The following is a 57,671-nucleotide window of genomic DNA, read 5'->3' as shown; positions in this document are numbered from 1 at the left end:
CATCCCCGGAACGGAGTGGCCCTTGTTTATGTCCCGAAGGAGAATAACGTCAACGGATGGTAACGCGGGGATCGTTCGCCAGAACCTCGGCCAGTTCTTCCCAGCCGTCTTCCGTCTGGAGCTGGAACATCTGGAGGTAGACGGACGCTACGCCGGCAGGGTATTTTTCGAACAGTTCGTCCACAGCTTTGGCGAGTTTCTCCTTGTCCAGCGTTTCCGGCAGTTCATTGACAATGCCGTTGCCGTCATGGGGGATGCCCAGGGTATTCAGGAACGTAATCAGCATGTCCTGGTGTTTGCGCAACAGCCAGACCTGAAGCAGATGGTCACCGATTTCATTGCTGGGTTTCCATGACAGCATTTTCTTGATGAAGGAAAATTGTTCCTGAAGAGGTTTGCGCTGGATGAATTCGGGGCGCAGTTTTTTCAGGGCTCCAAGTTCACGCACGGCAGCGCGGTAAATGGCGCGTTCCTGGTTGCGCATCCAGTCCAGAATGTTGCTGATTGTTTCTTCGTCCGCCTGCTGGAAAATGTAATATGCCTTCATGATAAGTAGGGAAAGAAAAGCTCTTTGAGGACATGCACTCCACCATGTTTCCCCCGCCTATGCAAGCTCTTCTACTGTCACCTGCCGCTCTTGGCTTTTATTCCGCATTCAAGGCGTAAAAAAACGGTCTTATTGCAAAAAAGACTTGCTAAAAGGGGTTGCTTATGATTACTTGCTCGTGCGCTTCTCGCGATGCCACTGTAGCTCAGGGGTAGAGCAACGCATTCGTAATGCGTGGGTCGTCGGTTCAATTCCGACCAGTGGCTCCATCTTCATGGGTGGTGCTTGTCGCGGGGGAATCGCCGGATACATGCCTCGTTAGCTCAGTTGGTAGAGCAGCTGACTCTTAATCAGTTTGTCCACGGTTCGAGCCCGTGACGGGGTACCATCCGGTTGTTCCTGCAAGGAACGCCATCATTCCTGTGCCTCGTTAGCTCAGTTGGTAGAGCAGCTGACTCTTAATCAGTTTGTCCACGGTTCGAGCCCGTGACGGGGTACCATTTCTTTTCTAGTCCGGCTTGCTGATGGCAAAGCCGGATTTTATTTATTGCAAAATAAGGGAATAGAGAGACGAATTGAGGAAATTCTTCTGAATTTGAAGAAGGTGACAACGTCAGCATGGGGAGGCTGGCGGGGCATTTCCTGCCTTAGCCTCCTGTCTCATCGATGCTTGAAATTCCCTTTCTGCCGGAAGCGCTTTTCGATTGATTCATCATGGCCATGATTGACTTTTCATCCAGCGCTGCGCCGGAAAATAATAATAGGGGATATTTTTCAAATGTTTATCGGGCGGTTAAAGTTTTTCAATATGCGCGCATATAGGTGAATCTGTTCGAATGACCCCTTCCCGGTGGTTGATACGGTTTTGGGGCGCCGGGAATGTTCAGAAAAGGGAGTTCCGGGCATTCATGTTCTGAAGCTGGCTTTCTGGACAATTTCTCCTTTTGGTTGCGCGGCCTGTTCCAGTAGTGTACGAATGCCGCAGTGAAGGAGCGGAACGTTCAGGATTGTTTTATAGCTCAGTATTTCTCCGTGGAGAAGGGCAACGGGGGCCGTCCTGAAACCTGGGAACGATTGAAAGAGGTTTTGATGGACAACTTGCAGAAACGGCAGGCAGGCCATGAGGTCCGGCTGCCGGGGGGATTCGCTTTTTCCTTGAGGGAAGAGGATGCCTGCCGGGCTGTTACTCCTTCCGTGCTGGAAGGATTGCTGGGGCGTTTCCTGACGGACGCCCGCCGTTCCGGGACGGTGTATACCCCCGGTTTTCTTGTTCGCTGGATGGCCCGGGAAGCGGTATCTTCCTGGCTGGAATCCAGATTGCCTTCTCCCAGGAGCGGTGATGAAGAAGCCGGGTTGCTGGGAAGTATCCGTGTGCTGGATTTATCCGTAGGGGCCGGAGCATTCACCATGGGAATGCTCCGGGAGCTTGTCGCCCGCAGAAAGCTTCTGGAACCGGATTGCCCGGAGCCCGATTTAATCCGCGCCGTTTTGGAAGAGAATATTTACGGAGTGGATGTTTGCGCGGAGGCATTGGAGGTGGCCCGTTTCCGTTTTCGTTGCGCATGGTTGGCCGCCGGAGGAAAGGGGGATTTACGGGATCGCCTGTTGTGCGGGGACAGTCTGGATATGTCTGCGTCCGGCGTCTGGCGTCAGGGTCTTTCAACGGTGATGGAGGAAGGAGGCTTTGACCTGGTGATCGGCAATCCCCCTTTTGTCGGAGAAAAAGGGAACAAGGAATTATTTGACCGTTTGAAATGTTCTTCCCTTGCTTCCTACTGCTCTTCCCGCATGGATTACTGGTACGTGTTTGCCTGTGTGGGGCTGGATGCCCTGAAGCGGGGGGGCGTAATGCATCTGGTCGTTCCCAACAAGTGGATGTCTAATGCGGGAGCCGCCTCTCTCCGCCGCAAGCTGCTGGAAGATTGCGGTTTGCTGCGCCTGTCGGATTTCGGAGCCTGCCGCGTGTTTGAATCCGCCCGCGTCCATACCATGACTGTTCTGGCGGAGAAAAAGGGAGAGGGAGGCGGACGCCTGGTTCCGGAATACCGCCGTTTTGGCGGCTCCTTGAATGACGTGGAATCATTTCTGGAACATGAGCCGTACCGTCGGTTTCCCTTGCCGGAAGATGCCGGAGCGTGCGTCAGGGAAGGTTTGTCCTTCTGCTCTGCAGCAGAGCGGCATCTTCTGGAAAAGATGGATGCCTGCCGGAATTTCAGGCTGGATGCCGCAAAGGAAATGACGCAGGGGATTGTGCCGAATCCTGACGTCGTTTCTTCCCGAGCTCTGGAGAATCTGGCGCCGGAAACAGTGCGGCGGTACGGAATCCGGAGGGGGGATGGGGTATTTGTCTTGCCTCAGGGGTATTTTGGCCTGTTGCCGGAACGGGAGCGGCGTTTTCTCAAACCTCTGTATGAACCTGTCCAGGCAGGGCGGCATGCACTGAAAGCTCCGGAGAAGGTGCTGTTATATCTGACCCCGTCCAACGGAGCGGAGCAGGCCGTTACGCTTTTGCGCCATTTGGAAAAATTCCGTCCCCTGATGGAGGCCCGGCGGGAAACACGCATGGGCCGCATGAAATATTACCATGTGCACTGGCCCCGGCAGGAACGTTTTTTCCGGCCCGGCCCCAAAATTCTGGCTGTCAGGAAGTGTGCCCGTCCAACCTTCTCCTATACGGAAAAGGAAGCTTATGTGATGATGGCATTCAACGTGATACGCTCGGAACGCGTGAGCATGAAATATCTGGCGGCCCTGTTCAATTCGCGCCTGATGCAGTTTTGGTTTCTCCGCCGGGGAAAAATGCAGGGGGATTTTTTCCAGATGGATACCGCCCCTGTCCTCCGGGCTCCCATCCGGGTCCCCGGTCTGTCCCTGCTGCGGGAAGTGGAAGGGCTGGCGGACGCTCTCGCGGCCCGCTATTGCCCGGAAGGGGATGAGCGGATGAATGGGCTGATGGAAGACATTTACGGCCTTTCCCCGCAGGAGCGGGAAATAATTATTCAGGCATGTTCCCCCATGCGGGCCGGGAGGGAAAGCTTGCCGGAGTGATGATTTGGTGCCGGTAACTGTTCGCGATGATGCCAGGCTGCTGCATCGTTGTTTCTTCATCGTACAGGAAGTGATTGAAATGGCCCGGTTCATCAGGCCGGAGATACAACAGGCCGATGTAGCCGTAACTCCAAGCCGTGCTGAAACCTGCGTCCCTGGCCTTCTGATGGAGACGTTCCGGATGGGCGCACTGGTGCGTCCATCATTGCCGTTCTTCGTAACAACCCTTTCAGAAAACAACAATGTCGAAAGGAGCATCCGGGCTTGATTTTCGGAGAGGGCTCCTTAAGATGTGCGCCCAATTTGTTTGTTTAGCCTATGATGAAGCTTGTTTTTCCAGGAATGTTCCTGTTGGCCGCTTGTTGGTATGCCGCCTTTCCGGCGGCGGAAGCTGGCGCGGGAGCAGTTCAGTCCCAGCCGGTTTCCGGGGGCTCTCTGCCGTCCCTGTGCCGTGTGCTGGATCGCGGTCCGGTGCTGTACCGGAATGATTCCTCATGGATCAGGAAGGTGAAGCTGACGCTGATTGGCCAGTATCAGGCAGCAGCCGTCAGCCCCAATGGGGCCAATAAATTCTGCCCGTCTTCCGGCGGCCATAACAACGGGTGGAGGCGCGCTTACCTGGGCGGCGACATCCTGATGGGGGACGGTTCCTGGCGCCTGTCCAATCTGACGAATGTGGGGGATTTGGAAGGCCGGCACCGTGAAGTGCGGGGAGAATGGATCGGCAGCCATACGGAGTGGTCCCTGTATGAACTTTATCTGGAAAAGACCATGCCCGGCGTCAAGCTCAGGGCCGGGAAGCTGACGCCTCACCTGACGTCGGAGTATTGCCTGGCTTCCTCCCGGATTAAAACAGTAGAGAGATCCGCCCTGTGCAATGAATTGATTCCCATTTCCAACTGGGGGCTGGAGGCCAATTTTCAGAAGGATGCCAAGAGCCTGTACCATTCCTACGGCATTTACCTGAATGCGAACGGTACGGATTTGAAGGATGAGATCCAGTTTCATTCTGCGGACAACCTGTTTATCCTGAACGCCATGAAGTGGAAGGTGGCTTCTCCCATGTGGGACAGCCAGTTTCTGGGGTACCAGTATGCCCATAATTTTACGGAATGGCGGGGAAGGAAAATTCCTTCCACGTCCGATTACTGCGGAACGGGGGCGCAGGACGTGATTTCCCTGAGCTGGGACGCCAGCCGCGGCGCTTTCTCCATCATGGGAAATTTGCTGGCGGGCGTGGGAATTGTAGGCCAGCCCGGTGCAAAGAATGTGTACGGCCTGGTTCTGCAGCCCGTTTACCGGATTTCCCCGCATTTTGAGGGCGTCTTTCAATACCAGTGTTCCTTTGGAAACCGTTCTGTGAAGCTGAATACCCGTTATGTGCCCAGCGTCACCCATTATCCCGCATGGGTGGACAGCATGCATTCCTTTTACCTGGGGCTGAATTGCTATCTGTGTCCGGAGGCCGTCAATGCGGTCAAGCTGATGCTGGCTGTAGAGTATGTCACCAGCCATGTGGATTCGGCAACGGCCAAAGCTTTCAATGGATGGTCTGTTTTCGGGGCTGTCCGCTTCAAGTTCTGAGGCTTTTGCCCCCTCCTATTGTAATTTCTTCAATAAGGTGGGCTGATAGGCCGGGAGAGCCGGGATAGGAACGTATCCGGGCGGGAGCTGATCCCAGACGGGATGCATGGGCTGGGCATCCGCCTCAAAAACGGTTCCGTTAAAGGATTTGATGATGGTGCGGATGGCTCCGGACGGAGCCGGCTGCACTACCAGGGGGCGCGGCGCCGATTCCGGAAGATTCATGTGCAGGTTGACTTCCTCTTCATTCCAGGCGGGCCAGGAATCGGAAGACGTGGGGATTTCACGAATTTCCGTATTGGCGGCGGAACGGGGCGTATGGAAAAAGGGGCTGTCCGGATCCCCGTCGTTCAGCCAGATTTCCTCATCCGGCGTTTCGGTTGTGATGACAATTTCTTCCTGGTTTTCCGCATGGTGAAACTCATAGCCTGACCGCTCACGGACGTCCCTTTCCGTTTTGTCGTCATTCATGTGGATGCTGATGGCCGGTTTGCTTTTGGTGGCCTCGTGGGGAGTATGGGATTGGAAGAGGGCTGCCTGCCGCTTCAGGGTTTCCGGAGAGGTTCCGCGTGCGTATTTGGGGAAGAAAACGCTCTTGGTGTCTATTTTGCCAGGGTGCACTTTCACCGGTTCATCCGACAGCTCAAAAATGTATTTTACGGGAAGTTCCGTTGCGGAACCCCGGCTGGAAAAACTTCCCAGGAACGCCAGGCCCAGGCATGTCAAGAGATACAGGGGCGGAACGAATTTCATCAGAGGTTGAACTGGTTTCAGTAGAGCAAAAAGAGGAAAATATTCAATGCAAAAAGAGGGAATCCGGCTCTTCGGTTTCGCTCTTCCATAGCGTGCGGATGCGGCGTTTCCGTCATTTCTCTTCTTGGCAGCCTGATGAGGCTGTCTTATGGTAATGGCCATGATGAAAAAAGTTGTCTCTTTATGTGCGGCTTCCTCCGCCTTCTTTTTTTTGTGCGGATGTGACCGCGCCCCTTCTTCCGGGGAAAAGCGGGCTGCTTCTTCTGCGGAACGGGAAAAGCCGTCTGCGGTGCGGAAAGAGGCGGAGACATGGAGGGAGCGTCTGGACGCTGCTGTTGCCGGCTCCGTCCGCGAGAAGGAAAATGGTAGCGAGCATGTGAAAGCCCTCAATGATGTGGCTGCCCTGTATGCGGAGGGATTGCAGAATGGCTGGGTTCATCCGCTGGATGTGCGGGCCTGGTGTGATTCCGTGGCGGAGGCCGGTTCCGGGTATTCCGGGGAAACGGTCATCGGCGCCATGTTCCTGTATGGGACGGGAATCAAGCGTGATGCCGTAGCGGCCAGGGAGTGGTTTGAGTACGGGCTTGCCCGCCCGGGGACCCAGCGGGGAAACGCTCTGTACATGTTGGGAATGATGTATTTCAAGGGGGATGGCGCGGATCAGGACCTGAATAAGGCGCTGGGGCTGTGGCACAAGGCAGCGGATGAGGAACATCCGGCAGCCATGGGGCTGCTGGGCCGGGCTTACATGGAGGGGAAGATGGGGGTTGAGAAGGATGCCGCTTCCGGCCTGGCGCTGCTGGAGAAGGCCGCCAACGGGGGGAATACGCCTTCGTCCGTCTATCTGGGGAACATTTATGCAAAGGGGCAGGGGGTGGAGCGGGATATGGAGCGTGCCATGAAGTGGTATGAACAGGCGGCTTCAGCCGGAGACGCCCATTCCCAGTATATTGTGGGACTGGCCTGTCTGGAAGGTTCCGGCGTGCCTGTGGATGAGGGCAAGGCGTTCAGCTGGCTCCGGCTGGCCGCCGGGCAGGACCACGTCAACGCCATGCTGATGCTTTCCGTCTGCTACAGCACAGGAAAAGGGACCCCTCAGAATGCGGATATGGCGGAAGTCTGGAAAAAGAAGGCGCTTCAACTGAATGCGGAACGCGAGGGAAGTTCTGCGCCGCAAACGCAAAAACGTTAACTTTCCCGAATTTCCCTGTTCAGAAAATCCAAAGCTTTCCTCCGTTCCAGAATAATGTTTCCCCGGGTGTCCGGAATAACCAGCAGGCCGTCCCGGTGTTCCAGTATGGCGTGAATCATGGCGAATACATGGCCCAGGGCATATTCGTCTTCCAGAATGAAGCGCAGCATTTTGGTGCGGTTCCCTATCTGCCGGAGAGCCGCGCCGTCCTTTTTGAAAGCCTGGCGCGCGTCGTCCGTTTCCATGACCCAGAATACGTCCAGCTGGGATTCTCCCTCTTCATCCAGATATTCTCCTTTCATCACATGGTCCGGAGCGTTTTCCGGTTCACCGGAAAGGTTCAGCCGGAAACAGCCGTCCAGGCGGAACATGTTCTTCTGCAATTCCTCGGCGGAGGGCAGAGGGGCATCCTGAATGAAAAGCCAGAATTCCTGTTCATCCGGGGCTGGGGAGGCGTGCGTCATGGGATGATTGTGGCATTCCCTCCTTGTTTTCCCACCCGGATTTGTGACATTGAGGCGGCACATGCGGATTTTGGGATGTTCAAGGGCTTCTTTCCCGATTAAAAACAAGGCCATGAGTATTCCCGTAATGATGACGATTGCCGGTTCCGACTGCTCCGCGGGGGCCGGGCTCCAGGCTGACCTGAAAGCGGCCCATGCCATGGGGGCGTTTGCGCTTACGGCCGTCACCTGCGTCGTGTCCGAGGCGCCGGGGACTGTGCGCGGCATTCAGGAGGTGGACCCTTCGCTGGTGGCCGATCAGGTGCGCATCAATCTGGAACATTTTCCCGTGCGCGCCGTGAAGACGGGGATGCTGTATTCCCCGGCTATCGTCCGTGCGGTGCATGGGGTGCTGGACGGGGCGGATATTCCCGTCGTGGTGGACCCGGTCATGATCGCCACGGCGGGCGACCGCCTGATGCGGGAAGAAGCGGTGGCTGTTTATGAAGAGCTTTTGCTGCCGGGTGCGGCATTGCTTACGCCCAATCTGGATGAGGCTGCCGTATTGCTCCGCTCTTCCGTTAATCCGGGAAGGGACGAACTGCCGGAAGCCGCCGCGCGCCTCGCTGTCAGGTACGGATGCCCCGTTCTTCTGAAGGGCGGGCATCTGGAAGGGGACTGCCGGGACGTGCTGTCCGGCCCGGACGGCTGCCTGCTGGGGCAATGGGAGCGTCCGCGCGTACAGGATGTGAGTACTCACGGAACGGGCTGTTCCCTGTCCGCCGCCGTCGCGGCACGGCTGGCTGCCGGGGATGGACTGGTTGCGGCGGTGGAGCGCGGCCTGGAATTCATCGCTTCCGCAATCCGGAACCATCTGCGCTGGGAACAGCCGGTCCGGGTGGATGCGCTGAAATTGTGGTAAAGCCTCCTTCATCCAAGTTGTTTTCCTCTTCCGCGCGGGTTGGGGTAACCGGGGACTGCCTCCGCCTTTCTGTGCCTTAATAACGCTTTGTGCTTGCGTAAGGGAGGTGGGGTTGGTAGTTGTATCCACGCCCATGTGCCACATGGAGCTCGTAAGAATTAGTAAATATCATAGCAATTATCACTATGGGACAGCAAATCCGCAAAGTCACCAAGCGCCGCAGACGTATTGAATACCTCAAGCGTAAGAAGGAACAGTCCAAGTTGAATTCCAATGCGCCTATCCGTCTGGCCGTTCCCGTTGCCAAGGATGCCAAGCCTGCCGCCAAGGAAGCTCCCGCCAAGAAGACTGCGGCCAAGGCCCCGGCCAAAAAGACTGAAACCAAGGCTGCCGCCGCCAAGAAGGCCCCCGCTAAAAAGCCGGCTGCCAAGAAGGCCGCTGAACCCGCCGCCGAATAATTGCCCGGGCGGAGGCTGCCCCTCCGCGCGCCAGTCAAACAGTTGTTACAAGCCGCCGTGCGATTGCATGGCGGTTTTTTGCGTGTATGGGCTTCCTGAATTTTTCAGAAGCAGGAAGAAGAGGCTCTGCTTTTCCGGTAATGTGCGCCGTGCGTATCCTCAAGCCGGTGCGCGGGTCCGTGTTTCCCTGTTTCCGGGAAAGGCCTTTTCCGGGATTTTTATGGAAAAGCATTGACACTGTTTTTCTGATGCGTACAAAGAAAATAGCGTCGTTTATCTTTGCTTTATGCGCCACCGTACTACAGACACTCCCAAAGGGCACCGCAATTACATCATCATTGCGTGTGACGTGCTTCTTTTCCTGGCTATGCTCAAGTGGCTTCCCGTAGAGCCGGAGGTGGCCAGGGGTCTTGCTGTTCTTACCTTTATCGGCATCCTGTGGCTGACGGAAGCCCTGCACGTAACCGTAACCTCCCTGCTGGTGCCGGTGCTTGCCATGTTGATGGGGATTCTGCCGGGGGCGAAGGCCCTGTCCGGTTTTGCGGATCCTACCATTTTTCTGTTTTTCGGGGGCTTTGCCCTGGCCGGGGCTCTCCACGAACAGAAAATTGATACCTGGCTGGCGGGAAAAATCCTCCGAATGGCCCGCGGGAGTCTGGGGATGGCTCTGATTCTGATTTTCCTGGCTACGGCGTTTCTTTCCATGTGGATGTCCAATACGGCCACGGCGGCGATGATGCTTCCTCTGGTGATCGGCCTTCTGGACCGCATTCCGGCGGAAAAACTTAAGACGACGGCTCCTTTTGCTATTCTGGGTGTGGCGTACAGCGCCTCCATCGGCGGTATGGGGACGCTGGTGGGGTCTCCTCCCAATGCCATTGCGGCGCATGAACTCGGCATGGGGTTTGCGGAATGGTTCCGGATTGCCATGCCCATTGTCCTGGTGTTCGGAGTGATCGTTTTCTGCCTGATGTATCTTTTCTTCCGTCCGCGTCTGGGGATGCATGTGGATATGACGCCGGCGGAAGGGGGAGAAACGGAGGGCAGGTTGAATGCCAGGCAGGTGCGTGTCCTTATTCTCTTCGTGCTGGTGGCCGGGAGCTGGATGTGCAGCAGTTTCCTTTCCTCTGCTTTGGGCGGCATTCCGTCCATGGACACGCTCATCGCGCTGAGTGCTGCGGTGCTGCTGCCGCTGTGCGGGGTTATCAACTGGAGCGGCATCGCCAAAAATACGGACTGGGGCGTCCTGCTCCTGTTTGGGGGAGGCATCACGCTCAGCAGCATTCTCGTCCAGACGGGGGCGGCGGGATTCCTGGCGGACCAGGTATCTTCTCTCGCCATGGGGCAGAGCCCCATCGTCATCCTGCTCATCATCAGCCTCTTCATTACGTCGCTGACGGAATTCTGTTCCAATACGGCCAGTGCGGCCCTGGTGGCCCCGCTGATGGTCACGGTAGCCTCCGCCATGGGCATGTCTGCTACGCCGCTGGTGCTTCTGGTAGGCATAGGCGCTTCCTGCGCCTTCATGCTCCCCGTTTCCACTCCTCCCAACGCCCTGGCCTTCGCGACGGGAAAATTCCCTCAGATGACCATGGTGAAGGTGGGGCTGCTGATTAATGTGGTGCTCGTTTTCGTGAAGGCTTTCTGGGCCTGGATATTCTGGATGTAGGGGGAATGGGAAGCTGTGAGGGAGCCGTTTTCCCGTTTCGGAAGTGTCATTCGGCCTGCTTCGCAGGGGTGGGAGTTCCCTGTTCCGTTTCCTGGAGTTTCCGCGCCGCTTTTTTGTCCAGCCTGGCAAGTTTGGCAATCAGGTAGAAGAAGGAAGGAATGAAAAATACCCCGATGAAGACGGCTGTCATCATGCCGCCGATGACCCCGATGCCTACCACCTGCCGCGCCGCTGCGCCCGCTCCCGTGGCTACGGCCAGAGGAAGGCAGCCCATGATAAAGGCGATGCTGGTCATCAGGATGGGGCGCAGGCGGATTCTGGCCGCATCCAGGGTGGCCGTGAGCAGGTCCGTGCCCTGACGGAGTTCCAGCACGGCGAATTCCACGATGAGGATGGCATTTTTGGCCGCCAGAGCAATCAGGACGATGAGGCCGATTTCCGAATAAATGTTCAGGTCCAGCCCGGTTATCCACAGGGCCAGAAATGCTCCCAGGATGGCAATGGGGGCGGTCATGAAGACGGCTACGGGCAGGGACCAGCTCTCATACAGGGATGCCAGAATCAAAAAGACAAACACGGCTGATGCCGCAAAGATCATGCCGATGGTGATACCTTTCTGCGCCTGTTTTTCCTGGTAGCTCATTCCGGAATAGTCGTATCCCATGCCGGACGGCATGGTCTGGGCAAAAACTTCTTCCAGGGCGTTCATGACCTGGCCGGAGGAATAGCCCGGAGCCGGGGTGACGTTGAGCTGGGAACTGTTGAACATATTCTGGCGGATCAGGAATTCCGGGGCCCAGCCGTGCGTAACGTTGATTACGGAATCCAGGGGAACCGGGTCTCCTTCATTGTTGCGCACATAGAACATGGAAAGCTTGTCGATGCTGTCCCGGTACGGTGCGTCCGCCTGCATGTACACCTGCCATTCCTGCCCGTAAATATTGAAATTGTTCAGGAAGGTGCTTCCCATGTATGCCTGGATGGTGGCGTAAATTTCATCCACGTCCATATTCTGGAGAGTGGCCTGCTCCGTGTTTACATTCAGGTTGTACTGAAGGTTGGAGGGAGACATGAAATTGCTGATGTCCGCTATTTCCGGCCTCTTTTCCGCTGCCTCGATGAATTTGGACGTGTTGGCGGCCAGGAATTTTTCCCCGATTCCCTGGCGGTCCTCCAGCAGGAATGTGACATCCCCGGACGTTCCTACGCCAGGCAGGGGCGGCGGCGGAACCACATACGCCACGCCGGAGGAAATTTCCGCGTTCAGCCTGCTTTTCAGGCGTGCGGCGATGCCGTCCGCCGTCATGCCCGGAGCAGTCCGTTCGGACCACGGTTTCAGGGAAATGAAGAAGAAGGAGTTGGATGAGCTTTGGACGGAGCTGATGAGGTTGAAGCCGTTGACGGTAGTCACTACGTCCACGCCCGGATCCTCCCTGATGATTTTCTCAATCCGCGCGGCGGTGTCTGCCGTGACGTTCAGGGATGTATTATCCGGCAGTTCCACGCCGCCGAACAGGTAGCCCTGGTCTTCATTGGGAAGGAATCCGCTGGGAATAAGTTTGGCCAGGGGAAAGAGAAGGGCGGTCATAGCGGCCAGCAGCAGGATGGACAGCCACATGTGCCGGATAAGCCTGGCGCAGATTTCCACGTACCAGTCGCGCGCCTTGTTGAAACCCTTGTTGAACAATTTGAAAAAGGGCCCCAGCAGGGGAATGGAGTCAGCTTTCCCCCCTCTCAGCAGCCCGGCGGACAGGGTGGGGCTGAGGGACAGGGCGCAGAAGGCGGAAATGATGATGGACATGCCGATGGTCACGGCGAACTGTTCGAACAGTTTGCCTGTGACGCCGGGCAACAGCAGCGTGGGGATAAAGACGCAGGAAATCACCAGCGCCGTGCTGACGATGGGGCCGGATACTTCCTTCATGGCCGCAATGGTGGCCTGGAGGGGCTTTTCTCCATTGGAAATATGGTTCTTTACTGCTTCCACCACCACAATGGCGTCGTCCACGACCAGGCCGATGGCCAGCACCAGCCCCATCAGGCAGATGGTATTGATGGAAAAACCGAATAATGGAAAGGCGATGAAGGCGCCCACGATAGACACCGGAACGGCAAAGGCCGGAATCAGCGTACCGCGCCAGCCCTGGAGGAAAATGAAAACCACCAGCACCACCAGGCCCAGGGCAATCACCAGCGTGCTGACGATATCTTCAATCCCGGCGCGGACGGCCAGCGTGGAATCCAGGGAAACGAGGTAATCCATGCCGGGAGGCATATCCGTATCCTTCAGCAGGTCTTTGATATTGTCCACCAGCTGGATGGCATTTCCTCCGGGCGCCTCGTAAATGCCGATGGAAGCGGCGGGCATGCCGTTTACGGAAGAACTGAGGCTGTAGGTTTCCGAGCCCAGTTCCACGCGGGCGATATCTCCCACTCTTACGATGGAACTGTCCTGCCCGCGTACCACGATATTTTCGAATTCTTTCACGCTCGTCAGGCGGCCTGGAGCTTTCACGGTGAAGGAAAGCTGCTGGTCCGGCGGAGCGGGCTGTGCGCCTATCTTGCCCGCAGGATTCACGGCGTTCTGGGCCTGAACGGCCAGCATCACGTCCCTGGCCGTAATATTCAGAGCGGCCATCTTTTCCGGGTTCAGCCAGATGCGCATGGCGTAGCGGCCTGCCCCGAACACCTGCACGTCTCCTACTCCGGGCACGCGCTTGATGGCGTCCACCATATTGATATAGGCGTAATTGGCCAGCCAGAGGCCGTCATAAGTCCCCTGGGGAGAATACAGGCTGACGACCAGGGCGGGCAGACCGCTTGTCTTGCGCAGGGAGACTCCCAGCGCGCTGACTTCCGACGGCAGCTGGGAGGTGGCCTGCCCGTAGCGCAGATAAGAAAGTACCTGGTCCATGTTGGCTTCCGTGCCGATTTCAAAAAGGATCATCATGCTCATTTGCCCGTTGTTGGTGTTGACGGAAGTCATGTAGGACATGCCGTCCACGCCGGACATTTGCTGTTCGATGGGGGATGCGATAGACTTGACCACCGTTTCACAGTCCGCTCCGGGATAAGTGGCCGTCACCTGGATGGAGGGGGGGATGATGTCCGGGTACTCGGAGATGGGCAGGCGCAGAATGGAAAAGGCCCCCAGGAGGACAATGATGACGGAGAGGCAGATGGAAAGGATGGGGCGCTTGATGAAGAAATCAGCCATGGCGGGAGGAGCTTATTGGTTGCTGGCGGGTACCGCTTTCAGGCGGGCGGCCGGATTTCTGGAGGCTGCTTCCGCCTGGAGAAGACCGTCCACGACCACTTTGCTTTGGGGGGTGAGGGAATCCGGTTTCAGAGGAATAACCTGCTGCCGGTCTCCAAGCTGCGTCCCGGCCTGTACGGGGATGATGGAAGGGTGGTTGCTCCCGTCCAGAACAATCACGAAAAAGCGCCCCTGTGTCGAAAGAAGGGATTTTGCCGGAACGGTCAGCGCGTTTTTGACGGTGGCCAGCCGGGCCGTGGCGATGATGAACATGCCGGGGCGCAGCAGATAGTCCGCATTGGGAAGGTTGGCCTGTACGCGGATGGTGCCTGTCTGGGGATTGAACGCCCGGTCAATGGCAACTACCGTGGCCTGTTCCGGGTATTTGGTGCCGTCTTTCAGCGTAATGTCCAGCTTGCTGCCCGTCTGGACGCCTTCATTCCCGTTTTTCCCCGCCTGCTGAATCCATTCCTGCTGGGTGACGGCGAAATTGACGCGGATGGGATTGACGGAGGAGACGACGGCAAGCGGGCCGCTTTCCGGGCTGACCAGGTCGCCGATGTTTGTCCTGGAGATGCCGGCTATTCCGTCAAAAGGCGCGTACAGCACCGTATAGGAAAGATTTTTTTCAGCCAGGGCCAGGGCCGCCGCCGCCTGCTGCACCTGTGCTTCCGCGGCAAGAGCAGACAGGCGCGTATCCTCGTATTTCTGCTTGGAAATGGCATTCTCCGCAGCCAGGGGCCTGTAAATTTCCGCGTCGTAATTCAACTGCTGTAGCTGGGCCTGTGCCTGGGCCAGGGTGGCTTTGGCCTTGGATACCTGGTCCCTGAACGTGGAATCGTCAATGCGGAAGAGTACTTCCCCCTTCTTCACAATAGCGCCATTGGCGTAATTCTGCGTTTGAAGGTAGCCCGTAATCTGGGGGACGATGGAGGCGTTGTCCACGCCGTCCAGGTGGCCCACCCAGCTGCCCGTCACCGGAATATCCATGGTGACGGGGTGTTCATAAATAAGCGTGGGCGTTTCATGCGGAACCTGTTCCGTCTTTTTACACCCGGCAAAAAAGAGGGAAAGCAGGAAGAGGAAAACGGCGGGGCTGGAGATAGAGCCCGTCAGGCGTGTCAAGTCCATGCTGGGAATGACACGCCTGCGGGCGCCTTTGTTGAAAGAAGGTTTTCCGGGCGGCGTCGCCGTCCGCGTCATGCGCGGGGGGAATTCCCCCGGACGGTTCAGGAGCGGGCGTCGGATTTATCCGGAGTGAATGCCCGCGCCAGTTCTCCGAACCACAGGACAAGGGAGGTGCCTGCGAAGATGAGGCCCCAGTCTGTCCAGCTCAGGGGCACCACGTTGAACATCTTTCCGCCAAAGGTGACGATGAGGTACTGCCCGGCTAGGATAAGCAGGGCTACCAGACCGAAGCCGCCAATGCTGGCGCCCATGCGTGCAAAGGCGCTCTGGTGCGTGTTGAATGCTTTGGCGTTGAACATGTTCCAGAATTGGAGCAGGACGAAAATGGTGAAAAACAGGGACAGTTCATAACCCGTCAGTTCATGTTCCGGGGCGGAAAAATCCAGGTAGCTGCGGAAGTAGCCGCAGAGGCTGAACTGCGTGAGGCTGGTAATGTCCGCATGCTTGAAATATTGCAGCAGGCCGAACAGGAAAGCGACGAACAGGATGCCCACGCCCAGGATGTTCCGGCCCATGGGGCGGGTGATGATGTGGTCCGTGGTCTTGCGCGGCGGGTCCTGCATCACGCGTTCGTCCGGCGGCAGGGAGGCCAGCGCCAGCGCGGCGAAGGTGTCCATGATGAGGTTCACCCAGAGCATCTGAGTGACGGTGAGGGGGGATTCCGTGCCCAGGAATGCGCCGATGAGCACAATGAGGCAGGCCGCCACGTTAATGGTCATCTGGAAGACGATGAAGCGCTGGATATTCCTGTACAGGGAACGCCCCCACATGACGGCGCGGGAAATGCTCATGAAGGAATTGTCCAGAATGGTGATGGCGCTGGCTTCCTTGGCTACGGTGGTGCCGTCTCCCATGGAAAGCCCCACCTGCGCGGCGTTCAGAGCGGGGGCGTCGTTGGTGCCGTCCCCGGTGACGGCCACTACCTGGTCCTTCTTCTGGAGCAGTTTGACCAGCCGTTCCTTATCCATGGGCCTGGCGCGGCACATGATTTTCAGATCCATCACGCGGTCCAGCAGTTCCGCGTCCGGAGTCTGCTCGAATTCCACTCCCGTCATCAGGCGGTCCGGAGAATCCTCCTCCGTCCACAGGCCGATCTGGCGGCCGATTTCCCGTGCGGTGCCGGGAGTGTCCCCCGTGACAATTTTGATGCGGATGCCCGCGTCCATGCAGTCCTTCACGGCTTGGGGCACATCGTCCCGGACGGGGTCGGAAATGGCGGTGATGCCCAGGTAAACCAGGTCTTTGCGGATGATGCGGCCGTCCTCGAACACCGGGGCGTCATCCTCCAGAATGCGGTACGCGAAGCCCAGCGTGCGCATGGCCTGGTTCTGGTAGGCCAGGAGCTGTTCCTCAATGGCGGGGCGCATGTCCGCGGCGGGTACCTGGCCTTCCGGAGTCAGGACGGTGGAGCAGAGCCCCAGCACGATTTCCGGCGCGCCTTTCACGTAAAGGACTTTTTTGCCCAGCAGGGGGGATTCCGCTACGGTAGCCATGTACTTGCGTTCCGTGGAGAAAGTGAGCTGTTCCAGCACGCGGGCGTTTTCCCGCAGGTCCAGGTAATTCACGCCCAGCCCGTGCAGCCACAGGAGGAGCGCCCCTTCCGTGGGATTGCCCAGGGCCCTGATATGTTCCGGGTCTGCGTAATCCAGGAAAGCGGTGGAGTTGACGGCGATTCCCTCCCTGATCAGGTTGCCCGGCTCGTCTTCCGTCGGGACGGCGTTCCCCAACCCGTAAAAATCCGCCTTGTACACGTTCATCTGGTTGCGCGTCAGGGTGCCCGTCTTATCCGTGCAGATGACGGTGGCGGCCCCCATGGTCTCGCAGGAGTGCATCTTGCGCACCAGGTTGTTGTTGGCGAGCATGCTCTTCATGCTCAGCGCCAGGCTCAGAGTGACGCTCATGGGCAGCCCTTCCGGCACCGTGACTACGATGACGGTCACGGCAATCATGACGGTATTCAGAATGTAGGTTCCCGCGCTCAGCCATTCCACGGGGCCCGGCAGATGGGAAAAATACAGGGTGAGGCGCCCGATGACGATGAGGGCGGCGATGGCGTAGCTGGCCCAGGTGATGAGATCGCCCAGCCTGGAAAGCTGGCGGTTGAGGGGCGTCTGCACCTTGTTGTCGATCTGGGAGCCTTCATAAACCTTGCCGTATTCCGTTTTGTCACCCACGGAAGTCACTTCCATGACGCCGTGGCCGTCCGCCACGGTGGTTCCTTTCAGGACGTGGTTGGAGGGGTAGGTGGCATCCTTCTTGAATTCCGCTTCATTCGTGGTTTTGCCGATGAGGGGTTCCCCCGTCAGTGTGGATTCATTGACCTGGAGGGAAACGGCTTCCAGCAGGACGCCGTCCGCCGGTACCTCCTCCCCTGTGTTCAGGATGACGATATCGCCCACCACCACGTCCCGGCGGGGCAATTCGCAGATATTGCCGCCGCGGATGACCTGGACCATGGTGTCGTCATTGACCTGGTTCAGGATTTCAAACTTCTTGTTAGCGCTTACCTCGAAGGCGAACCCCACGCAGGTGGCCAGCAGGATGGCCGCCAGGATGCCCGCGGGCTCCAGGAAGACGCTGGCCGATTCCGTTCCGGTGAAAAACTGGTAGAAAGCCACGCCTACGGACAGGAGCAGGGCCACCAGCAGAATTTTGATGATGGGGTCTGAAAATTTCTCCAGAAATTGCTTCCACAGGGGTTCCTTTTCCGGGGGAGTCAGGATATTGATCCCGTATCTGGTCCGGTTTTCCAGAACCTGCTGTTCCGAAAGCCCCTGATGATGTGCTGCGCTTTTCATGGTTCAGATGCTTCTTACCTGATTGGAGCCTGTGAGAAAAGCGCGGAGGAATATTTTCAGGAGTGATGACGGGAGTTTTTTATCGGGGCACAGCCTGAGGCCCGTGCCTTGAAAGGCGGCATTGTTGTCTTGACTTTGACTATGTTCCGGAGATTCTGGAGCACCTATGTGGAATGATCTTTCTCATGGATTTTCCGTGCTGGCGGATGCCCTGGCCTTCCTTTCCCGTTCCTGGGGGTTCTGGGTTTGCGCGGGCAGTGTGGCGGGGCTGGCCGCCGTTTATGCGTGGTGGAGAAAGCGGCTGGCCCTGTGGGCGTTTGTCCTGGCGTTCCTTTCCCTGCTGGCCGTGGTGGGGCTGGCGTGCCGCCAGGCGGTGTGTCAAAAAGCTTTCCTGTGGATTCATGAGCCGGATGTGCAGGCCCTTTCCGGAAAGTATGAGGTGGAACCATCTCCCAGAGAAAGGCGGTTTTTCCGCCCTCCGGAGTTGAAGCGTTTTTTCCAGGTCAGTTCTTCCACGCTCCTCCTGAATGAAGACGGGACGTGCGAGATTTCTTCCTTTCCCCGTCCGGAGGCATGGGGCAGGTGGATTGCCCGTCCGGAAGAGAGGGAGGACCTTTCCGTGCTGGAGGAAGATCTCGTTTCTTCCTGCCGCGGAACCTGGGCCCTGGTGAAAAAAGGGGGATATTACGGTGTCTCCATCGCCTATTCCCCCGGCAGGAGCCTGATGTTGTACCTGGGCGGGGAAGGTGCGGAATGCCTGGTGATGCCGGTCAACCCTGCCGATCCGCTGGAAGCGGTGACGTTTGAAAAAACATTCTGACCCGGATTCTGTCCGCACGGGAACAAGGAAGGGAGGCGGGAATCCCGCCTCCCCCAATATGTTTTTTCCAACGCCGTTCCGGCTTTGACCGGGCGTGTGGGCCGGCTGATTTATTTGACCTTTCCCCCTTCGTACACCAGCACCTCAAAGGGCTTCAACGTGAAGGAGATTTCCTTGTCAATGTTTACGGAACTGCCGGAGAAGCCGTCCAGCGTCCGCTGGTCGTCATAGGAATCCTTGAAGGTGATGGAGCCCTTGACGTTCGCAGGGATATCCAGAATGCTGCGCAGGGTTCCGGTCAGGCTCTTTTCCTGGTCGGAGGAATTGCGGAGAGCCAGGGTGGCCTTGTTTTTATTCCATGCGGCCCACCCGTACACGGCCCCTTCGTTAGTTTCCTTGTTCCACGGATTGCCGCCCACCCAGTGCACATCGTCCAAAACGTCCGCATTGCGGCGTATCCACTTGATCCCCTTGGCCAGTTCGTCCCACAGAACTCCGCCGTTGGCGCTCATCAGGTCCCGATCCACGTAGAGCTCCTGGAGGGAAGTGCCGCAAGCCGTGGCGCAGCGGAGTTCTTTCTTGACGTTTTCCGGATCGCGGGGCATGCAGGCCGGAGGACCGAATTTAGTGACCATCAGGCCGTGAGTCATCATGGAATTGATGGGCATCAGCGGGGAACCCTGCACAAAAACTTCATGCACCAGGCGGTCGCGGTAGGTGATCCATTTGTCGCGGTTGTCGCCCGCTCCGATGGTGCCGAAGTCATTCTCCTGCCTCCATACGGAATCCGCATAACGGAACCAGAAGGGGGATGCCCAGGTTCCTACAGTGCAGTTGATGTAAAGATCCCCCTTTTTCTTGCGCAGGGCGTTCAGCACGCGGATGATGCCTTCCGCATCCTCCTCGTTGCCGGGCCCCTTGGCATGGAAGTGAGTGCTGATGCCGTCGAATTTGAAGTACTTCATATTGTAGTCCTTCACCATCTGGGAACAGCGGCCCACAAAGGCGTCAAAATATTCCTTGTTGGAGAGCTGGAAATTACCGATCTTGTTGTCCGGATGCTTCACGTTCCAGTAAGCGAGACGCTTGCCCTTGGAGGCTCCGTAGCCCCCCACCGGACCCAGCCACGTGCCGATGCCGGCCTTTTGCCTGCCGGCGGCGGCGTCAATGCGCTTGAAGCCCTGCGGGAACATTTTGTGGAAATCCCACAGGCTGTTGAATTCATCCCAGCCGTCGTCCCAGACGAAGGCGTCAATGGACATGCCGCGCTTCTGGAAAAACTGTTCCTGCCAGTCTTTCAGGACGGCCAGGCATTGTTCTTCCGTCATGCGCTTGGCGGGGTCCGAATCATTGTTGCGGTTGATGTTCAGTTCATACCAGGAATTATAATGGATGAAGGGGCGGTAGGGCATCACGCGTTCCCGTTCCATATAGGCCAGGAAGGAGCGACGTTTCTGGCCGGGGGCAAAAATTCCGAGAACGGAGGATACGTCCCATATTTCCCCGGGCTGCAAGGTGGTTTTACGGCTCCAGAGTCCCTGGGCCAGCCGGGATTCGTCCGCCTGGGGTTCCTGCTTTTCCTCCAGCGTGCGCACGGGCAGGGAAAAGGTGATTTCCCCCTTGCTGGCAATCGGTTCGCTCTTGGTCTGGGCCCAGTAGCGCAGAATGTAATTTCCCCTGGAGGGAACCTGCACCGTGTAAGTATTGCCGGCATTGGAATCTCCGGTGCTGCCGTTGTGGAAATCGGAGTCAAGAACGGCCCCCTTGGAAGAGAGGAGCTGCACGCCGGCAAGGTTCAGCTTATTGTTGCCCTTGTCCCCTCCCTTATACTGGAAGGTGACGGTGCAGGCTCCTTTGCCGTCAATGGAAACCGGGCCTTCCGCACTGGAAACCTGTTCTCCGTACTGCTTTTTCAGTTCCTGGGGAACATTGAAATTTCCGGTCCATGAAGCTGTGGACCACTTGTCCGCACTCCAGATGGCGGTTTCTCCCCCTTCCATATTTCCGGCGCCTCCCACGGTATTGATGCCCATGGGTGTTTCCAGGGCGGTGAACGCCAGGTCATTGACGATGAGTGCTCCTCTGGCGTTTCCGGAAACGGAGGGTGCCCCGGCTTTCCCTTCTGCCAGGTCATATTGCATCGCTACGATGTTTTTCATCTGGACGGGCTTCATACTTGCCAGGCGGAGTTCCTGCCTCAGGTAATGGGAATGGTCCCTGAGCACGGCGCGCCAGGAAATGCGAAGGGTTCCGTTCAGAGCCTGGAATGTTGCGCTGACGGCTTTTCCCGGGAAGCGGTCAGCCAGCCTGAAGGCCTTGGGGTTGGGCTGAAGGGAGACGAATTTGACGTTTCCCGCTTTCAGCTCGGAGGATTTAATGCTCCGTCCGTCCTGAAGATTGATGATGAATAATTCATCCCCTGCCTTGGCGACGGGGCCCAGTTTGGAAGTCATTCCTCCGAAGGAAAGACTTCCGTTCCGAAGGATAAATTTGGCCGTCAGGATGTTATTGGAAAGAGTATAGCCGGAAGCGGATTGTTCCGCGCTGGCTGTTCCGGGAGCAGGCCCCGGAAAGGCGACTTCTGCGGGGGATGTGGGCAGGCAGCCCAGCAGGGTTGCCATGGCAATGGTTGTCTTGAAAAATTTCATGATGAAATAATATTACAGCTAGCGGGAGGATAATTTGGGGAAGGCTCGTTTTCAAGAAGAAGGTTCTGGAAATGGAAGGAAAGAAAATTAATTTTTATTGAATATGAAAACATTATGTTGATTTTTTTGATGGCTGAGGGAAAACAACCGGATTCCCAATCCGAGGTCAATCTAACATTTCAATTATGAAACTATTATTACAATTTTTTCTATTTTGCGAAAAGGGATTGCTGTTCCTATACAGCAACTTCAGAACCTCCACAAAAAATCTATTCTGCGTTTTATTTTTTATATTCATAAGTGATAGAAGGTAATTATATTATATTTTTTAGCGGATTGAAAAAGCTTGTTCTCATCTTTCCTGTGGGGGAGAAAAAGAGCGGATTGGGAATCCGATATACAGAGGGCGGGGAATATCTCTCTGATTGCTACTCAGTCCATCATTCACAGAAAATGAAAAAAACATTAGCATTAATGGCCATTGCGGCGTGTTGTTCCGTTCCGGCGTTGGCGTCTCCCGGCTCTTTAGAACCATCGGCCGGAACGTCTTACGCTGCCGGTACGGCGACGACAACTGAAGGTATTGCATTGGGAAAAGACATGACGTTTGGGAGTCTCTCACAGAGTGCCCTTCCTGGCGGTTTCATTCCTTACGGCGGTAATTTTTATGCTTCCAATTACACGATCTCCCTCTGGCTGGATACCTCTTCCTTAACGGAAGGAACCCAGACCACGCTGTTTGGGTATTATGGCACCAATGCGGGCCAAAGTTACGGGACAAATGCCTTGTATCTGACGACAGATGCCAAGCTTGGCATGGGAGATGGAAATTTGGATACTTCTACCGGCTCTTTTTCCCAAAACCGTGGAGACGTTTCTGAAACTCCCGTTGTTTTGGAGGGAGGTCTTCTTAACGTGACTCTAGCCGTTACTGGCGCAGACCAAAGCCAGTCTGTGGAGGTCTATGTGAATGGTTCCTTGCTTGACACGTTGTCCTACAACGGCAACATGAACGGAAATCGCACTGATATCCAAGGATGGATTAATCCCAATCTTACATGGGGTGAAATTCAGTGGACGGATACAAAACTTTCCGCGGAACAGATTGCCGGTTTTGCCGGCCTTCAGGTTCCGGAACCGGCCTCGGCTTCTCTGGGAATCCTGGGCCTGGCCGTTCTGATGATGCGCCGCCGCCGTTCCTGACGGTTTTCCGCCAGAGAACTGGTAATTCATAGGCCGCTGCCTGAAAAGGCGGCGGCCTTATGATATCAGGGGAAATCCTCAGGCATTTTTTCCGGTGCGGAAAAGATGGAGGGGATGACACATAAGAATGAATCCGTTGGAGGTTGGCTGGTGTCTAATCTGCATACACAGGGTAGCCGATCAGATTGTTGAAATTTTGGAGAAGGCGGGAGTTAAGCGGATTTACGGCATTGTGGGGGATAGCCTGAACCCCGTTACGGACGCTTTGAGGAGGAGGAAGACCATTGAATGGATTCATGTGCGGCATGAGGAAGTGGCGGCTTTTGCCGCGAGCGCGGAAGCCCAGCTGAGCGGGAATCTGGCTGTATGCTGCGGCAGCAGCGGCCCCGGGAACCTCCATTTGATCAACGGCCTGTTTGACGCCCACCGGAACCATGCCCCGGTGCTGGCCATTGCTTCCCACATCCCGCAGAGCCAGGTAGGCATGGAATATTTCCAGGCCACGCATCCGGAACAGCTTTTCAAGGAATGCAGTGCATATGCGGAACTGGTTTCGGAAGCTTCCCAGGCCCCGTCCATTTTGATGTCCGCCATTCAGCACGCGTGGGCCAGGCGCGACGTAGGCGTCGTCGTCTTGCCCGGAGACATTGCGGACGCCCCTGCGGAGATGAAGAATCTGGTGCATCCTCCTTCCTACACGCGGGAGAATGTTGTTCCTGAGCATGAATCCGTATCCCTTCTGGCACGGATGCTTGACGACCACCGCCGCATTACTTTCTTCTGCGGCGCCGGCTGCGCGGGAGCGGAAGACAAGGTCGTCCGGCTCGCGCACCGCCTGAAAGCTCCGATTGCCTACACATGGAGGGGAAAGGATTATTTTGAACATGACAATCCCCTGGGAATCGGCATGACGGGGTTGCTTGGATGGGGAGATGCCTACAAGGCCATGCATGAAAGCGACATGCTCGTGTTGTGGGGGACGGATTTCCCCTATTTCAATTTCATTCCCACCAAACCTGAAATCGTGCAGATTGACAGGCGCGGTGAAGTGCTGGGCCGCCGCTGCCGCCTGGACCTGGGTATTTGCGGGGATGTTTCCGTCACGGCGGAAGCTCTGCTGAACATGGTGCAGGAAAAGACGGATTCCGGGCATTTGGACGCCGCCCTGAAACGCCACGCCAGGGACGTGAAGGAGATGAACGCCTATATGGAAGGAAATGACAAGGAGTCTCCCATCCGGCCGGAACAGCTCACGACCGCCCTGAACAGGCATGCGGCATCCGACGCCGTATTTACGGTAGATACCGGCACCCCCTGTATCTGGAGCGCCAGGTTCCTGTGCGCCACGCCGGGAAGGAGGACGCTGGCTTCCTTCAATCATGGCTCCATGGCCAATGCCATGCCGATGGCTATTGGGGCGCAGATGGAATACCCCGAACGGCAGGTAATTGCCCTGTGCGGAGATGGCGGCCTGTCCATGCTGCTGGGGGATCTCATCACGATTGTCCAGTACAGGCTGCCGGTGAAAATCGTGGTGTATAACAATGACTGTCTGGATTTCATCCAATTGGAAATGCAGGCGGCCGGGCTGATTCCGTGGCAGATCAACCTGAACAACCCCTCTTTTGCCGCCGTGGCGGATGCCGTCGGCATCAAGGGGTTTTTATTGGACAAATCCAGCCAGGTGGACCAGATGGTGGACATGTTCCTGAATTATCCGGGCGCCGCTCTGCTGGACGCGCATGTGGACAGGGACGCCCTTGCCCTGCCTCCCTACATCAGTATGGGCCAGGCGGCGGACTTTTCCCTTGCCATGATGAAGCAGACGCTGGCCGGGGAAGTGAAGCAGGTATGGAACACCCTGGCCGGAAACAGGAAGCTGTTCAAACCGTGATGCCCTGCGGGCAAGGAGCCGGCATCGGCAAGGGAAGCGGCTCTTTGTTTATGGTCACTCCATGAAAAGGGCTTTTTTCAGCGCTTCCGTCACGATTTTCGGGTTGGCTTTGCCTTTGGCGGCCTTCATGACCTGGCCGGTAAGCCAGTTCAGGAGCTTTTCATTGCCCCCCTGTATTTCCGCCACCTTGTCCGGATTGGCGGAAATGACTTCCCGCACGATGCCGTCCAGAAAAGAGGAATCCGCCTTTTCAAAGCCCAGCAGCTTGGCGGCCTGCGCTGCGGCGAGGGCCGGCTCATCCCACATTTTGGCGAATACGTCCTTGGCCTGGTTGTTGGAAACGGTGCCGTCGTCAATAATGGCGATCAGCTCCCGGATGGCGCCGGGTTTCACCGGGCATTCAGACGGGCGCATGCCTTTTTCATTCAGCACGGCGGAAATGTTGTTAATCACCCAGTTGGCGATTTTTTTGCCGCTGGCGGTTCCCCGCGCCGCCTCTTCAAAAAAGCGTGCCAGTTCCAGGTCTCCCACCAGCACGTTGGCGTCGTACTCGCTCAGGCCGTATTCTTCCATGAAGCGTTTCTGCCGTTCCTGAGGCAGTTCGGGAATCTGCCCGCGCACTTTCTCCACCAGCGGGGCCGTGCGTACGGGAACCAGATCCGGACAGGGGAAATAACGGTAATCGTGCGCGTCTTCCTTGGTTCGCATGACGACGCTTTCTCCGCGTTCGTCGTCCCAGCGGCGGGTGGACTGGATTTGAGGAATGCCCATGTCCAGTTCTTCCGCCTGGCGCTGGATTTCATAATGAAGGGCTCTGCGGACGGCGGACATGGAGTTGATGTTCTTCATTTCCACCTTGGCGCCCAATTCCTTCTGCCCGTGGGGACGCAGGGAAATATTCACATCGCACCGCATCTGGCCCTTTTCCATGTCCGCGTCGGAGATATCCCCGTAATTCAAAATCTGCTGGAGGGACTTGAGGTAGGCGTAGGCTTCTTCCGGGGTGTCGATGTCCGGTTCGGAAACGATTTCCATCAGGGCGGATCCCGCGCGGTTGTAGTCGATCAGGGAATAATTGGCATGATGGGTAATCTTCGCCGCGTCTTCTTCCAGATGGATGCGGGTCAGCTTCACGGTGCGGAAAGGGGGGATGCCGGCTTTGATCACGTCATTCGGATAGGACCAGGGGTACAGGGGCACTTCCCCTCCCAGGCACAGCGGAAGATCCAGCTGGGAGGTCTGGTAATTTTTAGCCATGTCCGGATAGAAATAATTTTTGCGGTCCCATTGGGAAATCTCCGGGCTGGAGCATCCCAGCATCAGGCCGGTCAGCAGCGTGCGTTCAATGGCGAACTCATTCAGGACGGGCAGGGCGCCCGGCAGCCCCAGGCAGGTGGGGCACACGCGCGTATTGGGTTCAAAGCCAAAGCCGGTCTCGCAGGAGCAGAACATTTTGCTCTTTGTCTTGATCTGGCAGTGGACTTCCAGGCCAATGGTCACGATGTAATCTGAAATTGCCATAAATTCGGAACGCTTGAAGATCGCGGAAACTGTACGGAACCCTTTTCCCCCTGTCCAGTAAAAAGGCCTGCGGGGGAGAGCGGAGGGTTTTCAGTCTAAGAATGATGATTGATTTGGAGGGAGGCTGATTTTTGTGGTGGAAGTGGGGAGGCGTTTAAGTTCTTCTCCGTCCCGGTAGATGCCGGCGTGCTTTTCTTCCGTCAGGAAGGCCGTGTCCCTGGGCAAATCAAGCCAGTAAAGGGGGCCGGATATTCCTTCAAAACGATGTAGATTTGGAGGAGAACAAGATGAACTGCCGATTTCCGGCCTGTCGCTCTGGTGATTCCTTCCATGTCACGGAGCTTTCCACTCTACCTCCTCCGCTCTTTTTATAAAATGCCCAGTTCCTTAAGCTGCTGGATGGGGCGTTCCGGCCAGAGCTTGTTGGCGATGGGGCTGGCGGGGCTTGGGTGGAGCAACGTGCCGATGGTGAAGCTTTTGCCGGGGAGCCGGGAGGCGGCGTCCCGCAGCTTCTGCGTGGCGTAGGCACCCACACCCACCAGCGTGTGGGGATTCAGGATGGTGATGAGGGAAAGCAGGTGTTCCATGCATACTGCGTCCACGGCGGCGCGCTGTTCCGCCGGCAGTTTGTCCGGCGTAATGTTGGCTCCGGTGGCTCCCATCCAGATCAGCGGACAGTAATTGGCCACGTAATTGTGACGGAAGAAGTTTTCCGCAGTTCCGAAAGCTTCCGCGAAAAGTCCCCAGAGGCGGCGGCCGCTGACTTCCGACCTGGGGCAGCCGAAACCCTCCACGGGACGTTTGGGGTGGGTATGTTCCGGCCGCCCGACTTCTCCGCGAATGTGCAGCCAGTTGACGACGGCGTCCACTTCCCCGAAGGGGACGCCTGTCTGGGCCATGCCGAAGGGGCCGGGATTCATGCCCAGGAACAGATGGCCCTTTTCCCCGTTTCCGTAGGTGCGCACATACTGTTCATGCGGCCCCCATGCATAGGTGAGAGGGTTGTAGGTAACATGGACCGGGGATTCGAACCGGAGCTTCTCCGTGCCGTCCCGGAGGGCGGCCGTGGCTTTCAGAATGGCTGCTGCAGTGTCGTTCATGCCTCCGCATCATGAAGCGTTGCCGTTTATTGCGCCAGTAAAAACTCCGCGCTTGCATTATTTGTTCCGCCCGGTAACATTTCCCCCCGGACAAGTTAACCTTATTACTTATGAGTGGAATAGCCATTATGACATCTGGCGGCGATGCCGCCGGAATGAACCCGGCGATCAAGGCGGCAGTGGATCATGCCCGCCAGCTTGGGATGAACCCGTACGTTGTTTATGACGGCTTGGAAGGGCTGATCGATGGAAAAATCAAGGAAGCCACCCGGGAACTGACCAACGATATGATCTACAGGGGCGGAACTCTCCTCCGTTCCTCACGATCCAAGCGCTTTTTCGACTACGAATTCCGCAAGCAGGCCTACGAACATCTGAAGAAACGCAACATCGACAAGCTCATCATCATGGGCGGGGACGGTTCCTTCCGCGCCCTGAACGACTTTTTCAATGATTTTGAAGTGCCTTTTGCCGGTATTCCGGCCACGATTGACAACGACATTGCCGGCACGGACTACTGCCTGGGCGTGGATACGGCCCAGAACGTGATTCTGGATTGCATTGATTCCGTTCGTGATACGGCCCGTTCCCATCACCGCGCTTTCGTGATTGAAACGATGGGCCGGGACTGCGGCTATCTGGCGATGACCACCGCTCTTTGCAGCGCGGCGGATATCTGCATTGTCCCTGAAATTCCGTATGACCTGGAATCCATTTACAAGCGACTCCAGCCTGTCATCAATGAGGAAGGAAGCTGCATCATTGCCGTGGTGGCGGAAGGCACCCGCGTGGCGCAGTACCTGACCCGCTGGCTGACGGAACGCGCCGGCATGGATACCCGCCTGACCGTGCTGGGCCATGTGCAGCGCGGCGGTTCCCCCACCGCCCGTGACCGCCTGATGGGCACCCGTTTTGCCACCCGCGCCGTGGAAGCTCTGAACAACGGGGACATCAACCAGATCATGGTGTATCATGACGGCCAGTACGGCTATGCCTCCCTGGATTCCGTAGCCGGGCAGCAGTACTCCGTGAACCAGGATATCATCAACCTTTGCCGGGAGCTGAGCTGCTAGCCGTCTCAGCGGTTACGGAACCCGCTTTTTCCCGCCCATGCCGCCACGTTCCCGCGGCATGGGCGGATTTGTTTTGAAAAAAAACGCCGCTGCTGTATGATGGCGCCGCATCTTTCCCTGAAAACAGTGCTATGAAAGTTATCGTTACGGGCGGCGCCGGATTCATCGGCTCCAATCTGGTCAGGCTGCTGCTGGAGCGCGGCCATGAAGTCTTGAATATTGACGCCCTGACCTATGCCGGCAACATCCATTCACTGGACGGCTCGGCGGATTCTCCGGCATACCGCTTTCTGCACGCCGACGTCCGGGACGCTTCCCTGATGCGGCGCACTTTGCGGGAGTACGCTCCGGACTGGGTGATGCACCTGGCGGCGGAATCCCATGTGGACCGTTCCATTGACGATCCGGGAAATTTTATGACCACCAACGTCATGGGCACTTTTTCCATGCTTCAGGCCGCCCTGGAATATTACCGTTCCCTGGAGGGAGAGAAAAAGGAGCGTTTCCGCTTTCATCACATTTCCACGGATGAAGTGTACGGCTCCCTGGGAAAGGAAGGCCTGTTCACGGAGTCCACGCCGTATCGCCCCCATTCCCCGTATTCCGCCAGCAAGGCCTCCAGCGACCACCTGGTGCGCGCCTGGCACGATACGTACGGGCTGCCCGTGCTGATCACCAACTGTTCCAACAATTACGGCCCCTACCAGTTCCCGGAAAAGCTGATACCCGTCGTTATCCTGAAAGCGCTGGGCGGGGAACCCATTCCTGTATACGGCAAAGGGGAAAACGTGCGGGACTGGCTGTATGTGGGGGATCACTGCGAGGCGCTGTTGACGGTCGTTTCCTGCGGAAAACCGGGGGAAACGTACAACATCGGCGGCAATAACGAGAAAACCAATCTGGAGCTGGTGGAGCTGCTGTGTTCCCATCTGGATGAACTGCGGCCCCGTCCGGACGGCCGGAGCTACCGGGAGCAAATCTCCTTTGTGCAGGACAGGCCGGGCCATGACCTGCGCTATGCGATTGACGCTTCCAAAATACGGAGGGAATTGGGGTGGACTCCGCGCCAGGACCATTCTTCCGGATTCAGAAAGACCATTCAGTGGTATCTGGACCATGAGGAATGGTGGCGGGGCATCCTGTCCGGGGAATACCGCCTGGAACGTCTTGGAACCAATGGCTAGGAATTTGATATGAAGGGTATTGTTCTGGCCGGGGGAAGCGGCACGCGTCTGCATCCCGTTACGCTTTCCGTCAGCAAGCAATTGCTGCCCGTTTACGATAAGCCGATGGTTTATTATCCCATCTCCGTGCTGATGCTGGCCGGAATACGGGAAATCCTTGTTATTTCCACGCCCCGGGATCTGCCCCTGTACCGGGATTTGCTGGGGGACGGCAGCAGGTTCGGCGTTTCCTTTGAATACAGGGAACAACCCAGGCCGGAGGGGCTGGCTCAGGCCTTTATTATTGGAGAGGAGTTCATAGGAAAGGATTCCGTTGCCCTGGTGCTGGGGGACAATATTTTTTACGGGCGCGGCCTGACGGAGAAGCTGAGGAGGGCCGCCGAACTGACGAGCGGAGCGACCATTTTCGGTTACCAGGTGCATGACCCGCAGCGTTTCGGGGTAGTGGAATTCAATGAGGAGGGGAAGGCGGTTTCCATTGAGGAAAAACCGCTCAGGCCCAAATCGGATATTGCGGTGACGGGCCTCTATTTTTACGACAACCGGGTGGTGGAGATAGCCAAACGGATTCCCAAGTCTTCCCGCGGCGAGTTGGAAATCACCTCTGTGAATCAGGAATACCTGAAGCAGGGCCTGTTGCGCGTGGAAAAACTGGCGCGCGGCTATACGTGGCTGGATACGGGCACGCACGATACCCTTCTGGAGGCTTCCATGTTCGTTCGTACTCTGGAGCATCACCAGGGGTTCAAGGTAGCCTGCCTGGAGGAGATAGCCTTTAATAACGGCTGGATTTCCCAGGAAACGCTGCGCTCCCAGGCCGGAGCCATGAATAATAACGGTTATGGCCGTTATCTGGATGAATTGGTGAAATAGGGCTGTATGCCGCCGGCAGGGAAACGGGAGGGGTGTCCCTGCGACTCCGCGACTTTCCGGGGGTGGGGCGGGTTGCTTTCCGGCAATGCTTTCCATACGGATTCCGTTCCACCGGCGGAAATTTCCGGACGGCTTTTTGCGCAAAGCCGTAAAAGCCTTTCATGCCGGGGAATGAGGGTGCTTTCCGGCAGACCGGTAAAAACGGAGGGGAGGAAAGTCAGGGACGGTTGCCCGGCATGGAAGGATCAATCGGTTCCGGCATGGATGCTATGGACATGACCTCTTTAAACAGGCGCTGCGCCAGAATAGCGGAAAGGGCCGCCAGCATGATTTCCAGGCCGCAGGACAGAAGAACGGCCAGCCATGCAACAGGCACTGCCAGGGAGGGAACTGCGGTGGACAGGAACTGACGCAACAGGATGGCAAGAAAAAACAGGGCGCTCTGCAAACCGCAGCCTGCCGCCGCGATGCCCCAGGCCAGGAATAATCTCCTGCCTGCGGCTTCGTATCCCGCCGTATAAGGGAAGGAAAAGAAAGAAATGACGGCCGCCAGAAGGAGGACGGCCTCCCAAACCCTGTCCATTTCCGTATATTGCGATGGGACGGGCATGCCCGCAAACGGAATGAGGAGGGCGTACAGGGCGGGCAGGAAGGCCAGCATGCTCAGATTTCTTGTTATTCTGCTTCCGCGGGAGGCCAGCAGGACTCTGGCGCCCCAGAACATGAGGAAGGACAGGGAAAGGATGGAGAGCAATTCCGCCCCTGTGCCCAAAAGCAGGAAGGGTGCGGCTGTCCGGGGAGAGCGGAGGAAAAAAGGCATGAACAGATGGATGAGGACTGCCGCTGCTGCGCCCGCGCCGAAAAGAACGGCGCAGACTTTGATGAAAGCCCTGGCTGCCGGGTAAATCATCCAGTTCATGGTGAAGAGAAGGAGTAGAGGGGATGGGAAAAAGGAAAAGGACCGCTCCCTTTGCGGAAGCGGTCCTGAGGGGTTAACGTGAATTCATGGATGCCAATGCGGATGACGGCATGCGGAATTACTTATACTGGGCCCAGTCGACATTCTTCATGTCTCCGCTTCTGGCCAGTTCGGCGTGCATGCCCAAAGCGGCCCTGATGGATTGCGGTGTCTGGGCTTTGCCGTCGGACAGCTTCAGGTAATCCCAGAGGATGTTTTTGTAATCCGGGTGGACGCAGTTTTCAATAATGGTCTGGGCCCGTTCTTTCGGGCTCTTGCCGCGCAGGTCCGCGACCCCCTGCTCGGTAATAATGATATTGACGTCATGTTCCGTATGGTCATGGTGGGAAACCATGGGGACGATGGCGCTGATCTTACCGTCCTTGGCAACGGACGGGCAGGTGAAAATGGAGATGTAGGCGTTGCGCGTGAAGTCGCCGGACCCGCCGATGCCGTTCATCATCTTCGTGCCGCCAATGTGCGTGGAGTTGACGTTCCCGTAAATGTCGGCTTCAATGGCGGTGTTGATGGAGATGACGCCGAGACGGCGGATAACTTCCGGGCTGTTGGATATTTCCGAGGGACGGAGCACCAGTTTGTCGCGGAAAAAGTCCATATCCCTGTAAATGCCTTCCAGGCAGTTGTTCGTCACGGTCAGGGAGCAGGCGCTGCCGAATTTCACGCGGCCTTCCCGAATCAGGCCGATGACGGAATTCTGGATGACTTCCGTGTACATCTCGAACGCGGGAATCGTCTTGTCGCGGCCCAGGGCGCCCAGCACCGCGTTTGCGATGTTGCCTACGCCGGACTGGAGAGGCAGGAACGTGGAGGGAATGATGCCCCGTTTCATGTCGGCAGCCAGGAAATCGGCCACGTTCTGCCCGATTTTATCGGTCAGGGGATCCGCTGCGGCGAAGGAACGGGCTTCATCCGGCCAGTTGGTTTCCACAACGCCCACAATCTTTTTCGGGTCAACCTGGATGTACGGCTTGCCGATGCGGTCGCTGGGTTTGAAGATGGAAATTTCGCGGCGGTAGGGAGGATCCAGGGGTTCGTAAACGTCGTGCAGGCCCATGGCGCTCTTGCTGTGGGCGGCGTTTAATTCCACGATAATTTTGTCTGCCAGGCGGCAGATGGTGGGAGCGATCCCGCCCGCGGCCGTCAGGTAAATTTTGCCGTCGGCCGTGACTTCACAGGCTTCAATAATGGCGATGTCCACGTTGCCCATGAACCCGTAGCGCACTTCCTGGGCCATCTGGGACAAATGGATGTCATTATAGGCGATTTCCCCGTTGTTCACCGCCTTGCGGAAATCAACGTTGGTGGTGTAGGGAGCGCGGTAGCGGATTGCCTTGGCCCGGGAAAGGATCCCGTCGCAGGAATCGCCGGTGGAAGCACCGGTGAAGACGCTCACCTGGAAAGGGTTCCCCTTCTCATGTTCCGCTTCTGCGATTTTTGCCAGTGCAGCCGTAACGGCCTTGGCCGTTCCGGCGGGCGTGAATCCGCTCAGCCCAATATGGTGGCCATGCTTGATCAGGCTTGCTGCTTCTTCTGGTGTCAGTACCTTGTAACTCATGTCAGTGATTTTTGTTGGATGAAAAAAGAAAGAAACCCCGTGTAAAAACGGAGCGGCAGGCTCATTCTTCGAGGAGCCTGTTGATCAGGTGCGCCGGAATGGTGCGGACGGTGCCGGCCGGAAGGGATAGCACAGGATTGCCCTGATCGTCAATCCCTGTAAAAATGCCCCGGACGGTTTCGTCATCCGTAAGAATGGAAACCGGCCTTTCTCCGGCCCATGCCCGGGACAGACCCTCCTGAAGGGCGGGGACGCCGCCGTGGGAAAAGACGGAAAGAACCTGGTTCAAATGACTGCCCAGGGAAGCCATGACGGCGTGCAGGGAAGGGCAGTCCCGAACAAGATCCGCCAGCCTTGCCGGAGGGTCCTTGATTTCCCCGGCGATGGAGGATACATCATTGAAAACATTGATGCCGATGCCGATGACGGCCATGTTCTCCGCCGGGCGTTCCACCAGTATTCCCGCCAGTTTGGATTTGCCCGCCAGCAGGTCGTTCGGCCAGCGCAGGCGCACGGAATCCAGCCCCATGCCGCGGAGCATGTTGAACAGGGCCAGCCCCGCAACCAGGGGCAAATGGCCCCAGTGCACGCCGGCCGCTGTATCCTCAGGAGCGGACAGGGGGACGGTGAAGGATGCCCACAGGCCGCCTTCCTCCCCTATCCATTTGCGGTTGAACCTGCCGCGGCCTCCTGTCTGAACGCGGCAGACGGCAATATGCCCCGGGGGGAGGGTGCGGGCCAGATCATTGGTGGAAAAAGCCTCAGCCCATTCATGATAAGTCCAGTCGCCGCATGGTCCTTCCTCCTCCGGAGGGGTGGAAAATGAGGCTGCGGAATTCATGGGACGGGCCGAGGCCGGGAGTAATTTTCAATTCTGGTTATTTCGCCAGAGTGGCGATGTAGTAGCCCGCGATGACTGCGGTGCCGATCACGCCTGCAACGTTCGGACCCATGGCGTGCATGAGCAGGTAGTTGGAGGGGTCGTACTTCTGGCCCACATTGTGGGAGACGCGGGCTGCCATCGGGACGGCGGAGACGCCTGCGGACCCGATCAGGGGGTTGACCGGATTCTTGCGCCAGATGAGGTTCATAATCTTGGCGGCAATCACTCCGCCCGCTGTTGCCACGCCGAAGGCGACGATACCCAGAAGGATGATCAGCAGCGTTTCCGACTGCAGGAAGCGGTCGCCCTGCATCGTGAGCCCCACGGAGGTTCCCAGGAAGATGGTGACGATGTTGATGATTTCATTCTGGGAGGCCTGAACCAAGCGTTCCGTCACCTTGCATTCGCGCAGGAAGTTGCCAAGCATCAGCATGCCGATCAGCGGGGATGCGTCCGGAATCAGCAAAATGGTGACAATGGTTACCAGCACGGCGAAAAACAGTTTTTCGCTCTTGCTGACCGTTCGCAGGGATTTCATGCGGATGAGGCGTTCCTTCTTGGTCGTCAGCAACGCCATGATGGGCGGCTGTATCAGCGGAACCAGGGACATGTACGTGTATGCGGCCACGGCCACGGCGCCCAGCAGGTGCGGGGCCAGCTTCATCGTCAGGAAGATGGAGGTAGGGCCGTCAGCGCCGCCAATGATGCCGATGGACGCGGATTCATTCGGGGTGAACCCCATGAACAGGGCCATGAAGAACGTGGCGGCTACGCCCACCTGGGCCGCTGCGCCCAGAAGCAGGGTGCGCGGAGCGGCAAGCAGCGGGCCGAAGTCCGTCAGGGCTCCTACGCCCAGAAAGATGATGGGCGGGAAAATTTCAGCCTTGATGCCCAGCCCGATCCAGTCATACAGGCCCCCGTGGATGGAGGTGACCAGCAGTTCCTGGGTATGCTGGCCTACGGCCACGTATTTGCCTGCGGCTGAAACCACCAGGGGCTCCAGCTTCTGGGTTTTCAGATCCACCGGAATCCGGTTGCCGCTGGTGTCAAAGTAATTGACGCCCTGCTGGCGGACGACGGTGGTCCCTTCTCCGTTCGTGAGCAGGAAGACCGGTTCATTGCCGTTGTCTTCCGTCACGTTCTGGAAATCCTTCAGGTTGGGGTCCACCGTCAGGCTGTCGTCGCCCAGGCGGGCCGCGTCAGCTTTTGCTTTTTCCTGGGATTCCCGCACGGACTTGATCTTGGAAACGGTCAGCTGGCTGCCGGGGTAAACCTGCATGGGCTGCTGCATGATTTCCTGATACTGGGCACGGGATTCAGGCGTGGTCAGATTGGCCGGCACCTTGGAGGGAGCCTGCTGAAGCGGAGCCACGTGAACGCGCAGGTACCCCACGTTGTTCAGAGACGTGGCGGTTACTTCCCCCTGTTCATTGGAGGAGATGACCTGCTGGTTCAGCTGGGTGATGAGCATTCCGTTATCCGGAATGTTGGCAATGAGGGCGCCGAAAGCAATGGGAACCATCAGGAGCGGTTCGTATTGCTTGGCTACACCCAGATACAGGAGGAGAATGGCAATGCCCCACATCCCTACCATCTGCCATGATAGGGAGAAGACGCCCATCCCCTGTAAAAAGGTGATTAATGAATCAAAAAGACTCATAGGGAATATTTTTGTAGCGGTTTATTATTTGAGTCGGAGCCCGGTACTGTTGGCGTTTCCGGGCTGCCGCCGCCGGGATTAACCAATTTTGGCCAGTGCCTGTCCTTCCTGAACCGTGTCGCCCGGGTTCACGCAGAAAGCGGTGAGCGTGCCGGAGGCGGGAGCGTAGATGATGGTGTTCATCTTCATGGCTTCCAGCGTCAGAATCTGGTCACCGGCCTTCACGGGTGCGCCTGCTGCCACGTCCAGGGAGACGACCTTCCCGGCAAGCGGGCTGGGAACGTCTCCTGCGCCGGCGGCGGCCGGAGCCGGCGCAGGTGCGGGAGCCGGGGCCGGGGCGGCCACGGGGGCGGAAGCCGCAGGAGCGGGAGCGGCCACAGGTGCGGGGGCCGGCGCCGCAGTGGTGGAGGACACCTGGTCCAGAAGTTCTACGGATACGTCAAATACTTTGCCGTCTACGGTGATGCGAAGTTTCTTCATAATAGTGTGTGGTATGGGATATTAAGTTAAATGATTCCGCCTGGGCGGGGTAAGGGTGAATAATGCAGTAGTTCAGCGGGAAGGCCTGATGCGGTGGGAGGCGAAAATTTCCGCCCTGCCCGCGGCCGCATAGCCGGAACCCGGGGATTGCTTGATTTCCACGATGCGGTGGCTCATGCCGTCCAGGCCTGCGTCCACGGCGGCGGAGATGACGGCCACCATTTCCGGCGTAAGCTCCGTCATGGCGGAATCCACGGCGGCGGAAAGGATGGCGAGCATTTCCGGAGTCATGCCCGGTTTGCCCGCCGCAGCGGGAGCGGCGGCAGGAACGGCTACGGGAGCGGCTGTTTTGGCTTTGGCCCTGTTCTGAATGGCGGCGGCGATGGAGCCGCTGACGGTCAGAATGACGGCCATGCCTCCCAGGCACAGCATAACCACCATGATGCCGACAACCTGATAGTTCAGATTGTTCATAACGTTGGCGATGCCCTGTGCGAAGGCAAAAGCGAGTGTTGTAAGTAACATATGAATCCGTTGGGATGGATGTTAGAGCGGAATGTTGCCGTGTTTCTTGGCCGGGCGCACTTCCTTCTTGTTCAGCAGGGTGCGCAGGGCGAAGGCGATTTTGGCGCGGGTTTCTTCCGGATTGATGACTTCCGTAATCTGCCCCATGCCGGCCGCCACATACGGGTTGTAAAAGGCTTCCCGGTATTCTTCCAGAAGTTCGCCCTGGCGCTTGGCTTTTTCCGCCGGGTCTTCCACAGCCTTCAGTTCGCGGCCGTAGAGTACCGGGACGGCGCCTTCCGCACCCATAACGGCAATTTCCGCACCAGGCCAGGCGAAGACGGCGTCAGCGCCCAGGTCCTTGCAGCACATGGCGATGTAGGCGCCGCCGTAGGCTTTCCGCATGATCAGGGTGACTTTGGGCACCGTGGCCTGGGAATAGGCGAAGATAAGTTTGGCGCCGTGGCGGATAATGCCGCCCCGTTCCTGGTTCTTGCCGGGCAGGAAGCCGGGCACGTCCACCAGGTTCACCAACGGAATATTGAACGCGTTGCAGAAACGGATGAAGCGTGCGGCCTTGTCGGAGGAGTCGATATCCAGGCAGCCGGCTTTCACATTGGGCTGGTTGGCGATGATGCCGACCACCACGCCGCAGATGCGGCCGAATCCGACGACGACATTTTTGGCGAAGTCCTTGTGTACTTCCAGGAAGTCCCCGTTGTCCACCAGACGGCTGATGATGGGCTGGACGTCCAGCGGCGTGCGGTTGTCGCCGGGAATCAGGTCGCTCATGCCTTCGTCAGCGCTCAGGTCCAGCGGAGTGTTCAGTTTGTGGGGCGGTTCTTCCGTGTTGTTGGAAGGAAGGAAGGAAAGAAGCCTCTTCAGGATGTCCATGGCGTGCGCGTCGCTGTCCGCTACGAAATGGACGTTGCCGGACACGGTGGCGTGAATGGCGGCGGAGCCGATGTCGTCCATCGTGCATTTTTCATACGTGACCTGTTCAATCACTTTGGGACCGGTGATGTACATGCCCGCGTTGCCGGAATTGCGCATGATGATGAAGTCCGTCAGGGCGGGGGAGTAGGCCGCGCCGCCCGCGCAGGGGCCCAGGATCATGGAGATTTGCGGAACCACGCCGGAGGCAAGCACATTGTTGTAAAATACCTGGGCGTATCCGGAAAGGGCCGCCACTCCTTCCTGGAGGCGCGCGCCGCCGGAGTCGTTCACGGTCACCATCGGGATGCCGGCTTTCAGCGCATACTTCTGAGCATCCGCAATTTTCATGGCGTGCATGTAGCCGAGGGAACCGCCCTGGGCCAGGAAATCGGAGGCCGCGCAGGCTACCGGGCGGCCGTCCACCAGGCCGAAACCGGAAACGACGCCGTCGCCGGGGATTTCCTTCTTACCCATGCCGAAGTTGTGGCAGTTGTGGCGCACATGCATGCCGATTTCCGAGAAGGTGCCTTCCTCAAAGAGGTACCCCATGCGGTCGCGGGCTGTCATTTCGCCCTTTTCATGTCTCTTGTCGATCTTTTCCTGACCGCCGCTGAGGATGACCTTCTTGCGGCGGCTGTTCAGATCGTCAATCAATTTGGGATCAATAGCCATTGGTCTAGTGGTATGGTGAATAGGGAGAATGTTACTTGCCGCATTCGCAGCTGCCGGGGTGCTGGCAGAATTCGGTCAGGACGCCGAAGGTGCACTTGGGATGCAGGAAGGTGACCTGCGTGTTGTGAGCGCCGGGGACGGGCGGGTCGTTCAGCACGGTAAGGCCTGCTTCCTTGGCCTGGGAGATATTTCCGGCGATGTCATTGGTCTTGAAAGCGATGTGGTGGATGCCTTCCCCTTTTTTCTCAATAGCCTTGGCGATAGCGCTTTCCGGAGAGGTGGGTTCGAGCAGTTCGATGTGGACTCCGGCAACGTCAAACATGGCGACGCGGACCTTTTGAGTGGGAACTTCCTCAATGTGGGGCTCTCCGAGCCCGAGCGCATCGCGGTAATAGGGGACGGTGGCGTCAAGGCTCTTGACGGCGATGCCGATATGGTCAATTTGCTGAATCATATGCGTGTGATGGTTATAGGGAATGCAGGGGGGAGGCCTGCAATACATCAAGAGTTATTAAAGCGTATTTTTTTAGGATGTGAAGCGAAAAGCGGAAAAATGGCGAATTCGTGGCCGTCCCTTTCACCTGCTTGATTGCCCCGGAAGATGAGGTATGGTAGGGGCATGTTCAAGAGTGGATTAGCCGTGTTATTTCTGCTGGCGTCGTGGTTTTCCGCCGCGTGTGCCTATGAGCTGCTGCCCGCTCATGTGGCCGTGGTTTATAACGGAAAATCCGAGCTGAGCCGCCGCATGGCCAGGGAGTATGCGCGGGTGCGCGGCGTTCCAGAAGGGAATCTCGTTTCCCTGGATTGCCCCATGACCAGCGAGATTTCGCGGAAGGAATATGAGGATACGATCCGCGTCCCGCTGCTGGAGGCGGCGCGGAAACAACGGTGGTGGGTGCCTTCCGGCATTGCGTCCTCCCCCTTGATGAACCGGAAGATTTTTGTGCTGGTGCTGATGGCGGACCTGCCGATGAAGATACGGCATGAAACGCCCGCTCCCCTTCCCGGGAAAGGCGTCAACCAGATGCAGACGGATCGCGCTGCGGTGGATTCCGAACTGGCTCTGCTGGCGGTGGGCGGTTATGAAAGGAAGTCCTGGCAGGTGAATCCCTATTTTAATAAAAGGGAGGATTTTGTGGGTTCCGGCCTTCCTTCGTTTCTGGTATGCCGCCTGGACGGACTGACGCCCGATACCTGCATGCGGCTGGTGGCGGAACCGGCGAACGTGGAGAAAAAAGGTTTATGGGGGTGGGCCGTTGTGGACCGGGGCGGTCCCTATGCCCAGGGGGACCGGTGGCTGGACGACGTGTTCGAGCGCGTGAGGGAGGCGGGCATTCCCGCTTATCTGGATGACTGGCCCCAGACCCTGCCGGAAAAATTCCCCTTGAGCCGGGATACGGCTCTTTACTGCGGGTGGTATGCGGGGAATGCGAACGGACCGTTTTCGGATCCTTCGTTCCGCTTCCGGCCCGGGGCGATAGCCATGCATCTGCATTCCTTCAGCGCCGCCGATTTCAAGGTCCCCGGCAGGGGGTGGAGTTCCGCCCTGCTGGAGAAGGGGGCTGCTGTGACGGTGGGAAATGTGTATGAGCCGTTCCTGGGCGCCTGCCACCGCTTTGATATTTTTGTGGACCGCCTCCTGGACGGCTATACCGTGGCGGAGGCTTCCTGGATGAGCATGCCTGTGCTGTCCTGGCAGGGGGTGGTGTTCGGAGACCCCCTGTACCGTCCATACGCCCGCATGAAGGATATGGACGTGGAGCCGACGGAAGAAGACCGTTATTTCCAGGGGTGGTGGGCTTCCTCCGTGCAGTTCGGAGACCGCTGGAAGGACCGTTCCGCGCGTTTGATGGAGTCCGCCCGGAAGGCCCCTTTTTCCTGCCTTTATGAAGCTCTGGCGCTGGAATGCCTGTACCGGAAGGAACCGGCCCGCGCCGGAGAGCTCCTTTCCTCCGCCCTGGACGGCGCGGCTGACGCCCGCACCCGCGCGCGCCTGCTGCTGGAAATCCTGATGGCGGAACGGGCCCGGGGCGGCAACAAGGCCTTTCTGCAGCGGGCGGACGGCATCCGGGGCCTTATGTCTTCCTCCGCTTTTCTTCCTGCGCTGGAGGAATGGCTTGCCAGGGTGGCTCCGCCGCCGGCCCCGCCGAAAAAATAAATTAAGGACGTACGGCAAATTTGGATTGCCTTTTAGGGGATTATGGCTCATATTCTGCGTCCCGTAAGTTTTCCTTTTACTGATATTCACCAGCAATAGATAACACAAGATGAACATTATCAACAAAATCGAGCAAGAGCAACTCAAGGCGGATGTGACCCCATTTAACGTAGGTGATACCATCAAGGTTCACACTCGTGTTATTGAAGGCGGCAAGGAACGTATCCAGATTTTCCAGGGCATTGTGATCGCCAAGCGCGGTTCCGGCATCAATGAAGCTTTCACCGTCCGCAAAATTTCCTACGGTGAAGGCGTGGAACGCGTATTCCCCCTGCATACTCCCCGCATTGCCAAGATTGAAGTCGTGAACCGCGGCAAAGTCCGCCGCGCCAAACTTCACTATCTGCGCGGCCGCATCGGCAAGGATGCCATGATTGTGAAGTCTGCCAACCGGTAATCGGAAGAATTGCTATTTTGCTGGCCCGGCCCGCCGTGAGGCGGCGCCGGGTTTTTTATTTCCGGAGTATTGTTTTTCCTGAATGGGAAAGGGGTCCACAGGGACGACAGCCGCTTCAGGATATTTCCCCGGGAGCCATATGGGGATGAGAGCGTTTTTCCGGGGTGGGGAAGGTGGAGAAGGGCGGCTGTTTCCGGTCCGGAGCAAATACGTTTTTCGGATTTTCCTCCGTCCGGGCCTGTATGGCTCCCGGAGAATGGAGCAGAAACCGGAAAATTTCATACGCGAAGCCAATCCCGGAACTTAGCGCGTGACATTCCATCAGGCCCTGTCCCGTCCTGCTTTTCCGGGAAGGGGAAAGGAAACGGTAGTTTTCAGCATGGCCCCCGGAGGGGGGTAAGCGGGAGCAGGGCTGCGTGGATAATTATTTTTCCGCAGGTGCGGGAGCCGGTGTGTCCTCCACATCTTCCGGTCCGTACGCTTCCACTTCCGTCAACGCCAGCGGCTGGGAGGGATTTGCGGATTCCACGCGCAGGGCGCGCGCCTTGACCGGAGCGTCCAGTTTCCAGGAAGTGACGTTGGTGGATTTTTCCGAAGGGGTGGTGCTGAAGGTTTTTTCCGCCAGCACGTTTTTGTCATTGCCGTAGAGGATTACCTTGAATTTTTCCATGGTGCCCAGCAGCGTCAGGTTGGCCGGCGTGTAAATGACCACCTTTTCTATGGTGCGGTTGGTCTCCCTGCCGAAGTCAATTCCGAACCAGGCGGTTTTCCCTTCAACCACGCCTGTGGCGCTGATTGAAACGTCGGAAATCCTGGAGCTGGTATTGCCGTCAACGGCCTTTTCCGGACCGTAAGCTCCCAGCATGTTGCGGTTGGAACTCTGGCGAACTTTGACGCCGGGTTGAAGGCTCCAATTGACTTTGCCGGGTTCCGCGGAAACTTTGGGAACTGCCGGCGCCTGCGCCGGACGCGTGGCCGGAACAGGTGAAGGAATGGCCGCAGCGGCGTTTTGCGCGGTGGCCGGAGCGTGGCGGCGCGCGTCCCTGTTCGCTTGTCTTGCCGCTTCCGCTTTCGCGTTATTTTCCTTTTGCACCTGTTCATTATAATCATTGCGCATTCTAACGACATCCTTCTTATACAGGATGCAGGTATAGGTCAGCACAATGCCCACGATCAGGGCCGGAATGAGATAGTAATAGATGTTGGACTGCCCTTTTTGCATGTTCAGGGCCGGAATGGCCGGGGAAGATGGCGGCGGAGGGATGGAGGCCGCATTTCTTCCCGCAGGATTGGCAATGGCTTTATCCAGATCCGTGATGAAATCCCCCAGGTCCCGGTAGCGTTCCCGGGTATCCGGATTGATGGCGCGGGAGACTGCCGAATCCACGGCATCGCTGCATTTGATTAGCGAGGAGGGCATGGCAAAGCCCGCTTCCATCGGCGTTTTGCGGGTAAGCAGAATGTAAAGCGCCAGCCCCAGTGCGTAAATATCCATGCCCGGCGTGAACGTGGTTTCCGCTCCGGTGACCCACTCCGGAGAGGCGAAGTCCCCCATGTCCACCGGAGGTTGGGCGGGATAAATGTTGATGGGCAGCAGTAGGGCGTCTCCGCCGTCTTCGCGCAGGCAAATCAGCTTGGGCGTGATGCCCCCGTGAAAAATGTTTTTCCGGTGCAGCGTCAGCAGTCCTTCCGCCATGTTGCGCACCAGGTTGAGCGCCGCCTGGGGAGATATTTGGGGAAGGGTATTCATATCCGCCAGACGCGGATAGGGGGAGTGTTCGGAGATGATGAAAGTAAACGGCCCCGCCTGTCCTACTTCATAAACGCGCAGGAGCCCCTGGTGGGATTGTTCCACGATGGTGAGGGAGCGGACGATGAATTCAGGATCCCAGCCGAAGATGCCGGCTTCTTCCGTGGGAACCACCCGCAGCATGACGGGAGCAAAGTTTGATTTCAGGGTAGCTGTGAAAATTTGCTGGGGGCCTTTGGCTCCGACAAGCTGGATATTTTCCAATTGGGGAAAGAGAGAGGAAATCTGGTCCATGGGAAAGGAATCGTCAGCAGACATGGAAAAGAGAGGTGGAATAGTATTGATTCCCACTCTACCTTAAATTCCCCTACGGAAGCAACTCTATAAGCGGGCATATTTTGATGGCGGGACGCCCTGATGCTGAACGGACGCCAATCATGCCCGGATGGAGCGCGCCCTTTTCCGTAACCGGCCAGTCAAATCAGGGCAGCCAGGAACAGGCCGTGATGAGCAGGGAAAATTTCAGTTGTTTCAACCGCGGCGGCATGTTGCCGCAGATGCCCGCGGCAAGGTAAATCCTGTCCGGTTCCTGTTTTTCCCGGAAGCGGCAGGGAGGGCGGATGAACGAGGGCGCTCCAACCGTTAAAGCCGGGACATACAGGAACCCGGAAACTGGACCGCCGAGGCGTGGCCGTTTGACTGGAAGATGGCTGCCGCTATCAGCAGGAACAACAGAAGGGGGAAGGGAAGGAGGCCTTGCATGGACAAGGAGAATCAGCCCCCTGCATCAGGGCCTTTTCAGGATGATAGGCGGCGAGGGATTGGCCTGCCATACGGGAGTGGCGGCTTTCGCGTCCGCTTCTTCGAGCGTTTTACGGCCTTTGACCTTGACCAGGTGTTCCCGGAGGATGCGCCGCAGTTCCACGGCGGAGGCCGGGTCATCCTGCACGCTGTGCCCGGACGGAACGATTTTTTCACTGGCGCTCCAGTCCAGGTGGGATGAGTGGTACTTGACCACTCCGTCGGAGGAATTGGGCGTGTCGTTCCTTCCCCTGTCTCCAATGATGGAATGAACGGGAACATTTGGGGAGCCGCGCAGCTCCGACATGTATTTGACCAGGGATGAATTTGGGGAAAGCTGGCGGATGCTGGTCAGCTCGTCCTTCAGTTGCAGGGGGTTAAGGAGGAACATGCCGCGGCTGAGAGTGGCGATGCGGGTGACTTCTTCCAGCATGTCCGAGGGGAGGTCGATCAGGTGCTGTCCCAGCCTTCCTATCCAGTTGTCCGCGAAAGTGGAACCGCGGTGCGGGGTGGCCATGTACACGATGCGCGTGACGCTGCTGGACGGGGAGAAGATGAAATTGTTCTGGAGCTGTTCAAGCGTATGTTCGTCACAGTTCAGGGGCGCCAGTCCGTTTTTCCAGTTTCCCATCGTCATGCCTGCGAAGGTTTCCGGAGGAAGTTCAAAGAGTCCCTTCATCAGCGTCCAGGGTTTGGTGGAGTTATTGAAGCGGGTGATGAGGCCGCCCATGGAGTGCCCCACCATGACGATGTTGTTCATTTCCCTGGATGTCCCGCGGGGATTGTATTCCTGCATGAGCTCCTTCAGGGCCTGCCGCTGCCTGTTGGCCGGAATGGTCCAGGCCAGCCCGGACGGATAGCCGAAGAACCAGAATTGGTAGTTTTCCCGGATGACCGGATCCACCAGGAGACGGTTGGTCAGGTTAGCGAAGGTGGCGGGGCCGGACATCAGGCCGTGGGTGAAAACCACGGGTATTTTCCGGGGGTCATAGGGTTCGGAAAAATAAAGCCCCATCGTATTGATGGCCTTTTTGGGGCGGAATGCCCCCAGCAGTTCCGTCCCGTCTGCGTCGGAAAGCTTCCAGAAGAGAGCGATGGGGACGGAAAAATTGGCCGCCAGAGGCTGCCGCACCTTGTTTTTGCCAATGAAGATGTGCTCATTCATCAGGCGCGGAATGGTGCGGAGGGTAGGTTTCCCGTCCACCATGCGGTCAAAGTCCAGAATGGCCGTCAGCGTGTGCACGTTGCCGTTGTCCTTAAGCACGTTGGCATGGGGGCGGGAACCACCCCGGGGCGCCAGCCCCGCCAGCGGTATGCCCATTCCCTCCACCGTCACGCTTTCGCGCAGGCGGAAGGTGGGGTCCACTTCATCGGACATGAAAATGGCCTCATAGAACCACGGATTGCTGTCCTTGGCATAGGGAGATTTTTCAATGACGAAGGGAAGGTTCAGGCGCTTCTCCTCATCCATGCCGCCTTTGCGTTTGGCTTCCTTCAGGTGGGCGGCCAGCTCCCGAATGCACGCATTGTATTTTTTCCGGGCTTCCGGCCATTCCCGGCTGCGGTTGGGAGAGGAAAGAATGAGCCATGCGGCATGGGCCTCCCGGATAGCCGCGGCGTCATCCTGGTAATGGGCGTACTCCATTTCCTGCCTCTGGTGCAGGGAACAGCCGGAAAGGCCTATGGCCAGTCCTAAGAGAAGGATGGAAACCGTTTTCATGATGCGCGGTGTCAATAAGCAGGGAAGGGAGGGGGATTCAGGAGAGCATGTCCAGCGCCCGGTTCATGGATTTGAGGAAGGTCTGCACTTCCTCTTCCGTATTGTACAGGGCAAAGGAGGCGCGGGTAGTCCCGGTGGTGCCCAGGGCGCACATGAGCGGCTGGCAGCAATGGTGCCCGGTTCTTACGGCAATTCCCATCTGGTCCAGCAGCGTACCCAGGTCATAGTGGTGGACGCCCTCCGCCAGGACGGAGACCACGGCGCTGTGCGGCACGTCCGGGGCCAGTACGGTCAGGCGCGGCATGGCCTTCAGGCCTTCCACCGCCATATCCGTCAGTTTCTGTTCATGGGCGGCAATGTTGTCCAGACCCAGCCCGGAGACGTAGCGGATGGCGGCCGCCAGACCCACTGCCCCGCCAATGTTGGGCGTTCCCGCTTCATATTTGAACGGGATGTCGTTGTAAACGGTTTTTTCAAAGGTGACTTCCTTGATCATTTCCCCGCCGCCCATCCACGGCGGCAGTTTTTCCAGCAGCTCCCTTTTTCCCCACAGCGCGCCGATGCCGGTGGGTGCGTACAGCTTGTGGCCGGAAAAGGCATACAGGTCGCAGCCCAGTTCCTGAACGTCCACATTCATATGGGAAACAGCCTGGGCTCCGTCAATCAGCACGATGGTTTCCTGCCTGTTCTCCTTGGCGAGCGCGGCCATTTCCCTCACGGGATTAACCGTTCCCAGCGTATTGGAAACGTGTCCCACAGCTACGATGCGGGTGCGTGGGGAAAGCATGTTCCGGTAAGCTTCCATGTCCAGGGTCTGGCCCGGCGTCAGGGGAACCGCTTTCAGGACGGCGCCCGTGCGTTCGCACAGCATTTGCCAGGGAACGATATTGGAATGGTGTTCGGAAGCGGTTACGATGACTTCGTCTCCCGGTTTGACCATGCCGGACCCGGCGATGGTATCCGCCGCCAGGTTGATGCCCATCGTACAGCCGGAGGTGAACAGGACTTCCGCCGTTTCCGGCGCGTTGATGAACCGCGCCACCGTTTCCCGCGATTCTTCATGCGCTTCCGTCGCGAGCTGGCTCAGGTAGTGGGAGCCGCGGTGCACATTGGCGTTCTCCGTATCGTAGTAGTGACGGATGGCGTCCAGCACGGCCAGGGGTTTTTGCGTAGTGGCCGCATTATCCAGGTAAATGAGAGGCTTGCCGTGCACGCTGGTTTCCAGAATGGGGAACTGCGGGCGAATGGTTGCTGTGTCAAGCATGGCTATGGTACTAGTGAGGGTTCTTTGCGCAATTCATCCCAGCCTCCTTCCAGAATGAAAATGGGCGCGCGGATGCCGTATTCCGGCTTTTTCAGTTCATTGGCCACGGCCGCGCTGGAGGTACAGTCCCTGCTGCAAAAGATGACGATGCAGAATCCCTTGTCCTCTGCCGTCATCAGGGCTTCCATGGCATTTGCCAGGAGTTCCTGGTAATTGGCATCCGCCGGGCGGATGGGGTAAACGGGAGCCTGGGTGACGGTATGGCGTTCAAAGTCGTCCTGCTTTCTGGCATCTATCCAGAGGATTTTTCCCGGCCATTCCTTTAATACCTGGGAGAGGCACACGTGCCCTTCCTCCAGAGTTTCCGGGTTGCAGGGCGGCGTGCGGAACGGCTGGATGACGCGCAGATCCAGCGCGGCGACGCCTACGGCCAGCAGAAATACGGCCAGCAGGAGTTTCAGAGCGGTGGAAAAGGCGTCTCTCATGGAAAGAAGGGCGGATGTCAGTTTTCCTTGATGGCCAGGAACCCCATTTGGCGCTTGTAGCGCGGCACGGCGGAATCCGTGCGCACCCAGATGGTGTTGAAGGCCGGCCTGGCCGTGGATTTGGGAGTGACGATGATTTTATATTCCCTGCCTTTTTTCACGGTTACAGGCTCGTAGTCAAAGGCGTCTCCCGTCAAATCCACCGTGGTCAGGTTGACGGGCAATTCTTTGGAGATGGTGATTTTTATGGTTTTGGGCACGGCGGCCTCTCCTCTGGCCCATTCCAGCTTGCGGGGTTCCATCCGGATGATGTCCGGGATCTGCGCGCGTATTACCAGCTTGTAGGCGGAGCCGTTGGCGTGCACCGTCATGTCCTTGTCCACGGTGCCGGAAAAATTGCCGGTTTTCATTACGGCGCTGATGACGCCGGATTCCCCCGGGGCATACGTCAGCTTGTTATCCTTCGCTCCGGCGGTGGTGCAGTCGCAGGAAACGTGGATTTTACTGATGGTGACCGGGGTGCCGGAAGTGTTGGTGAAGGGGAAGGATGCCGTGATGCTGTCCTGGTCCGGAGCCACCTTTACCGGAACCACCGTTTCCTTGAAGGACAATTCATTTTTGCCGGAGGCGAGGCTTCCGCACAAAAGCAGTCCTGACAGAATAACGAGCCGGGTGGTCATGGGCGTTTCAGGATGTTTTTTCTTCTTTATTCTTGGCGGAGAAAATGCTGGCGACGAAGAAAATAATTGCCGCTACGAAGATGCAGGAGTCCGCCACATTGAAGGCGGGCCAGCGGTAGTTGAAGAGGGGGATGGTGACGTCAATGAAGTCCACCACGTAACCGTTCATCAGCTTGGTGAAGAAACCGTGCTGTTGCTCATACGGAATCAGGAACCCCTGAATCAGTCGGTCCGTCAGGTTGCCGGCTACGCCCGCCAGCAGCAGGACATAGGCCAGCTTGAGCCATGCCGTGTGGAAGAGGTTTTTCCGGTAAAGCACGACCAGGACTACGATGGCGAGCACGGGAACTGCCAGGAAAAGATAGCTGGACCAGACGGTGCCGTTCCCCAGCCCGAAGGCAACGCCCGTGTTGTGCACGCGGGTAATGTTCATGGTTCCGTCCAGAAAGGAGATGGGTTCCAGTTCCCTCAGTTTGTTCAGGGCGTCCACCGTGTTTGGATTCAGATCCGGGAGCCTCGCCAGTTCCGCTTCCGGCATGCGCCCGTTCGTGGCGAAGTCCAGCGTGCCGTCCGCATTGATGTGAGAGAAGCCCGGAAAGTCCGGCAGGTAGGCGTACTTATGGTGCTTTTCGTTCAGGTAGTTCAGCGGGAAGCGGCGGATAATCCACAGCTTGCTGGCCTGGTCCAGCACATACAGCCCTGCGCCCAGCAAGCTCCACCAGAGCCAGCCGGGAGGCGTCTTTTTATGGGGGGCGGGTTCTTTTTCCGTCTGGGGGTCCATATAAAGGTCGGGAAATGGAGTGGATGCGGTTCAGGAAAGAACTTCCGCGCAGCGTTCGCATACGTCTCCGCCTTCCGCCGCCGGTTCATACCGGCGGCAGCGCGGGCACATAGCATGTTCCGTTTTTGCAGCGGAGGCCGCCAGTTCCGGACCGGTTTTCACGTCAAGGTCCGCAATGATGAAAAATTCCGTGGCAAACGCCCGGTCTTCCAGCAGCGCCACTACGTCTTCGCTCTCATTCACGGGAACGGTCAGGGTAATGGAGGCCTCATTATTTTTGGAAAATACCTTGGCTTTCACTTGTTCTTCAATGGCTACCTGGATGACGGACCTGATTTCCTGGAGACGGGAAATGACGGAGGACGCCTCCTGGGTATCGTATTCCGGCATGGGGGCGGGAAAGTCCTGCTCATGCACGCTGCCTTCATATCCCGCGTATTCCCAGGCTTCATCCGCCGTGAAGGCCAGGATGGGTGCCAGCAGGCGGCACAGAGCCTTGAAGATAATGGTCATGGCCGTTTGTGTGGCGCGGCGGCGCACGGAGGAGGAAGCGTCGCAGTACAGGCGGTCCTTGGTGGTGTCCACGTACAGAGCGGACAGGTCGCTGGTGCAGAACTGGTTGATGGCACTGAACGCTTTGCGGAAGTCATAAGCTTCATAGGCCTTCAGCGTTTCCCTGATGACGGCGTTCAGGCGTTCCAGAATCCAGCGGTCCAGGATGGGCATGTGTTCCGGGGCGACCGCCTGCGCGGCGAAGTCAAATCCGCTGATATTGCCCAGCAGGATGCGCAGGGTATTGCGGAGGCGGCGGTAGGGTTCCGTCACCTGTTTGAAGAGATCTTCCCCGAAGGGGACTTCATTTTGCCAGTCCACGGAGGCGGCCCACAGGCGCACGATGTCTGCGCCGTATTTGTCGTAGTAATAGGCCGCGTCAATGGGTTTGCCGCTCTTGGCGTCGGATTTGGAGGTTTTTTTCCCGGTGTCCTTGTCCACGACGAAGCCGTGGGTCATCACGGCCTTGTACGGGGCCTTGCCGCGCCAGGCGACGGAAAGCATCAGGGAACTCTGGAACCAGCCGCGGTGCTGGTCCGTAGCTTCCAGGTACAGGTCCGCAGGAGCATCCAGCCCGGGGCGGCTGTCCATGACGGCCATATGGGAACTGCCGGAATCAATCCAGACGTCCAGCGTATCTTTGCCCTTCTTCCAGGTCTTCGGCAGGCCGAGGCGTTCGCACAGGTCTTCATCGGAGAGTTCGAACCAGATGTTGGAACCGTGTTTCTCCACCATATCCGCGATTTTGCGAACCAGGGCGGCATCCAGAACGGCTTTGCCGTTTTCATCAAAGAAGACGGGCAGCGGCACGCCCCAGGTGCGCTGGCGGGAGATGCACCAGTCCGGCCTGGCTTCCACTGTGCCGTAAATGCGGTTGCGGCCCCAGGCGGGCAGCCACTGCACCTTGTCTATTTCTTCCAGGGCCTGCGGGCGGAGCTTGTCCATGGAGATGAAGAACTGTTCCACGGCCCGGAAGATAATAGGCGTCTTGGAACGCCAGCAGTGCGGGTACTGGTGGCGGTATTCCTCCACGCCGAAGAGGTTGTTGCCCTGTTCCAGCATGGAAATGATGTCCTTGTTGGCGTCAAAGACATGTTTGCCCACCAGGGAGGGCACGCCCACTTCCTCCGTGTATTTGCCGTCATCGTCCACAGGGGAGAGGACAGGCAACCCGTATTGGCGCCCCACGTTATAGTCGTCTGCGCCATGGCCGGGCGCGATGTGAACGATGCCGGTTCCGGTGTCCGTGGTGACAAAGTCCGCCAGGATGATTGTTGACGTGCGGGAAAGGAAGGGATGGCGGGCCTCGCAGTTTTCCAGTTCGGCTCCCTTGAATTCACGGATGGTTTCCGCAAGAGCCCAGCCCGTTTTCTGAGCGAAGGCATCCAGCAGATCCTTGACGATGATGAGGTTTTCCGTCTGGCCGTTTTTCATGAACCTGCCTGCCACGTAGGTGAAACGCGGATGGAGTGCGAGACCTACGTTGGCGGGCAGCGTCCACGGAGTAGTGGTCCAGATGACCATGGATGCTTTCAGGCCCAGGGGATTGTCCAGAAGCGGGAAGCGCACGAAAACGGAGGAACTGACCTTTTCCTTGTAGTCGATTTCCGCTTCCGCCAGCGCCGTATAGGCCCCATAGGACCACTGGACGGGTTTGCGGCTCTGGTACACCGCTCCGTCTTCCACCAGTTTGGCGAACACGCGCAGGATGTTGGCCTCATACGCCGGCTTCATGGTCAGGTAGGGATTCTCCCAGTCGCCGAACACGCCCAGGCGGCGGAAGGAAGTGCGCTGAATGTCAATGAAGCCTTTGGCGAATTCCGCACAGCGTCGGCGGATTTCCGCCGCATCCAGGTCACGGGCCTTCTGAACCACCTTGAATTCGATGGGGAGGCCGTGGCAGTCCCAGCCCGGAATATAGGGGGCGGCATAACCGGCCATGGTTTTTGATTTCAGGACCAGGTCCTTGAGAATTTTGTTCAGGGCCGTACCCATGTGCACGTCCCCGTTGGCGAAGGGGGGGCCGTCATGAAGGAGGAACCGGGGTGCGCCCTGTGCCATCCTGCGGGACAAAATTCGTTCGTACAGCCCGGTGTCTTCCCACTTTTTCAGGCGTACGGGTTCGTTTTTCGTCAGATCCCCTCTCATGGGGAAACCGGTCTCCGGCAACAGGATGGTGTCTTTGTAATTCTTTTCGGGCGCACTCATGCCCGGAAAAAGTACCACCGGGCCCGGTTCCGGTCAACCCTGCGGTGCGGCACACGCCGGTCCTAGCACATTCATTCCCGCCGTGTTCCGGAGGAAGTGCCCGCTCCGGAGGGCGCACCCCCGCGGGCAGAAGACGGGGAAGAAAGGAATCCCTGTTCCCTGAGCCATTGTTCGGCGGCTTCAGGCCATTGATCCGTGGGATGTCCGCGTTTTTCCATGCCATACCCGTGGCCTCCCGTGGGATAGAAGTTCAGACTGGCGGGAACCCCCTTTTCCCGGCAAGCCTGTTCCATCAGCCTGCTGTTGGCGCAGGAAACGCCGTCATCCAGAGCGTGGACGAGGAACACTGGCGGCGCCTGCTCCGTCACCTGTCTCTCCGCGGAACACATCTCCTCCAGGGCAGGGGATGGATGGGCCCCCAATATTTTGTTGCGCGTTCCCCCGTGGGTAGTATGGGGCGCCATGGTAATGACGGGATAAATAAACATGGAAAAATCCGGACGGGCGGAAATGTTTTTCAGCGGATTTTCCGCTTCTTCCGGCAGGGTGCGGTTCCACAGCGTAGAGGCCATGGCCGCCAGATGGCCGCCAGCGGAAAAGCCCATGACGCCGATGCGAAGAGGGGCAATTCCCAGGGAAGAGGCGTTTTTCCGCACGGTCCTCAGAGCCTGGCGGGCGTCCAGCAGGGGACCGGGAAACTTCCCCAGGGCATTGCCGGTTCCTGAAACGCGGTATTTCACGACAACCCCCACCATGCCGTGTTCCGCCGCCCAGCCGGCAATGCGGCTCCCTTCCTTTTCAATGGCCTGGATGGCATACCCCCCTCCCGGAAAAATACACAGGGCCGTGCGCCTGTCCTGCGGACTCCATCCGGCGGGAAAGTGAAGCTGGATTTGCGCTTCCCCTACGTCCGTAATGTGTCCGGCGGAGGCTTGTTTTTCTTTCAGGTCCGCCGCTTTGAGCCCAAGGGAAATCCATCCGGAGTGAAAGGCTTTTCCCTCTGAGGGAGGGCAGAAGGCGCCCAGCGCGGACGGCTCAGGCGGAGCGGCCCCGGCTGAAGCACAGGCGAATGTCAGAAAAAGAGCGGAGAGTAATATCTGTTTCTTATTCATGGTTTGTTGGCCAGTGAAATGACGAGTTTGGAAAGGCCCTGCACCACTTCTGCAAACTGGGGATAGTCCAGCTTTTCAGCCGTATCGCTGGTTTCATGGTAATCGTCGCAGCGGAGGAAGGCCGTATCCGTGGCGGCAAAGGAGGGGATGCCTTCCTTCATGTATCCCCAGTCGTCAGACCAGGAAACGCCGCGGGTGTAATACGGGAACACGGCGGAACGCACCGGAAAGCGGCTCAAGGCGGAAAATTCCTCCGCGCAGGAGCGTGCCAGTTTGCGGCCCGTGTTGGTGGAGAGGAAAGCAACATAGTCGCAGCGGTCCGGCAGGCCGGCCAATCCGGCAACCACGGCGGATTGGCGTTTTTTATTCACCCGGGGGGAATAGCAGCCCAGCGTTTCCAGGGCAATCATGCCAATGATTTTTTCCCTGCCCGAATGATGGGAGACGGATTTGGCATGTACTGCGCTGCCCATGGCGGGCGTCTGGTAAAAAGGAGGCTCTTCATTGGCGTAGGCCACCAGACAAACATCGTGGAGGGTGGAAGTTGCTGCAAGGGCACGTGCCGTTTCCAGCAGGGCGGCTACGCCGGAAGCGTTGTCATTGGCTCCCGGAGTTCCGGTGCGGGAAGGCCGGGCAGGACCGTGGTCGTGCCAGTTGTCCATGCCCACTTTGGTATCGTAATGCGCGCCGACGATGAGCATTTTGGGCTGGGGGGAGGTTCCTTTCTTGATGGCGATGAGATTATATGCCGTCCAGTCCTTTACGGCGCCGAATTCTCCGGAGGGCGGGATATGAACAGCCTGGCGCGTGACGGCATAACCCATTCCCTCCAGTTTTTGTTCAATGTAGCGGGCGGAACGCTCCATGGAGCCGGGGTGGTAGACGTTCCGTTCACCGATGGTATCCGCCAGGTGGAATACATGCGCTTTCAGGAGCGTTTCCGTTTGGTCCGTGTCCGGTATTTCTCCGCTTCCGCGGGGAGAAAAAAGCTTGGAACAGGAGCTGAGGGCGATGCAGACCACCACTATGAGCAGACCGAGCCTGAAAGTCATGGAAAAGAAATGCATAGCGGAAATTGAAGAGGTAACGCAGAAAGGGGAGTCCTAATGGGAAAGCGGAGGAAAATCAAGACGCACCGTTTCTCCCTTATTCATGGACAAATCCTTTTTCCGGCCCTGATGCATGAACCGGAATTTGCCCGGACGCGCAGCGGTAGCCGTGGCCTGCACCCGGCCGTCTTGCCAGGACAAGTCCACCTTAAGCCCTCCCCGCGTGCGCAATCCCGTGGCAGACCCCTTCTTCCAGTCGTCTGCCAGGGCCGGAGCCAGCAGGATAACCTGGAACCCGTCCTGCATGATCCGGCTCTGGATCAGGCATTCGGCCACGCCGGAGGAAAAGCCGAAATTCCCTTCTATCTGGAACGGGGGATGGAGGTCAAAAAGGTTGGAGTTGATGTAGTGCCTCAGCATGGTGTACATCCTGTCCTCTGCGGCGTTCCCGTCGCCAAGGGCGGCATAAAGATTGATGAGCCACGCCGTGCTCCATCCCGTCCTGATGCCGTTGTTTCCCATATCCGCGTACTTGCGCCGGAAATCGGCTGACTTGCGTACGGCCTCCGCATATTCCGGAGTATTGAGAACATCCCATTCCGTGCCGGGGAACAGGCCGTAAAGGTGGCTGATGTGCCGGTGGCCCTTCTGCATTTCTTCAAAAGGCTGCCTCCATTCCTGCACCCTTCCGTCGGGACCGATGGCAGGCTGGGGGATTTTCCTGAGAAATTGGACGGCTTTAAGCAGGGTGGGAGTCCTTATGCCCAGCTCTCCGCAGGCGTAGATATAATTGCGGAGAGCCTCCCTGCCCAGAAGCTGGTCATGGGACGTGCCGTTGGAAACATAGGAAAGCACGTTGGGGCCTGTGCCGTCCGGCGCGTAAAATCCGGTCTCCGGAGACACCCCCGGGCCGGAGAGGTAACGGCCCTCGCCGTCGTCTTCAAACCAGGACATGATGAAACGCGCGTTGGATTCCAGAATGGGCAGCGATTTTTTAAGGTCTTCCCGGTCTCCGGTAAAGCGGTAACTGTCCACCAGGTGGGCGCATGCCCATGCCCCGTTCATGAGGCTGGCCCCCCATTCCGGATTGTTGCCTGAAAAATAGGTGCGCTTCCAGCAATCCGTATAGTGGCCGAAGCAGAAGCCGTCCCGTTTGATGAAGCGCGCAAACTCCTCTCCGTGGGGGCGCAGGCTGCGGACAAAATCAAGATAGGAGCTCTGGAATTCTCCCAGCCCGGTGACATGGGAGGGCCACTGGTTCATCTGGCTGTTGATATTCAGGAAATAGCAGCCCATCCACGCCGCCCTCAGCTCCGGATTCCATAATCCCTGCAAACCGCAGGGAAGCTGCCCCGGCCTGGTGTGGGCAATCGTGCAGAAGCGGCCGAACTGGAAAAGCTGTTCCAGAAGATCCGGATCCTTCTTTCCCTGTTTGACCCGCTCCAGCCTTTGGGCGGTGGTCATGGCGGAAACCCCGGCCGGGGAATCCCCCAGATCCACCTGACAGCGCGTCATGAGCCGGGAAAAATAATCTTCCGTTTCCGCCGCCAGTTTTTTCCATCCCGCCTTTTGCGCTTTTGCCAGGATTCTCGCGTTTTTAGCCGCCAGGGAATGCGTCAGGGGAGCTTCCGGCTTCCGGATATTGTAATCTGTGGAAATGGATGAAAGCACCATCACTTCCCGGGCGGAATCAAGAATAATTGTTGAGCCTTTGCGGGTAACGGAGGCTCCGGGCGCCAGGATGACCACCGTGTTTTCAAACCGGGTGCCTCCGTTGCTTCCCTGTCCTTCCAGCACCCAGCCATTCGGCTGCGCAACAATTCGGGCGGACGGATCCGGGTGTTCCAGATTCAGGGAAACGCGGCATCCGGACGGCATCGTGCAGGCAATGTGGTAGGCGGCGCAGTCGCTGGACGGGGCCGCCAGGATTTCTGTGGTCAATTCCCCCGTGCCGAATTGGGCGCGGGTGGTTGCCTTGCCCCGTCGCATATCCAGTGTACGCTGATAGGAGGAAGGTGAAGGAAGCCCCTGGAATTCCACCTGAAGACGCCCCCCCTGCTGGTAATCCCCCGCAATGTTGCCGGGGGGAAGGATATTCTTACGGAATAGCTGGTCTGCACTGCGGTATTTTCCTTCCTTGCAAAGTTCGCGCGCCTTGTCCAGAGCTTCCGCGGCGCCTTCCCTCATTTGGAAATTTTTTTTTGCGAAAATGCTTCCTTCATTGAGGACGACGGTTTCCTTCGGAAAAACGCCGAAAGAGAGGATGCCCAGCCTTCCGTTGCCCGTGCCGTATCCTTCCGTCCATACCCGGGCGGGGGTGGAGGCGGTGACCTGCATGGGGGCCGGAATGGCCCGGAGGGGGACGGCTGCCGCGAAAAGGCAGAGCAGGAAGGAATGTTTCAAGGTTGCAGGGACGTTCATGGGAAAAGATAATGTTGCGTATAATAAAAGTAAAAGAAAGCTGGTGTAAAAAATGCTATTTTTTGAACCGGCTTCCGGCGCCAGCGTAAATGACCGCAAATGCAATGCTTCCCACCAGAAAGTACAGGGAGGCGGACAGGAGCACGGAGTTCTGGAGAATGATGCTGGAGAGCCAGAGCAGCATGGCGAAGGCGAGGCAGTACATGATCTTCCCCATGAACCGGCACAGCGCCTGTTCATCATATTGCTTTTTCTGCCCTCTGTTCATCATGCTGTAGCCTGCGATGAGGAAGGAACATTTCCCCATGGAAAGAATGGCTCCAAGAATCATGAAACCTGCCATCATGGCGACGGGTATCGGAACAGGTGCATCCATAAGCTGGTAAAATGAGGGAATGGGAGAACCCGTCCGTTCGGACGGATGCGCGTGTAGAGCGGCGTTTAACTGAATACGTTGGGGAAACTGTGTTTTTTTCAGCAGCAGAAAAATGTCTGCTTTTCCTGCCGGAAACTTCCGCCGGGCGCGGCATCAAAACAGGAAGCAGCAGGAACAGAACCAGGCGATGATGAGCAGGCCGCAGGTAAATTCCAGCAGCAGACCGGCAAGCATCCCAAGCGCCGCTCCGGACCCGGCCCTGAAAGCGTTCATGATATCCTTTCTGGCAAAGATAAGTTCCGCCAGCAGCGCCCCCAGGAACGGCATGAACAAAAGGCCCGTAATGGGGGAGAAAAGGAGGCTCCCCGCGACGGCGCCGATGATGGCTCCCCAGATGCCGGCGGCAGTGCTGCCGAATTTTTTGGCGCCCATGCCTCCGGAAAGCTTGTCAATGACCATGCCTCCCGCCACCAGCAGCGCCAGGACGGTCCATTCCCACCACGCCAGGTTTTCTCTGCCCATGACTCCCTGCCAGACGCACCCGGCCGCAATGATCATAATGCCGGGAAGCATGGGGATGAGCGTGCCGATCAGCCCCATGCCGAATAACAGCAGGGTGACGCACCAGACGAGGGTTTCCGAAAGGAGATGGGGCATGCTTTCCTTTTTATCAGGAAGCCGGACAGGTGGCAAGGTTTCTGCCCGGCTTGCGGATGACGAAGAAAGGAAAAAAGGGGGAGAAATTATTATTGCGGTTGCTGCGGGCGTGATATGGAATGGCGCCTATGACTTCCACCGGTGTTTATCTATGCGGTTGCATCATGTTCTTTTGCGTTTTTTCTCAGGGGGCCACGTCTTCTCCGCCAGCCGTTTCCGCAGCGGATTCCTCCGCCGTACGCGAACTGGCCCATTCCCTGAAGGCCCGTGTGGGCATGGCTGCGGAAATGCTGGATACGGGGGAAACCGTCATGGTGGGGGATGAGGCGGCCTATCCCATGCAGAGCGTCGTCAAATTCGTGCTGGCCTTGTCCGTCTTGAAGCGGGTGGACCAGGGCGCCATGAATCTGGAACAGATCATCCGCATACGTCCGGAACAACTGGTGAAAGATACCTGGAGCCCCCTCCGGGAGCGTTTCCCGCAAGGCGGCGATTTCTCTCTGAAGGAACTGCTGAGAGTGACTGTCCAGGAAAGCGACAACAATACCTGCGACCTCCTGTTTGGCCTTATTGGAGGGCCGCAGGCCGTGCAGAAGGATTTGAAGGAATGGGGAATTGACGGCATTAATGTCCGTTTTACGGAAGAAGAAATACACCGGAATCATGATTTGCAATATGTCAACTCAAGCCGTCCGTCGGCCATGAACTCCCTTCTCCGGGCGTTTGACGAAGGTAAAATTTTGAAAAAAGGCACACAGAGTGTTCTTTGGAACATCATGGCGGGATGTTCTACAGGTCCTGAACGTCTGAAAGGGCAGCTGCCGCGGGATTACGTGGTGGCGCATAAGACGGGATCCGGATTCACGCTGCCGGGGGGTGGCGTTACCGCCCGCAATGACGTCGGCATCATTGTTCTTCCCAACGGCCGGAAAATGGCGGTTTCCGTGTTCATCAGGGATTCAAAGGATTCTGAATCCGCTTGTGACCGGGTGATCGCCTCCATGGCCCGCTGGCTGTGCCTGGAATGGCTGGGTGCCGGAGGCAGGTAAACGATCTCCTTCCCCGGAACATGTTTTAGGCTTGGAAAGGGGAGCGGGATCAGGCAAGGTGTGCCGCGTTATTCATGAAGAACCTATTGAGCCGGTACATCAGCCTGAGTCTGGCGCTGCGGTATTTGAACCCGTTGCGGACTTTCTTTTCCATTATTACCCTGATTTGCCTGCTGGGCGTATCTCTGGGGGTAATGGTGCTCATTGTCGTGCTGTCCGTCATGGGAGGCCTCCAGAAGGAAATTCAGGGGAATCTGTTTGCGCACTCCCCGCACGTCCAGGTATGCTACCGGAACGACTTCGGCGTG

The 57,671-nt window shown here is 57.7% G+C and carries 45 protein-coding genes and 3 tRNA genes (1 of these 48 cut by a window edge); 19 read left to right on the top strand and 29 right to left on the bottom strand.

The window, feature by feature from the left end:
* Positions 1-49: 49 nt before the first annotated feature.
* On the bottom strand, positions 50-547 hold the full coding sequence (locus tag AMUC_RS01290; protein ID WP_012419287.1) for a hypothetical protein: 498 nt from the start codon (positions 545-547) through the stop codon (positions 50-52).
* 194 nt (positions 548-741) lie between these two features.
* Between AMUC_RS01290 and AMUC_RS01285 the strand changes: the two genes are divergently transcribed.
* The 5 genes from AMUC_RS01285 to AMUC_RS01260 all read left to right on the top strand — a co-directional run bounded on the left by AMUC_RS01285 (position 742) and on the right by AMUC_RS01260 (position 5,179).
* A tRNA-Thr gene (locus AMUC_RS01285) sits at positions 742-816 on the top strand.
* Between the two features lie 43 nt (positions 817-859).
* Positions 860-935 (top strand) — tRNA-Lys (locus AMUC_RS01280).
* Between the two features lie 36 nt (positions 936-971).
* A tRNA-Lys gene (locus AMUC_RS01275) sits at positions 972-1,047 on the top strand.
* A gap of 589 nt (positions 1,048-1,636) precedes the next feature.
* Positions 1,637-3,595 (top strand): Eco57I restriction-modification methylase domain-containing protein, encoded by a 1,959-nt coding sequence (locus AMUC_RS01270; RefSeq protein WP_012419286.1) that lies wholly within the window; start codon positions 1,637-1,639, stop codon positions 3,593-3,595.
* Positions 3,596-3,937: 342 nt separating this feature from the next.
* Positions 3,938-5,179 (top strand): hypothetical protein, encoded by a 1,242-nt coding sequence (locus AMUC_RS01260; RefSeq protein ID WP_012419285.1) that lies wholly within the window; start codon positions 3,938-3,940, stop codon positions 5,177-5,179.
* 15 nt (positions 5,180-5,194) lie between these two features.
* Here AMUC_RS01260 and AMUC_RS01255 read toward each other — a convergent pair whose 3' ends face one another.
* Positions 5,195-5,932 (bottom strand): hypothetical protein, encoded by a 738-nt coding sequence (locus tag AMUC_RS01255; RefSeq protein WP_012419284.1) that lies wholly within the window; start codon positions 5,930-5,932, stop codon positions 5,195-5,197.
* Between the two features lie 160 nt (positions 5,933-6,092).
* On the opposite strand from AMUC_RS01255, the gene AMUC_RS01250 reads away from it, so the two are divergent.
* A complete protein-coding gene (locus AMUC_RS01250) occupies positions 6,093-7,124 on the top strand; it encodes a tetratricopeptide repeat protein (protein ID WP_042447511.1) in 1,032 nt (343 codons plus the stop codon).
* On the opposite strand, the gene AMUC_RS01245 is transcribed toward AMUC_RS01250, so the two are convergent.
* Complete coding sequence (locus tag AMUC_RS01245; RefSeq protein WP_012419282.1) at positions 7,121-7,702, bottom strand: hypothetical protein; 582 nt, start codon at positions 7,700-7,702, stop codon at positions 7,121-7,123. The two genes, AMUC_RS01250 and AMUC_RS01245, sit on opposite strands and share 4 nt — an antisense overlap.
* On the opposite strand from AMUC_RS01245, the gene thiD reads away from it, so the two are divergent.
* The 3 genes from thiD (at position 7,701) to AMUC_RS01230 (ending at position 10,616) form a co-directional block, all read left to right on the top strand.
* A complete protein-coding gene (thiD, locus tag AMUC_RS01240) occupies positions 7,701-8,489 on the top strand; it encodes a bifunctional hydroxymethylpyrimidine kinase/phosphomethylpyrimidine kinase (protein WP_042447508.1) in 789 nt (262 codons plus the stop codon). The genes AMUC_RS01245 and thiD overlap by 2 nt on opposite strands.
* Positions 8,490-8,674: 185 nt before the next feature.
* Positions 8,675-8,947 (top strand): hypothetical protein, encoded by a 273-nt coding sequence (locus tag AMUC_RS01235; RefSeq protein WP_012419280.1) that lies wholly within the window; start codon positions 8,675-8,677, stop codon positions 8,945-8,947.
* A gap of 286 nt (positions 8,948-9,233) precedes the next feature.
* On the top strand, positions 9,234-10,616 hold the full coding sequence (locus AMUC_RS01230) for an SLC13 family permease (RefSeq protein WP_012419279.1): 1,383 nt from the start codon (positions 9,234-9,236) through the stop codon (positions 10,614-10,616).
* Between the two features lie 46 nt (positions 10,617-10,662).
* On the opposite strand, the gene AMUC_RS01225 is transcribed toward AMUC_RS01230, so the two are convergent.
* From AMUC_RS01225 to AMUC_RS01215, 3 genes are all read right to left on the bottom strand, one after another.
* A complete protein-coding gene (locus AMUC_RS01225; protein WP_012419278.1) occupies positions 10,663-13,833 on the bottom strand; it encodes an efflux RND transporter permease subunit in 3,171 nt (1,056 codons plus the stop codon).
* 12 nt (positions 13,834-13,845) lie between these two features.
* A complete protein-coding gene (locus AMUC_RS01220) occupies positions 13,846-15,003 on the bottom strand; it encodes an efflux RND transporter periplasmic adaptor subunit (RefSeq protein WP_157759258.1) in 1,158 nt (385 codons plus the stop codon).
* Between the two features lie 98 nt (positions 15,004-15,101).
* Complete coding sequence (locus AMUC_RS01215) at positions 15,102-17,858, bottom strand: calcium-translocating P-type ATPase, PMCA-type (protein WP_012419276.1); 2,757 nt, start codon at positions 17,856-17,858, stop codon at positions 15,102-15,104.
* 166 nt (positions 17,859-18,024) lie between these two features.
* Between AMUC_RS01215 and AMUC_RS01210 the strand changes: the two genes are divergently transcribed.
* Positions 18,025-18,678 (top strand): hypothetical protein, encoded by a 654-nt coding sequence (locus AMUC_RS01210; RefSeq protein ID WP_012419275.1) that lies wholly within the window; start codon positions 18,025-18,027, stop codon positions 18,676-18,678.
* A 110-nt stretch (positions 18,679-18,788) separates the two neighbouring features.
* On the opposite strand, the gene AMUC_RS01205 is transcribed toward AMUC_RS01210, so the two are convergent.
* Positions 18,789-21,326: an alpha-amylase family protein gene (locus AMUC_RS01205; RefSeq protein ID WP_012419274.1), complete on the bottom strand. Its 2,538-nt coding sequence runs from the start codon at positions 21,324-21,326 to the stop codon at positions 18,789-18,791.
* Between the two features lie 300 nt (positions 21,327-21,626).
* Between AMUC_RS01205 and AMUC_RS01200 the strand changes: the two genes are divergently transcribed.
* Together AMUC_RS01200 and AMUC_RS01195 are read left to right on the top strand one after the other, a co-directional pair.
* Positions 21,627-22,529: a PEP-CTERM sorting domain-containing protein gene (locus AMUC_RS01200; RefSeq protein ID WP_131072164.1), complete on the top strand. Its 903-nt coding sequence runs from the start codon at positions 21,627-21,629 to the stop codon at positions 22,527-22,529.
* 127 nt (positions 22,530-22,656) lie between these two features.
* Positions 22,657-24,423 (top strand): ubiquinone-dependent pyruvate dehydrogenase, encoded by a 1,767-nt coding sequence (locus AMUC_RS01195; protein WP_012419272.1) that lies wholly within the window; start codon positions 22,657-22,659, stop codon positions 24,421-24,423.
* Positions 24,424-24,477: 54 nt separating this feature from the next.
* On the opposite strand, the gene gatB is transcribed toward AMUC_RS01195, so the two are convergent.
* Both gatB and AMUC_RS01185 read right to left on the bottom strand, forming a co-directional pair.
* Positions 24,478-25,944, bottom strand: coding sequence for an Asp-tRNA(Asn)/Glu-tRNA(Gln) amidotransferase subunit GatB (gene gatB, locus AMUC_RS01190; protein WP_012419271.1), 1,467 nt, complete (start codon positions 25,942-25,944; stop codon positions 24,478-24,480).
* A gap of 368 nt (positions 25,945-26,312) precedes the next feature.
* Entirely contained in the window at positions 26,313-27,044 is a 732-nt protein-coding gene (locus tag AMUC_RS01185) for a uracil-DNA glycosylase family protein (RefSeq protein ID WP_012419270.1), read from the bottom strand.
* A 110-nt stretch (positions 27,045-27,154) separates the two neighbouring features.
* Between AMUC_RS01185 and AMUC_RS01180 the strand changes: the two genes are divergently transcribed.
* The 3 genes from AMUC_RS01180 to rfbA all read left to right on the top strand — a co-directional run bounded on the left by AMUC_RS01180 (position 27,155) and on the right by rfbA (position 30,174).
* Entirely contained in the window at positions 27,155-28,117 is a 963-nt protein-coding gene (locus AMUC_RS01180; protein WP_012419269.1) for a 6-phosphofructokinase, read from the top strand.
* A 131-nt stretch (positions 28,118-28,248) separates the two neighbouring features.
* A complete protein-coding gene (gene rfbB, locus AMUC_RS01175; RefSeq protein ID WP_012419268.1) occupies positions 28,249-29,301 on the top strand; it encodes a dTDP-glucose 4,6-dehydratase in 1,053 nt (350 codons plus the stop codon).
* Between the two features lie 9 nt (positions 29,302-29,310).
* Positions 29,311-30,174, top strand: a complete 864-nt coding sequence (gene rfbA, locus AMUC_RS01170; protein WP_012419267.1) for a glucose-1-phosphate thymidylyltransferase RfbA — start codon at positions 29,311-29,313, stop codon at positions 30,172-30,174.
* 217 nt (positions 30,175-30,391) lie between these two features.
* Here the strand turns inward: rfbA and AMUC_RS01165 are convergent, their stop codons facing one another.
* The 8 genes from AMUC_RS01165 to mce form a co-directional block, all read right to left on the bottom strand.
* A complete protein-coding gene (locus tag AMUC_RS01165) occupies positions 30,392-31,093 on the bottom strand; it encodes a hypothetical protein (protein WP_012419266.1) in 702 nt (233 codons plus the stop codon).
* A 118-nt stretch (positions 31,094-31,211) separates the two neighbouring features.
* Complete coding sequence (locus tag AMUC_RS01160; RefSeq protein ID WP_012419265.1) at positions 31,212-32,708, bottom strand: butyryl-CoA:acetate CoA transferase; 1,497 nt, start codon at positions 32,706-32,708, stop codon at positions 31,212-31,214.
* Positions 32,709-32,769: 61 nt separating this feature from the next.
* Positions 32,770-33,549 (bottom strand): biotin--[acetyl-CoA-carboxylase] ligase, encoded by a 780-nt coding sequence (locus tag AMUC_RS11720; protein ID WP_012419264.1) that lies wholly within the window; start codon positions 33,547-33,549, stop codon positions 32,770-32,772.
* A gap of 37 nt (positions 33,550-33,586) precedes the next feature.
* Complete coding sequence (locus AMUC_RS12275) at positions 33,587-35,176, bottom strand: sodium ion-translocating decarboxylase subunit beta (RefSeq protein ID WP_081429076.1); 1,590 nt, start codon at positions 35,174-35,176, stop codon at positions 33,587-33,589.
* A gap of 153 nt (positions 35,177-35,329) precedes the next feature.
* A complete protein-coding gene (locus AMUC_RS01145) occupies positions 35,330-35,731 on the bottom strand; it encodes an acyl-CoA carboxylase biotin carboxyl carrier protein subunit (RefSeq protein ID WP_012419262.1) in 402 nt (133 codons plus the stop codon).
* A 72-nt stretch (positions 35,732-35,803) separates the two neighbouring features.
* Positions 35,804-36,256, bottom strand: coding sequence for an OadG family transporter subunit (locus AMUC_RS01140; RefSeq protein WP_012419261.1), 453 nt, complete (start codon positions 36,254-36,256; stop codon positions 35,804-35,806).
* A 21-nt stretch (positions 36,257-36,277) separates the two neighbouring features.
* Positions 36,278-37,843 (bottom strand): acyl-CoA carboxylase subunit beta, encoded by a 1,566-nt coding sequence (locus tag AMUC_RS01135; protein WP_012419260.1) that lies wholly within the window; start codon positions 37,841-37,843, stop codon positions 36,278-36,280.
* 31 nt (positions 37,844-37,874) lie between these two features.
* Complete coding sequence (mce, locus tag AMUC_RS01130; RefSeq protein WP_012419259.1) at positions 37,875-38,297, bottom strand: methylmalonyl-CoA epimerase; 423 nt, start codon at positions 38,295-38,297, stop codon at positions 37,875-37,877.
* 186 nt (positions 38,298-38,483) lie between these two features.
* Between mce and AMUC_RS01125 the strand changes: the two genes are divergently transcribed.
* Positions 38,484-40,001: a TIGR03790 family protein gene (locus AMUC_RS01125; protein WP_167525132.1), complete on the top strand. Its 1,518-nt coding sequence runs from the start codon at positions 38,484-38,486 to the stop codon at positions 39,999-40,001.
* A 109-nt stretch (positions 40,002-40,110) separates the two neighbouring features.
* Complete coding sequence (gene rplS, locus AMUC_RS01120; RefSeq protein ID WP_012419257.1) at positions 40,111-40,458, top strand: 50S ribosomal protein L19; 348 nt, start codon at positions 40,111-40,113, stop codon at positions 40,456-40,458.
* 424 nt (positions 40,459-40,882) lie between these two features.
* On the opposite strand, the gene AMUC_RS01110 is transcribed toward rplS, so the two are convergent.
* The 12 genes from AMUC_RS01110 to AMUC_RS01050 all read right to left on the bottom strand — a co-directional run bounded on the left by AMUC_RS01110 (position 40,883) and on the right by AMUC_RS01050 (position 56,314).
* A complete protein-coding gene (locus AMUC_RS01110; RefSeq protein WP_012419255.1) occupies positions 40,883-42,526 on the bottom strand; it encodes a discoidin domain-containing protein in 1,644 nt (547 codons plus the stop codon).
* A gap of 469 nt (positions 42,527-42,995) precedes the next feature.
* On the bottom strand, positions 42,996-44,729 hold the full coding sequence (locus AMUC_RS11715; protein WP_012419253.1) for an esterase/lipase family protein: 1,734 nt from the start codon (positions 44,727-44,729) through the stop codon (positions 42,996-42,998).
* A 37-nt stretch (positions 44,730-44,766) separates the two neighbouring features.
* The gene (locus AMUC_RS01100) at positions 44,767-45,993 is read right to left on the bottom strand and encodes an aminotransferase class V-fold PLP-dependent enzyme (RefSeq protein ID WP_012419252.1); all 1,227 of its coding nucleotides are present in this window, start codon (positions 45,991-45,993) and stop codon (positions 44,767-44,769) included.
* 2 nt (positions 45,994-45,995) lie between these two features.
* Positions 45,996-46,478: a rhodanese-like domain-containing protein gene (locus tag AMUC_RS01095; protein WP_012419251.1), complete on the bottom strand. Its 483-nt coding sequence runs from the start codon at positions 46,476-46,478 to the stop codon at positions 45,996-45,998.
* Positions 46,479-46,495: 17 nt separating this feature from the next.
* Positions 46,496-47,158 (bottom strand): DUF1573 domain-containing protein, encoded by a 663-nt coding sequence (locus AMUC_RS11710; RefSeq protein WP_012419250.1) that lies wholly within the window; start codon positions 47,156-47,158, stop codon positions 46,496-46,498.
* Between the two features lie 7 nt (positions 47,159-47,165).
* Positions 47,166-47,939, bottom strand: coding sequence for a signal peptidase II (locus AMUC_RS11705; RefSeq protein ID WP_012419249.1), 774 nt, complete (start codon positions 47,937-47,939; stop codon positions 47,166-47,168).
* Positions 47,940-47,969: 30 nt separating this feature from the next.
* Positions 47,970-50,699: an isoleucine--tRNA ligase gene (gene ileS / locus AMUC_RS01080; RefSeq protein ID WP_012419248.1), complete on the bottom strand. Its 2,730-nt coding sequence runs from the start codon at positions 50,697-50,699 to the stop codon at positions 47,970-47,972.
* A 71-nt stretch (positions 50,700-50,770) separates the two neighbouring features.
* The gene (locus AMUC_RS01075) at positions 50,771-51,811 is read right to left on the bottom strand and encodes an alpha/beta hydrolase (RefSeq protein ID WP_012419247.1); all 1,041 of its coding nucleotides are present in this window, start codon (positions 51,809-51,811) and stop codon (positions 50,771-50,773) included.
* Positions 51,808-52,863 carry a M28 family peptidase gene (locus AMUC_RS01070; RefSeq protein ID WP_157738210.1) on the bottom strand — a complete coding sequence of 352 codons (1,056 nt, stop codon included), beginning with the start codon at positions 52,861-52,863 and terminating at the stop codon, positions 51,808-51,810. Before AMUC_RS01070 ends, AMUC_RS01075 begins: the two co-directional genes overlap by 4 nt.
* Before the next feature lie 51 nt (positions 52,864-52,914).
* Positions 52,915-55,281, bottom strand: a complete 2,367-nt coding sequence (locus AMUC_RS01065; protein ID WP_012419245.1) for a glycosyl hydrolase family 95 catalytic domain-containing protein — start codon at positions 55,279-55,281, stop codon at positions 52,915-52,917.
* 55 nt (positions 55,282-55,336) lie between these two features.
* Positions 55,337-55,657 (bottom strand): DUF3784 domain-containing protein, encoded by a 321-nt coding sequence (locus tag AMUC_RS01055; protein ID WP_012419244.1) that lies wholly within the window; start codon positions 55,655-55,657, stop codon positions 55,337-55,339.
* A gap of 153 nt (positions 55,658-55,810) precedes the next feature.
* Positions 55,811-56,314 (bottom strand): DUF456 domain-containing protein, encoded by a 504-nt coding sequence (locus tag AMUC_RS01050; protein ID WP_012419243.1) that lies wholly within the window; start codon positions 56,312-56,314, stop codon positions 55,811-55,813.
* Positions 56,315-56,478: 164 nt separating this feature from the next.
* On the opposite strand from AMUC_RS01050, the gene bla reads away from it, so the two are divergent.
* Together bla and AMUC_RS01040 are read left to right on the top strand one after the other, a co-directional pair.
* A complete protein-coding gene (gene bla / locus AMUC_RS01045) occupies positions 56,479-57,363 on the top strand; it encodes a class A beta-lactamase (protein ID WP_042448567.1) in 885 nt (294 codons plus the stop codon).
* A 74-nt stretch (positions 57,364-57,437) separates the two neighbouring features.
* Positions 57,438-57,671, top strand: the 5' end (the start) of a protein-coding gene (locus AMUC_RS01040) for an FtsX-like permease family protein (protein WP_012419241.1). Its footprint extends 1,392 nt past the window's final position; only the first 234 of its 1,626 coding nucleotides appear in the window; it begins with the start codon at positions 57,438-57,440; its stop codon lies off the right edge, out of view.

The organism is Akkermansia muciniphila ATCC BAA-835 (assembly GCF_000020225.1).
GTDB classification, from domain to species: domain Bacteria; phylum Verrucomicrobiota; class Verrucomicrobiia; order Verrucomicrobiales; family Akkermansiaceae; genus Akkermansia; species Akkermansia muciniphila.
The sequence above is the reverse complement of the archived record's forward strand: the minus strand, read 5'-3'. Positions and strand labels throughout refer to the sequence as shown.

Bases quoted from the DNA above. Each gene is read 5' to 3' on its own strand.
- AMUC_RS01290 (WP_012419287.1), bottom strand. From the start codon at position 547: ATGAAGGCATATTACATTTTCCAGCAGGCGGACGAAGAAACAATCAGC.
- AMUC_RS01270 (WP_012419286.1), top strand. From the start codon at position 1,637: ATGGACAACTTGCAGAAACGGCAGGCAGGCCATGAGGTCCGGCTGCCG.
- AMUC_RS01260 (WP_012419285.1), top strand. From the start codon at position 3,938: ATGTTCCTGTTGGCCGCTTGTTGGTATGCCGCCTTTCCGGCGGCGGAA.
- AMUC_RS01255 (WP_012419284.1), bottom strand. From the start codon at position 5,932: ATGAAATTCGTTCCGCCCCTGTATCTCTTGACATGCCTGGGCCTGGCG.
- AMUC_RS01250 (WP_042447511.1), top strand. From the start codon at position 6,093: ATGATGAAAAAAGTTGTCTCTTTATGTGCGGCTTCCTCCGCCTTCTTT.
- thiD (WP_042447508.1), top strand. From the start codon at position 7,701: ATGAGTATTCCCGTAATGATGACGATTGCCGGTTCCGACTGCTCCGCG.
- AMUC_RS01245 (WP_012419282.1), bottom strand. From the start codon at position 7,702: ATGGCCTTGTTTTTAATCGGGAAAGAAGCCCTTGAACATCCCAAAATC.
- AMUC_RS01235 (WP_012419280.1), top strand. From the start codon at position 8,675: ATGGGACAGCAAATCCGCAAAGTCACCAAGCGCCGCAGACGTATTGAA.
- AMUC_RS01230 (WP_012419279.1), top strand. From the start codon at position 9,234: ATGCGCCACCGTACTACAGACACTCCCAAAGGGCACCGCAATTACATC.
- AMUC_RS01225 (WP_012419278.1), bottom strand. From the start codon at position 13,833: ATGGCTGATTTCTTCATCAAGCGCCCCATCCTTTCCATCTGCCTCTCC.
- AMUC_RS01220 (WP_157759258.1), bottom strand. From the start codon at position 15,003: ATGGACTTGACACGCCTGACGGGCTCTATCTCCAGCCCCGCCGTTTTC.
- AMUC_RS01215 (WP_012419276.1), bottom strand. From the start codon at position 17,858: ATGAAAAGCGCAGCACATCATCAGGGGCTTTCGGAACAGCAGGTTCTG.
- AMUC_RS01210 (WP_012419275.1), top strand. From the start codon at position 18,025: ATGTGGAATGATCTTTCTCATGGATTTTCCGTGCTGGCGGATGCCCTG.
- AMUC_RS01205 (WP_012419274.1), bottom strand. From the start codon at position 21,326: ATGAAATTTTTCAAGACAACCATTGCCATGGCAACCCTGCTGGGCTGC.
- AMUC_RS01195 (WP_012419272.1), top strand. From the start codon at position 22,657: ATGAATCCGTTGGAGGTTGGCTGGTGTCTAATCTGCATACACAGGGTA.
- gatB (WP_012419271.1), bottom strand. From the start codon at position 25,944: ATGGCAATTTCAGATTACATCGTGACCATTGGCCTGGAAGTCCACTGC.
- AMUC_RS01185 (WP_012419270.1), bottom strand. From the start codon at position 27,044: ATGAACGACACTGCAGCAGCCATTCTGAAAGCCACGGCCGCCCTCCGG.
- AMUC_RS01180 (WP_012419269.1), top strand. From the start codon at position 27,155: ATGAGTGGAATAGCCATTATGACATCTGGCGGCGATGCCGCCGGAATG.
- rfbB (WP_012419268.1), top strand. From the start codon at position 28,249: ATGAAAGTTATCGTTACGGGCGGCGCCGGATTCATCGGCTCCAATCTG.
- rfbA (WP_012419267.1), top strand. From the start codon at position 29,311: ATGAAGGGTATTGTTCTGGCCGGGGGAAGCGGCACGCGTCTGCATCCC.
- AMUC_RS01165 (WP_012419266.1), bottom strand. From the start codon at position 31,093: ATGAACTGGATGATTTACCCGGCAGCCAGGGCTTTCATCAAAGTCTGC.
- AMUC_RS01160 (WP_012419265.1), bottom strand. From the start codon at position 32,708: ATGAGTTACAAGGTACTGACACCAGAAGAAGCAGCAAGCCTGATCAAG.
- AMUC_RS11720 (WP_012419264.1), bottom strand. From the start codon at position 33,549: ATGAATTCCGCAGCCTCATTTTCCACCCCTCCGGAGGAGGAAGGACCA.
- AMUC_RS12275 (WP_081429076.1), bottom strand. From the start codon at position 35,176: ATGTGGGGCATTGCCATTCTCCTCCTGTATCTGGGTGTAGCCAAGCAA.
- AMUC_RS01145 (WP_012419262.1), bottom strand. From the start codon at position 35,731: ATGAAGAAACTTCGCATCACCGTAGACGGCAAAGTATTTGACGTATCC.
- AMUC_RS01140 (WP_012419261.1), bottom strand. From the start codon at position 36,256: ATGTTACTTACAACACTCGCTTTTGCCTTCGCACAGGGCATCGCCAAC.
- AMUC_RS01135 (WP_012419260.1), bottom strand. From the start codon at position 37,843: ATGGCTATTGATCCCAAATTGATTGACGATCTGAACAGCCGCCGCAAG.
- mce (WP_012419259.1), bottom strand. From the start codon at position 38,297: ATGATTCAGCAAATTGACCATATCGGCATCGCCGTCAAGAGCCTTGAC.
- rplS (WP_012419257.1), top strand. From the start codon at position 40,111: ATGAACATTATCAACAAAATCGAGCAAGAGCAACTCAAGGCGGATGTG.
- AMUC_RS01110 (WP_012419255.1), bottom strand. From the start codon at position 42,526: ATGTCTGCTGACGATTCCTTTCCCATGGACCAGATTTCCTCTCTCTTT.
- AMUC_RS11715 (WP_012419253.1), bottom strand. From the start codon at position 44,729: ATGAAAACGGTTTCCATCCTTCTCTTAGGACTGGCCATAGGCCTTTCC.
- AMUC_RS01100 (WP_012419252.1), bottom strand. From the start codon at position 45,993: ATGCTTGACACAGCAACCATTCGCCCGCAGTTCCCCATTCTGGAAACC.
- AMUC_RS01095 (WP_012419251.1), bottom strand. From the start codon at position 46,478: ATGAGAGACGCCTTTTCCACCGCTCTGAAACTCCTGCTGGCCGTATTT.
- AMUC_RS11710 (WP_012419250.1), bottom strand. From the start codon at position 47,158: ATGACCACCCGGCTCGTTATTCTGTCAGGACTGCTTTTGTGCGGAAGC.
- AMUC_RS11705 (WP_012419249.1), bottom strand. From the start codon at position 47,939: ATGGACCCCCAGACGGAAAAAGAACCCGCCCCCCATAAAAAGACGCCT.
- ileS (WP_012419248.1), bottom strand. From the start codon at position 50,699: ATGAGTGCGCCCGAAAAGAATTACAAAGACACCATCCTGTTGCCGGAG.
- AMUC_RS01075 (WP_012419247.1), bottom strand. From the start codon at position 51,811: ATGAATAAGAAACAGATATTACTCTCCGCTCTTTTTCTGACATTCGCC.
- AMUC_RS01070 (WP_157738210.1), bottom strand. From the start codon at position 52,863: ATGACTTTCAGGCTCGGTCTGCTCATAGTGGTGGTCTGCATCGCCCTC.
- AMUC_RS01065 (WP_012419245.1), bottom strand. From the start codon at position 55,281: ATGAACGTCCCTGCAACCTTGAAACATTCCTTCCTGCTCTGCCTTTTC.
- AMUC_RS01055 (WP_012419244.1), bottom strand. From the start codon at position 55,657: ATGGATGCACCTGTTCCGATACCCGTCGCCATGATGGCAGGTTTCATG.
- AMUC_RS01050 (WP_012419243.1), bottom strand. From the start codon at position 56,314: ATGCCCCATCTCCTTTCGGAAACCCTCGTCTGGTGCGTCACCCTGCTG.
- bla (WP_042448567.1), top strand. From the start codon at position 56,479: ATGTTCTTTTGCGTTTTTTCTCAGGGGGCCACGTCTTCTCCGCCAGCC.